Here is a 57,671-nt window from a genome sequence, read left to right as displayed (position 1 = left end):
TAACTTGTGAGTTCCAATCGGTTACGAACCCATTGTCGACGGAAAGTTTAACGTCCGGGGCGGTTAGATTTCCAGGAACATACAATTGGGTCGTTTTGACATTTGCCTTTTGAATGGCGGCGCCTAACGTTACGTCAAAGGATCCGTCAGGCTGTGGCGGAAGAATGTTTTGAATTTGATATTGATTGGTATCGCCGTCTATAAGGATTTTGTCGCCGATTTCCGGAATGCCCGTAGTCTTTGCGATTCTTACGGTTGTATCACCGATTGCTACCGGCAGTCCCAATTCCCCTCTCACCTTACGGACTTTCGAGTAGTGAAGGGGCCACACGGTATTTCTATAAGCGTTGTTGAGAGAAGGGCGAAGATACAATTTCACCAAACTAACCACAGGATCAACAGTCGTGCTGAGTGTCGGTAACTGCACACAGAGCGTAAACACTTGATTCACGTAGTCTAACGTTTTTCCACAGCTCTTCAGTTTATACGGATCCGAATTGCTTAAATCTTTTACTACATGGAACCAGTCGGATCTGGATCCGCCGAAGCCCATACTAAGTTCAAAGTCGGAGGCTTGTTCAATCGTATAACGGTCCGTTGTCGTTTTCGGATTATAATTAAAGTTTGTAAAGAATTGAGTGATGCTGCTAGTCGTAGTATCCGGTGTTCCAAAGTCGGGAGTCAGATACTGGGTCTTATTCAAACTGATTTTTAATTCAATTTTTTCCGAGAAGCCAACTTCGCCTAAATACAACGAATTTGTATCGGGATCGTAAGGATGGTTTCCAAGCGAAAGTTTATCCCATCTTGTATTGAAAGGATACTCCAGTCCGGTTTCCAATGGATTCGTTCCGAACTTTTGTTGAGCTTGGATAAAGTCCTTCATGGAAATATAAACCAAATCGTAATTATCTCCGGCCCAGATAATAGAATCGACACCCTTAACAACGGGAGCCGACGTCGCTCCGCGCCACGGATCAAATTTGGTAATTGAATTTGAGCTTAGCCAATATTCGGTCGGAGAATAGTATTTTCCTCTTGAGTAGATTGTCCAAACTCCAGCGGTCGCTTTTTCATTTTCCGTCCATTGGCTCAACGGTTTCTGAACGCAAGCGGTTCTTGTTACGCCGTCCGATCCTGTATTTGTTTCATCTACGCAAGGAATCGTAGTGCTTATAGCTCCAACGGATTGGACCCCTTTGAGATAGAGTCTTGATTCGCCTAGTTTCGGCGCGATTTCGGTAAAATCGATAACGTAATCTTTGAATGTGATGTTGCTTCCGGAACAAGAAATTCTTTCCAACGCTTTTTTTAAACTCACCCCGGGTGAAAATACGTCCGTTGAAGTTGTGTTGCAAGGATTGGTCACGTTAGGGGTATCAAAGGCGGTCACTCGGTGTAATTCGCGAAAACCCGGACCATATATTTTTACGAGCGCTGTTCTTCCTTTCGCATTTTCTTCAATGATCTTTAGATTGTTTCCGGAAAAATTGAGAAGATTGGATTTATAATTGGAGTCCGGAACGTGAGTCATCGCATAGTCGACAATCATGATCTTAGGAGTATAACCGGCCGCAATCGCCTTTTCAACTTCGGATGTATTCAAATTTGTTAATTCGACAACGTAAGGACCAAAATCGCTACCGCCATAGACCTCTACTTCGAAGAGCGAATAGTCGTCGTTTCTCAATCGGAAAGAAGACATCGGAACTATTTCTCCGGTCGGAGTCTCAAACATCAAAGAACAAAGAATATTCGAAATTTTAACGGGCATATTGACGGAAAGATTTTTGATATAAAGCGCCGCTCTGACGACTCCGGCATTCGGTTCGACCGTTGAAGTTTCATTCACTTTTTGTGATTTATCCGAACGATATTTTTTCGCCTTGGTACTTGAGGAATCTGTCTTTAGATTCCAAGCGTCTTTGTCTAAATTATTTTTAAAAGGTCTATCCGCCCATTTAGTGGTAGTCGCGGAAACCGCATTCTTTCCCTGCCAACTGTCTTTTGTGGAGGTGCTATAATTCATGCCGTAAGAGGCGCTTATCGGTCCGACGCCTGCGCCCGCGTTAAATCCTGCGCTGTGACTTACCTCGCGGCTTTGACCGAATTCAATATCCGTACTAAATGAATCTTGGAATTGCACCGTTCTTTCGTTCAATTCCGATTGGTGAATTTTATCCGAACCTTCGTTCTTAGAAGCCTCAAAGTCATTCGAGTTGATCTCGCTTACGATCTGATCGCTTTGATTGCTTGAATTTTTTAAGATCTGAATCTTTAAAGTAACGGGAGGTGCGATTGTTGTTTCAATCTGCGGGTAATCCGCGACCCAAACGTTGCTTAACGTTTCGTTTTGATTTAAGATTCCGTCACCGTCGAAGTCGTTGACGATCGTTGTTCCTGTGGGATCGATCGTCCCCATCAAGGCCGCAGCTGCGACCGGTTTCCCGGGAGGAAGATTGAATAGTCCGCTAACCGGCGTGACCGGCGGAGTAGGTTGTCCCGGTTTGATTGGGACGCCTTCGTTGTTTACCTGAGTCTTTACGGATTCCGCAACTAACCAAGTGGCGGCCGCAAGATCCACGTCTTCCATGGTGCCTCGATCTTTTCCAAACCAACCGCAAGTAATTAAGAATGGGATCAATAAGAATGGAATAAGATAAAGTCTGATCCTTAGAAAAATAGAGTCACCTTTCGACATGATATTTTCTCCTGCTCCGTGTTTTAACTTTGAAAATTATTTTCTTCGTTTAAGAATTATGTGCGTTATTCGCCTTAAATACGAATTTATCCAATCTACCTAAGCAATTTCAAAGAATAGACACAGAGTTCTTAAAATATTAAAGTTTCAGTTTGACTATGAAAAAAATGAAGAGTTTTGTGCCAATCTCAAATCTTACTTCAAAATAAATTTTATTAAACATGAAGTCGGTTTTATTAAACGAAGTCGTATTAAAGATTGAATCAATGATGAAAACTTAGAGCGGATATAGCTTCCTTGAGTTATATCCTGCTTTCTTGTAAAATTTGAAATTTTAAAGATAGATTCCTTTTTGATTCCATTTTCAGTTTTGCGATCAAAATTTTATCCAAGTCAAAGAGAGGTTTCTCACAAAAGCGTTTTCTGAATTATAAATTATTGGTTTTTTGATATCTGGATGAGGTTTGAGGTCGAACTCTTTATACAAAGGGAGGCGAATTGGAAAAGGCGAATTTGATTTTTCTTTGTGGATATTGGCCCAAGTAAGCGTTCGGGGCGATATTTCGGTGCATTATATAAATTTTATATACTTTTCGAAGCCTTTGTGCGGATCATCATTTGGCGCTTGTATGAGATAATTAAATATTTGGAATATTCTAAAATTAGAATAAGTATAACTCGTATGATGATTTTAGAATATTGAGCCGCGGAGGATTTGTTGCCAAAGCGGTCGGTTCTTTGCGATCCGCTTTTTTATTTTGGTTATGTCTCGTTTCAAGTGAAATCCCTTAAAGTATGGATTTTAGCGATACAAAATTCCCCGTCGGATCCTTCGCCCCGATCGGATTCCCCTTCGCATACGAGAGCCGGTTCCAGCGTTGTGTCTCCCACTCTCCATTGATGACCGTGTCCGCACTGGTAAATCTCGCGATCCCCGGATCGTAGTAACGAGCGTTGTAAAAGTAAAACCCGGATTCTCTGTCTAACTTCTGCGAATCGTATTTCCCGAAAACTTATCCCTACGGCCTTGAGTGAGATTAAGATTTTTTTTGCGTGTCTTCTTTGCCTGGAAGAAGAAGGCCTTTGAGCTGGTCGATGAGTTGAATCCCTCCGGTCAAAGTGATTTGACTGATCTTCTCGCTGATTCTTTCCACATATTCCAGTTCTTTGAGTTTGTAGAGGGTCGCATTTTCTTCCATAAGTTTCGCGGTGTTTAACAAACTTCTTGTGGAAGCGGTTTCCTCTCTTCTCATGATCACGTTTGCTTGGGCTTTTTTTTCGGCGATCAAAACCTGATTGAGGATATCCTTGATTTCTCCGGGTAAAATTACGTCCTTTACTCCCCCAAAGATGATTTCCAGACCCATGCTCGGCATGGATGTTTTTATCTTTTCGGTAACGTAAGAACCGATCTCCTCTTTTTTGGAGAGAATTTCGTCTAACGTTAATGAGCCGACGTATTCTCTTAAGACCAATTGTAAATGGATGTAGAGTTGCGACTCGTAGTCCTTTATCTCCACGAGGCATTGGATCGGATCTGTGATCTTGTATTGACATACGAAATTGAGTCGAAGTGGAATCTTGTCTTTCGACATGATTTCTTGTCCCGTAATTTCCGTCTGCAGTTGTCTCAAGTCGGCTTTGATAACCGAAATCGATTTGGTTCCTTTCCAGAAAAAATAATTTCCCGGATCTAAAGTTTTTACGAAGGAATTTTCAATCAGTAGAAGACCTTTTTGATAGGATTCCACCGCATAAGAAGCGACGAGATCTTTGACTTCCTGTTTCATCAAGATGGATCGATCGATTCCTTCTTCCACAAAAGGGTTGTCCAGATCGACTTTGATGAAGGAGGTCTTTTTGATTCCTTTCCAAAAAGCGTGAACTCCCGTTTTCAAAACGGATTTGAATTTTTCATCTTCGAAGTGAAGCGCAATTTCGTTGTCTTTTAGGTCGATCACTTCCAATTCTTTCATAAGAATCGGATCGTTTCGAAAAAAAGCGAAGTCGAAGTTGGAACGAAACGGGTTTAGAATATGATGAACCTCTATGTAGCTGTCTAAAAACGTAAAGTATTTTCCGGGAGGAAGAAATTTTACGTATTCTCCTTCTTTGAATAAAAGACCTCTTTGATCCTTTCTGATTTTCATACAAACCTCGACTTAAAATATAAAATGAAGACTAACGTGATTTTCGAATTCGTTTGAAAAAATGTCCACAAAAAGAATAAAAGGAATCCATCCAACGTATGCGGAAAACGATTTCAGAATCGCAGCATCGAATCGAATTCGGCTTCTCTTTTTTAACTTTCGAAAAAAATGAGAAACGGCTCTAAAACGAATTCTCGAATCGGTATCCACCGTTCTGCAAAGCAAACGCCCGATTGCTTTCGAACGAATCCGAAAGCCGGACGCCTTTTATCCTTTTTTTGTTTTGGTCTTTTTGCGAAGAGACCAACTTCTCGCGTGACAGGCGCCTGCTCTTTCCATTTGAGCTACTTGCTCTTGTGAACAAAGAAGGATTCGAACCTTCAACCAGGTGTTGGTGACTCGGATTCCGATCTTTAAACGTTAAACCGACCTCGCAGAGCGAGGAGGAACCGCCGGGCCTTTGGAAACCCGAAAGATCAAAATCAAAGCCGAATGCAGATTCTTTTTTATCGGAAGAATGGGAAACAATTTTCTTACTTAGGAACCAAGAATTCCTCTGCCGATCTATAACTCGACTTTGCCCGTAAGGATTTCGTTTTCTTTCGATCCATTCTTTAAGAAATAATTTCTTGCGGAAGGCCTTGGAATTCGATTCTTGAAGTTCGATTTGCGGAGGTAAGACATTAGAGGAAACAACGCGGAGAAGGCTCCGTTTTTTTGTCCGGCGTAAAATCCGTGTTAGGCGTCTTCGAGAACCTTTATTGGACTGCCTTGTTTATGAGCGCGGATTTGATTCGTTTCTTTTCTTCATTTCTACAATTCTTCGATTTGAAAGTAAGGTTCCGTCGGTCGTCGCTTTTCCGTACTTCTAAGGAGGAAACTGATCACGGTTTGGTCCTTTTTTAAAATCTTCGAAGTATAAAAGCGGAAGGTTTTAAATCAGAGATATTCTTTCAGATATTCTTTTCCCTTGAGATGGCTCGGAAAAAAAATAGGAAATTCTTTTCCGGTTTTGGCCCTCGATCTTCGATAGGATTTCGAAGAATTCCAAAAGGTTTCGTACTCGCTGTCAAGACGGAAGAGAAGTTTTTCCCAGAAGATAAAATGACTATCTACGAATTCTTGTCGGATGTCTTTCGCTCTCAGGGTGAGCGGACATTTTCCGGTGAATTCTTTCATAAAAACGAGACCGATCATAACTCCTCTCGTATCCAAGTAGGGTTCGAGAGGGAAAGTCCGGCAACTGATCGAACGGTTGTCTCTTTCACAAAATTGGATTCCTTTGCATTCGCAAAAGAGAGTTTCTTTGGAATCGTATTCGGCGAGCATCTTCTTGTCTTCCGCGGTTTCCGGTTTCCAAATTTTCCAGAGGTCCGTTCTCTTTTTTAACATGGAGAATTCGGAACGATACAAGGTCGGAACTGCGTTATCTGCGATGCAACAGAAAGGAATTCCGTCGTTGTCCGGTTTGCACAATTCTCCGCAATCGAAGGTCGTAAGTTCTTCTTGGAGTAGGGAATAGTAATAGGAGATTTCGTCTTCTGCGAGATGTTTAGGATCGTTTTTCTTTGCTGTTGTCTTCAAGTGTTTGGCTTCCCCGGTTGTTCTCGGATCCTTTCTTTTTAGAAGCTACGACTTTCCGAAAGACCGCATATCCTGAAAAGATAAATACTGCGGAACAAAGAATTCCCCACTTTCTGTAAAACAACTCGGCGCTCGGAGAGAGAAAACCATTTTTCTGCGCAAGTGCCATGGAAAGCGCGAAAATCGTAAGAAGGGAAAAGGCGCTTAAGAAGAATAGAACGGTGACTCTTAGATTTCGAAGCGTATTTTCCAAATCCTTTTTGAATTCCAAAAAACGAGAATAGAATTCTCTGGTTTCTTCTCCTTCCGTAAGTTTTTGCACTTTATAAAAGGATTCGAATTCTTCCGGAACCTTGGTCGTGTCTAAAAGCAGAAATTCATAGTCCAAAGTCTTGTCGTATTCTTCTCTTGTTTTGGGGGAACTCAGAACGATGTAGGCGCGGGTTCCTTCTTCTCGATCCAATTCCAAGGAAGGATTCCAGGGTTCGGCTTCCAAGGTTTCTAAAAATTCCCGATATGCGGATTCGATTTTTGCGAAGTCGGAATTCCGGGAAAGATTCAGAATTTGATAGTGGTCGAGTTTTGTATTCACAGCCATGATCTTTTTTGCTTGCGGAAACGGTTTTTTAGACGATTCAAAACGCATTTCCCTATCTATGGAAAACCCCTTTACAGCCGGTCCGGCAAGCAGAAATTCAGTCCTATGAGCGTTCTGGAAGTGGAAAAAAAGGCAGGAAAGGTCTATATCGAGACCTACGGCTGTCAGATGAATGAGTACGATTCCGGGATCGTGGCCAGCCTCATGAAGGACGCTGAATATTCTTCCTCTCCGGATCCGGAAGACTCCGATATTATCTTTTTAAATACCTGTGCGATCCGTGAAAACGCGCACGCAAAGATTTACAACCGACTTCAATCCCTCGGATATCTCAAAAAGAGAAACCCGAAACTTGTCATCGGCGTCCTCGGCTGTATGGCGCAAAATTTGGGAGACGATCTCTTTCACCAGGAACTTCCCTTGGATCTGGTCGTAGGACCGGACAATTACAGAACCCTTCCCGAACTCATTCAAAGGATCCGCGCCGGGGAAAACGCCCTCGCTCTCACTCGTCTTTCCAAGATCGAAACCTACGACGAGATCGAACCTCGGGTCGTCAACGGGATCCAGGCCTTTGTCACGATCATGAGAGGCTGCAATAATTTCTGTACTTTCTGCGTGGTTCCTTACACGAGAGGAAGAGAAAGAAGCCGCGATCCGAAAAGCATCGTTCGCGAAGTTCAAGATCTCGCGGATCAGGGAATTCGTCAGGTGACTCTTCTCGGTCAAAACGTAAATTCTTATAAAGAAGAAGGGCGGGACTTCGCCGGTTTGATTCGGATGCTTTTGGACGAAACTACGATCGAAAGAATCCGTTTTACTTCCCCGCATCCGAAGGATTTTCCGGTTCATCTTCTGAAACTCATGGCGGAGAATCCCCGTTTTTGTCCGAACATTCATCTTCCTTTGCAAGCCGGTAACACAAGGGTCTTGGAAGAGATGAAACGTTCTTATTCCAAAGAAGAATTTTTGGAAGTCGCCGCGCAGATTCGTAGTATTGTTCCCGACGTGGGATTGACCACCGACATCATCGTCGGTTTTCCGAACGAAACCGAAGAAGAATTCGAGGACACTCTCGCGGTCGTGCGGGAAGTCAAGTTCGACATGGCCTTTATGTTCAAGTATTCCGAAAGGGAAGGAACGATGGCGCAGAGAAAACTTCCGGACAACGTTCCCGAAGAAGTGAAGTCCGCGAGACTCACGAAACTCGTCGATCTTCAGACTTCCATTTCTCACGAACAGAATCGTTCCCGGATCGGAAACGTATATTCGGTTTTGATCGAAAACACTTCCCGCAAGTCGGAGAACCAGCTCTGCGGAAGAACTCCTTGCGGTAGAATGACCGTGTTCCCTCTTCCCGAAGGAAAGAACGCTTCCGAAATGATCGGAACGTCCGTCCAAGTTCAAATCGAAAGCGCGACGAGCGCGACTCTGAAAGGAAGGATCCTTGCTTGAAGGATGGCGACAATCGAAAGAAAACTTCCGGCAAGAAGTCGGTCGCTCGCCCGTCTGCAAATAAGATAGATTCTTCCGAAACCGAATCGAAGTCAAAGAAGACAACGGCTTCCAAGAAGAATTCGGATTCTTCCCTTTCCAAAAAAATCGCAAAGCAAAAAAGTTCGATCCTCGGTTCCTCGAACGATTCTTCTTCGAAAAAAAAAGCGGCGAGCGGAGGCGCGGATTTAAGAACCGTTCGTCTGAACAGCGTCGAAGATCTTCCTCCCGATTTCAAAGTTCATACCGACAAAAGAAAATTCTACATGATGCTTCCGATCCTGGATCGGTACATTCTCAAAGAAATTCTCTCTCCCTTTCTCGTAGCTCTTGCTTTTTTTACCATGGTATATATGGTCCTCGCGCTCCAAAAGATGATCGGTCTTTTTGTGGGGAAGGGTGTGGATCCGCTTCGTCTTCTGGATTACTTCGGTTATCTTCTCGCGAATACGTTGCCGATGACGATTCCGATGGCCTGTCTTATGAGCGGGATCATGGCCGCGGGAAGACTTTCCGGAGATTCCGAAATCACCGCGATCCGTTCGGCCGGAGTGAGTTTTCCGCGGATCTATATTAACTTTCTTGCATTCGGTTTCGCGATGGCCCTGATCGTAGGTTATCTCAACTTCTATCTTTCTCCCGAGAACACGAGAAAGATGAACGAGTTCAACAAATGGGTTCTCGCCTACAATCCTCTTCTCGCGATCACGCCGGGTCAGTTCAGCGGGGACAAAACCCAGGATCTTTTTGAAAAACGAGCGAGAACCATGTACACCGAAGGGATGAATTCCGACACGGGCGAACTCAAGGGAGTCCAAATCCGAGAATGGGAAATTTTTCTCGAAGGAAACGAATACTTTCATATCGGCGGAAAAATGATTCCGATGGGCGGTTCCAGAATCATTCAGATCATCAACGCGGGCCGCGGAAATCTTGTGGAAAAACTCGGACCCGACGGGGAATACGAGAAATCCATCCGTCTCAAAGACGGTTGGATCTTAGAATGGAGCGACGATCGTAAGAGTTTTTCCGTGACGGATTTTCGAAACGGAGAGATGGATTACAACATCCCGAAAGGTAAGGAAAAGAAAACCCTCGAATTGAACGTAAAACCGGAAACTTTTTCGATGCCCGTCCTTTTTCAAATTCGCAATAATATGGAGTCCGAGGGTTTGGAAAAAATTCCGGGCCTCGAAACCTTAAAAGAGATGGGAATCGAGATAAAAGGTTTAGTTGGACTAAAGCAAATGGTGGATCAGATGAAGATCGATCTCGCGATGGGCGCCGCCAATGGAACCCTGACCCCCGACGAGATGACTCAGAGATATTCCGTTCTCACACAATTGATGGCGTTGATGCAACAGGGAAAGAAGGTTCTTACGGATTTTAACGTCGAAATTCATAGGAGAATCGCGATGCCGATCTCCTGTTTGATCTTTTTCTTCATTTCTTTCCCGCTCGGACTCGTAGTCAAACGATCGGGAAAAGGAATGAGTTTTACGCTTGCAGTTGTTTTCTTGATGATCTACTTTACATTTTTTACCCTGGGAAGTACGATCTCCTACAATGATAAGGTTCCGGATTGGATAGGACCTTGGAGCGCGAACATTCTGATCGCGATATTGAGCGTCAATATCATGATCAAAAGAACGGATATGGATCTGCCAAAACCGATTCAAAAGGTTCTGGATAAGATTTCTGATCAAAAATCAAAATTGACAGAGAGATTAGAAAGATTAAGTATATGGGGAAAAATAAAAAAGATAACGAAAAGAGGTTCCTGACCCGGGACAATCCGCTGGTTAGCTTTGGAATTAATACGATGAGTCAAAAAAACGCGATCATTTGGCATCTCACCTCAGGAAAAGAATTTCCGATTCAGATCTGGAAACATCCTCGCGTCAATATTGAATTGAGCAAGGTTTCTCTCGACGGATTGGGCGCTATCGATTTGATGAAGGCGGACATTCATATCTTTTTTCTCTCCGTAAATTTTCAAGAATGGAATCATATTCGGGAATTCATACGTAAATTCGAACTTCATCCTTATGTCAGTTTGATCATGATCTATTCGGAAGAATCTGAGAAGATCAACGCGGTCGTTCCGGAAACCGGAAAGATCGAAGTTCTGGAACATCCGGTTCATCAAAGAAATCTAAGATTGATTTTGGATAGGACGATCCAATCCGAATTCTATAAACTCGCGGCGAACGAAATCGGAAACAGTTGTCTCACCAATATCGGTTTTTTTGAGGGAGTATTCGAACTCGCTCAGAAGGAATACAAGGACGCGGCCAAAGCAAACGAAGCCCTGCAAGCCATCCTGGAATTCGAATCCAAAGTAAAGAAAAACAACGAAGAAATCAATAAAGCCCTCGAAAGGGTCAACGAACTCAAAAACAAAGAATTGCTCGCTCTTCACGAACGTCTCAAGATGTCCGAAATTTTGGATTCTATGAAAACCCAGGAATTGAAAGACGCGTTGGATTTCAAAAAAGCGACGGAACAAGCATTAGATTATTCTCATATTGAAGAAATACAACTGGATAAGATTCTCGAAGCGCAGGATCGCCTCTTCGCTTATACCGAAAAAGAGATCAAGGATCTAATCGAAGAGAATCGCAGTTTGAAAAAAAGACTCGGGATTCAATGAGAAGAATTCGAATCGCTATCCGGATTCTTACCTACGCCCTTAAGTTTACAAAATATGTCTCTATTGGAAGATCGATGGAAGAATTGGTCTAAGGACCGAAGTTTTGCGGGAACTCCTCCTTTTCACTCGACCGATTCAGCGCTCTAAAAGCGAAAGCCGTGTAGGAACTCTAACAAATTTTCTTTCTTGGTTTGTTTGAGGACGAATTCTAAAAATCCAACTTTAGATTTATTTTGGCGAACATCCCAAGTCCGGAGTTCCGACTTTCAGTACTATTCTATTCTCTCAATCTCGAAAAAGTTCCCGGGAGAATTCCTTAAAATCCGGGGAATCTTTTCCGAATTTATATTCCGCGTATAAGAGTCCGTGTTTTTTGCGAAGGATATCGTACTTCTCTCGAGCCTGGTCGTCTCGATTCTTTTTGGAAAGCCGATAAGCCCTTTCGTAACAATTCGCAAGAAATCCCTGCGCTTCCGAATCCTCGTAATACTTGGGACCGATCTGGATATAACGTTCGAGCAAATCCATCGCTTGGAGAAAGTTTTTCAAGACGAGCTGATGTTTGATATATTCCCTATAAATTCCCGCCTGCAATTCACGAAATCCGTCCGTATCTCTCACTTTCGGGTTCTGAATTCTTTCCAAAGAATTCATAGAGGAAACCAAAAGATGAATCGCATCCGATCTTGCTTTGTTTAAATTTCTTGCGATCGATCTTTCGAAATTTTCCTTACGATTTTTTCTTTGCCATTCGTAACGGTCGGCTTCGAACGTCTGTTGTTCGAAATCCTTTCGTCTATTTTCCGCGAGTTCGTTCTCTTTTCTAAAACGATCCAGCGCGTTTCGGAAATCATCTTTCGATTTTTCAAAATGATTTTTCGAATTTTCCTCGCTCGCATCTCCTAAGAGATCGATGTCCTCGAACGGAAGAAGATCCTTTCCCCAAGCGGAATCGGGATTACTTCCATCCGGGATAAGAATTTCGATTTTCTTTTCGGAAGGTGTTTTGTCCGAAAATGCCGGAGAAGTGAGAAGTGAAAGGCTGCAAAAGAGGAGGATAAGAATCAAGAAGAATGAAGTCGGTTTCATAGAAGTTTAATTTTTTGGAAGCGGTGAACAAGGATTCGAAACGGAATCGAATCGGAAAAAAAATATCCTAGGTCAATTTAGGATTGGTCGCAGACGGGCGTCATCAAAAAATTAGATTGAAAACAAACATTAAAAGAGTAACGAAGAATGAAAGAAGTTCAGGTTCCCGCCACAAAAAGGATCGCACTGGTCGCGCACGATAATCGAAAGAATGATTTGGTGGAATGGGCTAAAACGCATCGAGAGATATTGTCCAGACATCATCTATTCGGAACCGGGACGACCGGGAAATTGATAAACGAAGAAGCCGAACTTCCGGTTTACAGATTTTTATCCGGACCGTTGGGAGGGGATCAGCAGATAGGAGCCAAAATCGCGGAAGGGGATTTGGACATCGTGATTTTTTTCTGGGATCCTTTGACCGCGCAACCCCACGATCCGGACGTGAAGGCATTGCTTAGAATTGCAGTACTTTATAATATACCAATGGCGTGCAACCGTTCCACCGCGGATTATATGATCAGTTCCCCCCAATTCATCAATTCTTATAAAAAGGTTCTTATCGACTACGACACGAGGATCAAAAAGAATCCATAGGACCGCAGAATAAATTCTTCCAGAAAACGGAAAGTTGTTTCGAAGTGATCTCATGTCGTTTTAGAAATTGTTTTTTCAACATCGAAAGAACGATCTTCGAGGATAAAAAATGCAGCGGAGCTTCGAAGAAGATTCTATCCTCCAGTTGAGAACGGTTTCCATCAACGGAACTGAAAAGATGTTCGTGGAGAAAGAACGGGAACGGACCTTCTTTTTGAATATCGGTGAATCTTTCGTTTTGAGAATATTCCAGATGTTCGGCGATCCAAGTCCAAGAGAAAAAAGGGAATGGATGAACTTTCAGGATCGCAACCGATCCCGGTCGGATGTTTTTAGGTCTTTGAATCACTTTCACACCGGGATCGGTTGATACGAGACTTTCGAAACCTTCCGGAGATTCGTGAAACGAAAAGAGTTTCTCCACGCTGCAATCGAAAATGGATTTACAAATAAATACAGATTCCACAAAAACTTTGACCTGCGAGATGATGGAATTTCGAGAAGACCGGAAATAAAATTCGATGACTGTCAATTTTTTTAAAAAACTTTCATTCGCCCCGAAGTTTAGTCTTTTGCCGCTTCAATTTTCCGAAACTGCAATTTCCGTAATACAAAAACATTTGGAAAACAGAAATCAGTCTGCGTTCCAAATTCGGATCGAAAGAAAACAACATAGGGTCGACGTTCAAGTCGGTTACGATCAAAAGAAAAATCAAAAGACTTTGTATTCGTATCCGATTCCTCTGCAAGTTTCTAAAGAGGATGAAATCTGTCTGGAAGGATCCAGATTGGATTGGGACGAGGAGAATTTTGATTTTCGGATCTATCCGGACGTCGATTTGGAAATAGAATATGGATCGGTTCTCAATCGTTTTCGAATTACCGTCAATCGTTTTGTATTCGAGGACGAGCGTAGAAAGGAAGTCTACGTTGCGGGAAAATTTCCAAACTGGCTTCCGGAAGAATGGAACATATTCAGAATATCTAAAATAGAAATCCTGGGGCGAAATTGGAAAATCGTTTTGAAAGCAAGGCCCGATCCGGAAGGGATTTTGGAAACGGAAAAGAAAATCGCGGATCTGATTTTAGACTATTTCAGCGAATTCCCACCAAGAAGAGACTAACGTTTCCAAAGGACTCGATCTCCTTCTGAAATTGTTTTCAAACCGTTGATGCCGTTATCCGGAACCGCCCTCGAAAGAAAATAATCCGTTTCTTCTATGGTCGCTTCGCCCGATTTTCCGGAAGTGTTGTAGATTTGTATTTTTGAACCTTTTTTCAAACCGTCCAAGGTCCCGGCGTTTACGATAATATCTTCGTCTTTGACTTTGATAACGGACGCGGACGGGGGAATGGACGCCAAAATTTTGGAAGCCGATCTTGTCGCGGCTTCGGGAAGAAAGTCCCGTCCTTTTGCGAAAACCCGAAACGTGTTAAGAATCTTTTCGTGTTTTGTGTCCTTAATCGTCCAATCAATATTCAAAGAATGATTTTCGTATTTTAGAGATCCGTAAACTACGAACCTTGGCTTCGCTCCGTTTTTCGCGGAATCCTTAACCTTAAGAAAAGAAGATTCGGAGTAGGGAAGGGTGCCCATATAACTATCGGGAGTAAGATTGAAAGAGGACGGATTGCTTCTCGCGGATTCCAATACTTCGGAAAGCGAGATTGTAGGATTGAGCGAAAGAATTCTGCGGACGGACGAGGAAACCAAAAGGGAAAGATCTGGATAATCGCCTAAGAAGGATTTGTCGGTGAGATCGAAAACAAGGAGAATCGGCGGAGTTCTTCCGTAATTTTCAAGGAGATTGTCGCCTGTGATCTCGATCATTCCTTCCTTGTAACCGATCGATTGTTTCATGGAGTTCAGAAGATTTTCTATCTCGTACTGATACTTTTCGTTCTCCGGATATTTTTTTCTTAAAAACAAAAGAAGATTAAGATAACGGGGAAAGAATCCTGTTCTTTTGTATTCGGAAAGTGTTTGGAACTGAACTTCGGGTTGACCGGGAATCAAATCTCTCGCCGAAGCGAGATGATGGGAAGACATATCGTAGAGAAGAGAGTTTTTAGAAGAACGAAAACGTTGCATTCTATAATCGCCTAATTTTCTGCGAAAGGAATGATTTTCCGGGAAATGGACGAGCGCCACCGATTCTGCTTTCTGTCTCGAGATGGAATCTAAATCATCTAATCTTAATATTTCAGTTAAGTCGTTTTTGAGGGAGTCCTTGCGTACCTGAGAAGAATCTTTGTTGGTTTCTTTTTCCTCGGCAAACGCTTTTAGATAAAGAAAGGAAGGATTTTGCGGATATAAAGAGACGAGCTTTCTGGAAAGAAGGACAGCCGCCGCAAAATCGTTTTGCCAGATTCGAATTCTTATCAATGCATCAATCGCTTCCTCAAAATCGGGATAGAGAGAAACGGCCCTCTCTAATTTTTCGGCGGCGGCTTCTAATTTTTGTCTTCTCTCTCCAAGGGGACTTTTTTCAGCCCAATCCATTAAGAGTTGCGCGAGATTGAAAAAAAGATCGGGATCATCGGAGGAGCCGGCAAGAACTCCGTTCCAGAGATGATAAGCCTTGGAGAAGTTGCCCGTCTTTCCGTTGACCTTTGCTTCTAAAATTTGAACTTCTTTAGAATTTTGTAATTTAGATCGCGAGGCTTCCAGTCTTTTTAGAGCCGATTCGAAATTTCCCATCTCTAAGAGAATTTGAATTTGCACCGGAGCCAGGATCGGATCAAAGGGATCCGTATCCAAAGACGGCTTTAAGAGATTGAGGGCATTCTGATATTCTTTTTTTCTCGCGAATGCCAAAGCCGCCCCTTTGAGTGCGCTTTTGTTATCCGGCTCTAGGTTTAGCGCTTTACTGAATGCTTCAAAGGATTCGTTGTATTTATGAAGATGTTTTGCGGATTCCGCCAGACCCAAAAGCGAACGGATCGACATTGGATTCGATTTGACCGCGTCCGTAAAAGACTGATAGGCTCCGGCGTAATTTCTTTCTTTGAGGGAATTTTCGCCTTCCTGAATTTTACGAACCGTGTCTTGAGAGGCGATCGAAGTCCCAAGGATAAAGAGGAGAAAAAAAACTAAAACACGTTTTTGTCGAAGAAGACTGAAAATCATTTTGTAAAAAATCCCGCTTCGGCTTTTCCTGAGGCGTTTCTAAAATTCGCCTCTAAGATAAGAGGAATATAAAAATCTTTTTTGTCCGCGTCCACCCTGCTTTTGAAAGATACGATATAACGTCTGTCTTTATGGGAACGAATCGATTCGTAGAGCGTTTTTTCCTGACCTTCTCCGGGTATGAGAATGAATTTTCCGCCCGTAGAATTGGCGATGGTTTTGTAGGTTTCTACCGCCGGGCCGTTATCGGAAAGAGATAAAAAATAAACCGGGATGGAATGAGCTTTCGAATAACGTATGATTTTTTCCGGAGAAATCTGAGTAAAAGAATCGGCGTTGGAATTCCCGGAGACTAAAACAAGAACCGCTCTCGGCCCGAGACGATCCAAAAGATCCGAGATCCCTCTGTAGATGGACTTGCCCGTCTTTGAAGAAGGGTCACTCGGAGAAGTTCGTAATATTCTAAAAATCTCATGCATCGAATAATTGAAGTCGGACGCTTTTATAAGCTCCGTCCCGGAACGAAGAACCTCTACTCCGTCGTATTGTCTGAGAGAAGTTAGAAGAGGACGGAGTGACTTTTCAAAAACTGAATATGCAGCCTTTACTTCCGGAGTATTCTCATAGATCAGAGATAAAGAGATTCTATCGTTGTATTGTTGCATATCGGCGAGGCCGATGAGAGGGGAGAGGTTTCCATATTCATAAACTCTAAAGGAGTTTCTGGGAATTGCCTTGATGTCGCGGCCGGATCTGTCTCTGACTCTCAAGAAAACAGAGATATCTGGATATTCTCTGTTAAGAACTTTTTCAACTACGACATCCAAATTGGAAGAAAGTTGATTTGCCGGGCTGAAGATTTCAACTCGGTGGCGATTGAAGTCGGCAATATATTGAGTTCCTGTGTAATCGAAGGCGGAGGAAAAAGGTTGATTCAGCTTTCGAGTCACATTCTTAGAATCTCGAAACGAATCGAGAACTTTCCACGTATTTTCCAGAGTATTGTAAACCACAAGCCCGTTCTTTTCATCGGCGATATGAAGTTCGTTTTTTCGAATCGTAAGATTGCGGGGTGACGATAGTATGGGGTTACTTATCTCTCGTAAAAAATTTCCTTCCGTATCAAAAACCGCGATCCGGGAGTTGCCGCGATCGGAGACGTAGATTTCACCCTTTGCGTTCACTTTGATCCCGGATGGATTGCGAAGAGTTCCGACTCCGATTTCTTGGAGAAAAGTGCCGTCACTTTTGAGTTTTTGCACTCGGTTATTTCCGGAATCGGAAACGAAGAGATAACCATCCTTTGTGAAAAAAATTCCCGTTGGTCCGTGAAATTCTCCGACTGATTTTCCCGTTTTTCCAAAGCGATTCCGATATTCCCCCCTGGTATTGAATTCGTAGATCTTATCCGCTTTATAATCGGAAACGAAGATCGAGGTTCCTCGGAGCGAAAAGAAAAGTGGGCCCGATAAATTCCGACCTAAGGATCCTTTGAAATTATCTACGGGGTTTCCGTTGGGATCAAATTTTACAATATTAGCCGTATCAAAGGAAAGAACGTAGAGGAATCCGTCGTCATCAATCGCAACGTCGGAAGGATTTCTGAATCTAAAACGTCGGAGTTCGTCCCCTAAGAGTGCAGAGTAATATTTTACCCCGGAATCCTGGCTTCCACCGGCAAGATTAATTCGGAGAGCGTCTAATCGGGCTTTTTGGATCTGATTGAGCCCTGTATTACCTTCAATTTGTTCTAATTCCGACATGCTCTCTGGCCAGTCGCCTGAAAGATAATAGGAATTAGATAGAAGAAGCCTCGCCAACGTAAAGTCGCTTTTGATTGAGAGAGCTTTGAGAAAACTTTCTCTGGAGGAAGCATATTGAGAATTGTTAAAATAGGAAAATCCCCTTGTGAAGTGAGTTCTCGCTTCTTTTTCCTGGATAGAAAAATTAGGTAAGCCGTCGGAACTCAACGAAAAAGAAATTAAGAGGGAGAGGAGAATAAGAAGTTTATTGAAACGCATAATTAAATTCTTACCTTCGCTCTAATCTCTATAAACGTTGAAAAGAGACATAATTTCAAGAATTTTTTACGAAACTATCGGAATAAACTCAGACTAAAGTCAATTCCCCATAGAATAAGGTTCGCAGTTTATCAGCTGAGGGGTTTGAGGTCGAAAACATAATTCGGAACCTGTCCTCATAGAGCCTCCGCTTTTAGAATCGAAAGTATTTTGGAGTGGTCGGAATTCCCGATTGTAACCCTCTTTTTTAATTACTTTTTCTAGTCGGGAGAGATCGTCTCGATTCGTTGAATAACGTTTCTTTTTCCAATTCTCGTGACCTTCCAACCATGTTTCTCTTTTAGCTCGGTTTTCAGTGAGCTCAGTCCGAGTCTCCCTCAGAAGAAAATCTAGAACAAAGATGTAGTTTCGAAATCTTTTTTCTATCTGGTTGAGTTCTTCCAATGAAACTTTCATTCTAAGTTGAATATCGGAATCTATTTGGAAAAATTGGGAAATTTATGCCGTGTTTAACTGGAAATTTTGTTTTTTAGAAAGTCTTTTTAGAATCATTTTCTGATTCGATAGAATCGTAAAATAAAAGTAAATTGGTCTTAGGTTTCCCCTTCTCATCTTCAAAATCTCTATTTTCTGATTTTCGAGAGGCAAGTCCTCCTCTCTATCATTTTCTACCAATCTGGAAAAAAGTTTACAAATTGAAATTCCAAAATAGAAACCGGCGAGTTTTGCCTCATACCAATCTTGGTGATCAGGCCTAAATGAAAATCGGATTAAATTTTGTTTCTTAGATTGATAAAGGGTTTTTCGAAAAGCAGAGTCGGGAAATTTCGAGAAAAGATTCCTTTCTTGAAATCTGATCATTACATAATGAAAGTAATTCTTAAGATTTCCGTGTTTCTTAATCTTCTTCTTTAAATATCCTTCTAAATGTTTTGGTAAAAGTAGATCGGAAGGGCCAATATCCTTTTTTGATTTTCCATAATACTCCGTAGTTTCTTGAATTTGATTCATTTTCTTATCCTCTATAGAATAAGGTTCCAAGAGATTACTCTAAAAGCGCAAAACTGATGATTTTTTTAAGAAAAAGATTGAAGCACTGCAATGTGCGCCTCGACGCAATCTGACAACGCTTCTAAGTCGTAACCCCCTTCTAAAAAAGATAAAACACGACCTTCACAAGTGTATTTCGCACACTCGAGAATGATCCTGGTTAATTCTTCGAAACCTTGAGTTGATACGCGCATTCCTCCAAGTGGATCGTTCTTATGGGCGTCAAATCCTGCGGAAATTAAGATTATATCCGGACTGAATTTTTCGATGGTCGGCACGATAGAGTTCTTAAAGATTCGAATATAAGTATAATCTTCCGTTTCAGCTTGGAGCGGAAAATTTTGTGTTGTTCCTATTCCGATGCCTTCGCCAGTTTCAGTCGGAAGTCCAGTCATAGGATAAAAGGGAAATTGATGAACCGACAGGAAGAATACATTTGCGTCCCTATAAAAAATTTCCTGGGTTCCATTTCCATGGTGAACATCCCAATCTAAAATGAAAATCTTCTTAAATCCTTGGATCTGAAGATATTTAGCTGTTATTGCAATATTGTTCAACAGACAGAAGCCCATAATCCGGTCACCTTCTGCATGGTGTCCTGGCGGCCTAAGAAGAGAAAATCCGTTCTTGATTTTGCCTTCCAACAAGGCATCCACCATCGTTGTTCCGGAGCTAGCCGCCTTAAAGGCCGATATCCATGATTTTTCTGTAAAAGGTGTATCAGGATCGAAAAAACCTTTCTTTCCTTTAGAGCTTTCTATTTTCCGGATATGATTTCTGGAGTGGACTTCGTTTAAAGAATCAATTGATATTTCTTTAATTTCCGGCTTGTGGAGTAAGGAGAAATAGGTCGTCTTTTGAAGCAATTCCATACAGGCCAATAGCCTATCGGGGCTGTCATAATGAGGAAATTGAGAATTTGAATTATGGTAAAGAAACGTTTCCGAAAAAATGAGACCGGTAGGCATCTTTTACCTCCGAAGAAGATTTTTTGCTATATTGTATTTTGTAGACTTTTAAAAAGAAATTAATTCTTTTCCCGGATTCTTTTAGTTCTAATCGTTGAATTCCGACATTTACTAAAGAAATCAACAATACTCAACCTTTTTATTAAAACAGTGAATAAAGTTATCTTCGCATTCTTAATATATTTCATCCTTAGCGCTTCCGTCCTTTATCCCGATTTTGAGCTTCCTTTTCCAAAGGTAAATTCTCGGAAAAAGCCTGTCAGAACATTGAAGGAGACGCCTGAACTTGAAGTCGGAACTCCGCAATATGCTATAGCAGAAGAAAACAAATCTATGGATTCAAACAAAGTAATTTCTTCTCGCGAAACGAAATCGAAAAAGCTAACTTCCGAAATGGAACCAATCCTTAAGGCAAAGCCGAAGGTCGTAACTGTTCAAAATAAGGATGATTCACCTCAGCAGTCAGAACGCTTGAGGGCCGGTGCGGATCAAAAATTTCCGGATTTCTCTAGAGGAATCTATATTTCGCAAAGGACATTAAAGAAAGTTAAGACATTCGAAGAACTTCGTAGAAAAGGAAAAACACATGGAGTCAACTTTCTAGTCATCGATGTTCAGCCTAAATCGCCTTCCAAAGAAACTTTGGATTCTTTAATTTCCGAGGGATTTTACCCGGTTGCGCGGATTGTAAATTTTGATGGCGGGCTTCCGACTGAAAAACCGTCTGATCAGCGGATTTCATCGATTCATCGATCGATTCGGGCTGCATGCGAATCTGGGTTTCCTGAAATTCAATTAGATTATATTCGCTATGCTGATAATTTGCAACTCAAGCTATCCTTTGAAACTCGATACAAAAACATTTCGGGAATCATCAAAAATATTCGAAACGAAACCTTGAAATGCGAAAATTTGCCTTATATTGGCGCAGATATATTCGGTCGGATTCCTTTTAATCAAAACGACTCAATTGGTCAGAAGGTGGAAGTTTTTGCCCAAGTGGTAGATGTCCTTTATCCAATGTTATACCCTTCGCATTTCTATGGAATGCCCGCTCGAATTAAGGATCCTTATCAAACCGTCTATGACGGAACTCTTCTCACCCTTAAAAGGTCTCTGAAAACGACAAGAGTCATTCCCTATATCCAGGGCTTTAATATGTCCGTTGCAAAATCGGGACTTTCGCTCTCCGATTACATCAAGGCTCAGGTGAAAGCCGCTTACGATAGTGGGGCACATGGATTTGTAGTTTGGAATGCCTGGAACGATTATGATTCCACTTTCCAGGCCTTGAAGGACTTTGATGGAGAAATTAAAAAGGGAAATAATTAAAGACCCTTAAATTCCGGTTTTCTCTTTTGTTCAATTGCTTTAATCGTTTCTTTGAAATCGGCCGAGATAAAATTTCTCGCTTGGGATTCTGCTTCTTTTTTAAGAGCGGCCTCCAGTTTCTCGCGGTCGTAAGTGTTCTTCTTCAATTCACTTAAGGCCAGAGGGGCGCTTTCGGAAAGTGCAATCGCAATTTCTGTCGCTCTTCCTAATACTTCCTTTTGAGGAACCGCATCATTGCAGAGGCCAGCACGGAACGCGTCGTCTCCATTTAAAGTTTCTGCAAGAAACAGAAGTCTGTTCGCTATATGGGTTCCAAAAAGTTCTTTCACAATATAACTTGAACCCATTCCAGGATGAATGCCTAATTTTACAAAGTTAAACTGATATTTCCCTTCATTTGCAAAGACCCGAATGTCACAGGCAAAAGCAAGAGAAAGTCCGGCTCCAATTGCATGGCCGTTTGCAGCACAGATAACAGGGATGTCCAATCTTCTCACTGACAAAAAGAGATTGTAGAATTCGAACATGGTTTTCTTGTTCGTTTCAAAATCCTTTGTGGAGAACGATTTTAGGAGTTCAAAATTTCCTCCAGCAGAAAAGATTCCATTCTTTCCAGTTAGGATGACCGCTCTTGGTTTTGATTTTTCCGGAGCATCCAACAACGTTTCGATGGTTTTCTTAAATTCAAGACCCATTTCTCGTGTCATGGAATTCCGACTTTCAGGGTTATTTAAACTTAAAGTCAGGATCTTGTTGCCTGAGCCCAGGTCGATAGTGTCTTGGTCTATTAATCCCATTAAACTGCTTTTTTCTCCAATTCAAAGCTTTCATACCAGATGCGATCTGATACGGTCAACGGTTTTTCTCCAATTCCCATCTGCACGAAATATTCAAGGAGGGTCTCTAAATGAATGGCTTCTTCGTCTTCTAAAGTCCAAAAAGTAGAATCAATAGACTTCGATATCAAGGCTTGACCTCTCACCGAGTCTTGAAAATACTCCGGTTTTCCCGAAAAAATCAAATGTGCGGAGATGAAATCAAAACGAATCGTATCTATGATTTTCTTAAACTGGAGTTCCGACTTTTCAAAATATCTCGAGGCGATTTCGGTCTGAAAATAGTCTCCCCAGGTCAAAATATCCGGTTCCACACCGGTTCTTTCCTTAATTTCCGCGATTTTCTCATCTTCGATAAAGGGAGTCACCGCAAATCGATCAACGAGTTCTTTCAGAGCAATCAAATCCAGGATTTTCCCTGCTGATAGCTTTCCCTGTTTCATCATATCGAATAATTCCGGGTTGAGTTCCGACTTTCTTGCATCCATACCTTCTTTTTCGGGCTTTTTCGAAACCTTCCCAGGGATTTTTTTTTCATTAGCTTCTCTTTTCTAAACTCTTATGTCGCCTCGACTCAGCCCGACTGAATTCCGACATCTTAAAATCCGATACTAGAATAGAATCCCGTATTCAACGAAACACTCATGGCAGTCGGCAGATCAGATAGTTTACAGGAACTCATAACCATCCTCGAGACAATGTTTGGAGAAACGATTATCGGAACCGATATCAATCTCGTAAAACATCTCTTTTATTATCTCAAGGCGGACGATGTGGAATTCCCTTTCGATTACGACGGGCAAAAATACTTCGCGGTCGTGGAAGATATCGAAGAAACGAACGTAATTCTTAGGATCCCCGGCGCGACCCAGGGGCTTACTCTCCGAGCAAAAATCAGCTTCGAAATTATGAACATTCTTTATCAGTTCGAAGTTGTGATCTTAGAATTTTTAGAGGAGGGAATTAAGATAAGAATTCCATCCGAACTCCAAGCCGCTTCGTTTCGAAAAAATATCCGCGTTGCGGTCGACGATCTTTTTATGAACTACGTTATCCTTTTTCGATCTCTTTCGGGAGGAGGGCGCGAGATCGGAAGAAATATTCAAGTGGAACAAAGATTCAATAATCTAATGAGGGAGATCAAAAAAGACAACCCCGATCTTCGTCTCATAAATATTATGATTTCAGAATATATTTCCACCGTTTCGAAGGAGTATGATATCGTATTCTTTCAGGCGGAGAATAAGGAAGAGAACTTTTTAGAATCTTTTATCAGAAGACACGATAAGCCGATATTTATCCCGGATACGTCCTTGATTATCAATTATATCCGTGAGACGGGTCCCTCGGAAGTGGACAATTATCGGGAAGAATACATTCGGATGGTTTTGGAAAACGGGCAGGATTATGCCGATAAATTTTTCAGGGAACTTCAAAAGAATGAGATTAGGGACTTTCTTGTTTCTTACATGATTCTTCCGATCCGACTTTTTAACGATGTCGTCGGATATATTCGCGTCTACGCTTCCGCGATGGATCGATATTCGATCACGCCTTCCCAAGCGGGTTATCTCATAGAGCTCTCGGAAATTTTCAGTTATTCTATGACGAAAATTTTCATTCGCGCGGATAATTATCGCCAGACAAAAGCGGCTACACGAGTCGTCGATATCAGTATAAACGGACTTCTATTCGAGATAGACGAAGAGCGAATCTTTCATTATTTAAAAAAACATAATATTATCAAAATATTTATTCCTCTTACGGAGAGAACCCTCATCTTGAGAGGTGAAGTCGTGCGCTATATCGCAGCGGGAGACGGAAAGTTCAATCTCGGAGTGAATTTTTTCGATTCCAATCCGGACGATATGCTGATTCTTCAGAAATATATTTTTACAAGAACCCGTAAAATCCTTTCAGAGTGATCCGATAAGAGCCGGAGCCCTCAACAAATAAGGATCTCCCTGTTGAGAGCCGGGTTTAAAAGTTTTGTATTTCTCAAAAGATTCGCCTAACATCCTTTTGAAGTTTGCGACTTGTTCCAATTCTCCTAGGCTGCTTTGTCCGGACTCGGATGTGAGTTCGGTAATCTTATCGATGTAGAGTTTGCAGGCAAGAAGATGGACGCGGTAATCGGATGGGTTGAGAAGATCCGCGTTCCGCGTAAGTTTTTCCGAGATCTCAAAATAAGCGTCGGATTTTTTCCTCTTAGCGGAAGCATCGGAAGGAGATTTACCCGGTTTCGATTCTTCTCTATAAAGATAATAGTAAGTAGTGGCCGAGTTGATCAGAAGTTCCGGATCGACTTTCGTCAATTTAAAAGCCTCTTGAATCACTTCCATAGACTTGGAAAGAACGGTCGGATTCTTAAATCCTTCCGTTTCGTATTTGCGGTTTAAGTAGTCGACATACTCCACATAGAATTCCAATTCTTCCTGAGCGTTTCCGAAACGTTTTCGATTCTTCCAAGCCATGGAGAATTCCGACCCGGCGGAAATATAAGCCTCGCCCGTTTTTTTATAGAGTAATCCTAAACGGAAGTGACCCATCGGAGAAGATGGATCGAGACTGATCGTATGTTTATAAGAACGTATGGATTCCGCGATTTCGTTTCGAGAAAGATGATAGTCCCCTTTCTTCCTTTCCACAATTGCAGATTCTATTTTTTCGGATACGAGCGGCGCCGCCACCATCAGATTTCTATCTTTTACTAAACCGAGATTTCCGATTCCTCGCGCTCTTTTTCCGATAAAGGAAGTTTGAAAGATGGATTTGATTTCGATCTGGGCTACGATGTTTCCGTTTTTATAATTCTTATGATCGAAATCTTTTTCTATGAGATAAAGAATTTGTCCGACTCTTAAACCCGGATCGTAATTGATCTTGATGGTCACGAGATCGGCTCTTGTGTCCACTCCGATATCCAAATTCTTATTCTTTCCTTCCTCTTCGATCGGTTTGACCTTATCGTAGAGAACCGTTTCTCCAATGAGAATCATCTTTTCCTTTTCGGGTTTTCCAGGTTCTCGAAAAGCGTAAACGAGTTCACGAGCTTCCGGGATTCCCGCAGGAATGACGATCAGAAAAAGAAGAATGGAAAGCAGAAAGGTTCTCACCTTCCAAACATCGGTCGTTTATCGTATCCTGCCCGGAAAAAAAGAAACGATTTTGGGGTTTCCAATCGGAGAGATGCTGGCCGTTTCGATTCTCCGGTGAATTTTGTTAAGAGAAGTCGGTTTAAGATCGGGAAGGATCTAACGTTTCAAACGAGGAAAGTCTAAGGTAACGATGTTCCGGCTGTTTGGAATTTCCGGGCCGTTCTAAGATCGCGGCTCTGAGGTCGGCTCCGATCGCGGCGTCCGCTTCTTCTTTGATATCGGTAAAGAATAGAATTCTTCTCGGTTCCACCCCGAGTTCTTTCGCTATTTTTGAATAACTGGAAGATTCTCTTTTGCCTCCGACCGCGGTGTCGAAGTACCCTGAAAAATATTTCGTAAGATCGCCGGATTCCGAATATTCGAATATTAGCTTTTGCGCTTGAACGCTTCCGGAAGAATAGACGGCCGCTTTTTTTTGCGCGGCCTTTATTCTTTTTAGGAATTCGGGAACGTCCGAAAACATGAGGCTTTTCAGTTCTCCGCTTTCATATCCGATCTTCCAAATTCTTCCTTGTATCTCTTTCAAAGGACCGCTCTTTCTATCCACGGACACGAGGTGTTTACAGTACGCGGCGAGTTCGCTCGGAGAATCTCCGACTTTTTCGAAGTATGTCGAATCGTTCTTCGCTTCTTCCATGAGTTTCTCTTTCCATTCTTTTTCCAACGCCGAGGTTTGAAAAAAGGAATCCATCTTTCGAACGGAATACGGAAATAAAACCTTATGCACGAACTCGATCGGAGTGGTCGTGCCTTCTATGTCGAATAAAAATAACTCGATGGGTCCAAGATCCAATTAAGCGGTTCCCCTTATCTTTTCTGCTTCTTGAACCAAATAATCATGTACGTCTTTTTCGTCTTTTTCAAAATTATTCAGAACCATGATCCAGAACAGGGCGCATGGAATCCAGAATAGAACCGATATTGAAAGTCCGAGAGATCGATCTCCCGGGGTCAAACCTAAGATGACCGCGCTCATCGCCGGCCCCAATCCTTTCCCCAAATCGTCTGTCAGATTATACAGCGCGAACATACTACTTCTGTTTTTTGGAATATTCACATTGATTAATGTAGCCCTTACGTTGGGTCCAGTGAGAGAAATTAGAAATCCCGCGACCAGATTCACCACGATAAAAGTGCCGGACGTGGCGATATTTTCAGCTTTTAATAAATAGATGCAGGGCACGATTCCGAGAAAGATGCTCGTCATACAAAAGATCGGGAGCATCCTTTTGTTGTAGTTGTAGATCTTTTGTCCTATAACTCCCCCGAAAAAGGTTCCCGCAAAAACTCCGATCGCCGCGTAGGTGAGCAGCATCGTCGCGGTCGCCTTATCGAGATGATACGAAGATTCGTAGTAGTCGACAAGGAACACGAAAAAAACTCCCCAGGGCACGCAACCCGGTATTCCTTGCAGAAAAATTCCTATGTTCGTTTTGTTTTGGAAAAGAAGTCGGATGTCGCTCCAACGAAGATGAAAACTTTCCTCCGGAAATTTTTCCGCGATTCCCTGCCATTCGGTTTCTCCTCCGCCTCGAATCGGTTCCTTACAAAAAATCCAGTAAATCAAGGCAAATAAGAAAGAAGGAACGGAAAGATAGATAAAACTGGTTCTCCATCCGTTGACCGGATCCGCGTTTCCGAGAATTCCGCCTAACAACTGTCCTACGCCGAGTCCGATTCCCATCGATAGAGAAACGTAGGCCGCGGCGGTGGATCTGGATTTATCGGAAAAGTAATCTCCGAGAACCGTGAAAAGAAGGGGAAAAATTCCTCCCAATCCGAAACCGGTGAGGGTTCTGTAGATTACGAACTCCGGATAACTAGTCGCAAAACCGGAAAGGAAACAAGGAATTTCACCTAAGAAGACGGAGAAAATGATAAGAGTTTTTCGAGAATACTTTTGGGATAGATATCCCATGCTCACGGAAACGGCTCCGCCCAAGATAAAAAAGAGAATCGGAATGACTCCTCCGATATACCAGTCCACGTCTTCTTGGTCATCGAATCCGAATGACGCGCCTATGTTTCTTAAGTTAGGCGCGATTAGGTTCTGATCCGCGAAGAGGAAGAACGCCATTCCCATGATCATCCAAAACGCGAGGATCGCGTTCCAACCGTAATTTGCCAGTTCTCCCAACCCAAAAAAGCGAAGTAGGCTTTGTTCCGAGGGCTTTTTTTCCATGTTCTCTCCAGAGTCTCTTTGTATATCGGCGAATTCCAAACAATGAGGAGACTGGAGGAAAACTCAAGGAAACTTTATCGGGAGTTTCGATTTTGAGATCGCTCGTTCGAGTCAAAATAACGAGACATAGACAGGGGAAACGTTTTCTTTCTATGTCTTCGAATTGAAAAACGGATCTTTCTTGATTCAAGAAAGAATAATTGGTTGACCCCTTTCGTTTTGATGATTCCTTTCTTCCAGATAATTCGGTTTTTGCAATGACCTTTCACCACAAAGAATTCTACATTCTATCAGGCTCCGATAAATCAAAGTTATACTGTCAATCCTGGACGAAGCCGAACGCAAATCGTCTAATGATCTTTCATCACGGCTTCGGAGAACATAGCGGACGTTATACGAACTTGCTTCGTTTTTTTGCGAAGAGCGACATCAATTTTTATTCTTTCGATATGAGAGGTCACGGAAGATCGGAAGGGAGAAGGGGACACGCGGATTCTTTCGATCAGTATGTCCGCGATCTTTCCGATTTCGCTTCCGAGGTTCTGAAAAGGGAACAGAAAGATCGTTTTTTTCTGTTAGGTCATTCTCTTGGAGGAGCCGTGGCGCTTCGTTATTCTCAGGAAGGAATCAATCAGGATAACATCTTGGGCCTAATTCTTTCCGCGCCCGCTCTTCTTGTAAGAATGGATTTCAAAAAACAGTTAAAAAAAATCGCGGCCGGTTTCTTAAGTAAAATATCCCCTTCTGCGACCGTCGATGCGGAGCTGGACCTCCAGTTTCTTTCTCACGATCCGGACGTGATCGAAGCATACCGTCAGGATCCTCTCGTTCACGGTAAGGTTTCTTTAAGAATGGGATCCGAACTTTTGGAGATCGGCCCCAAGCTGATCAAAAAGGCGGGAATACTTCGATGCCCCGTATTGATTCTTCACGGTCAAGAGGACGGAATCGTGGACGTGAACGGCTCGACGGAACTTTATAAAAATCTAATTTACCGAAACAAAAGAATCAAAATTTATCCGGGTCTTTATCACGAACTGATGAACGAATATCCGGAGCATAGGGAAGTAGTTTTACAGGACATTCAGTCCTTTTTAGAAACTCTCGTTCGAGAGAAAGTTATTCCCGACGCGAAGGATTCTTCTCTCAAACTTAAGAAAAAAACCGCAAGCGCCGTTAAAAAAAAGAGCGCCGTTTAAATTCTTAAATCGTTCAACTCTTTCTATAGACGAAGACGAAAGAAAGGGTGAAAAGAAAACCTAAGATCGCCACCAGCCCGAGAATCGAACGTTCGGTCGTAGGGAACCAAGTTCCGTTTTCGATCTTACGATTGACTCGTTCCGTTTCCATATCCATGACGGGCGCGCCTCCGGAAACCGAAATCGAAACCTCGTATTGAGGAGCGGGATAACCGATTTTAAACGCTTTCATATCGGAAGGAACGTCTTCTTCGATTTTTTCCTGTTTGGAAGCTCCGATAAAAGAAACGTCCATGTCTCCCGGTTTGGAAAACACGGCGCGAAACCCTTCGCTCTTCTCGGCCAACATTCTATCCTTAAAAGTAACGGTGGAAAGATTGCTTGCGGGAATCGTATAAGAAATTTGTAATTCTGAACTTCCGGGAAGAATCGCACGATCCAAAAATTTTCCGTTCGGGCCGTCTTGGAGTTGAAGAGGGATCGCCATCCGAGCTTCCCCTTGCGTAAGCTGCCCCATCACTTCGGTCGCTTCGGAAGGGACGTAGACCTCGAAAGGATTTTGTTCGTCTTGATAACTCTTAGGAGGAATCGTATTGTTGGAGATAAGAAAGATTTTAAAAACTCGGAGAAAATCTTTTCCTCTCGTGATCTGCATCGCGGATCTGGTTCGAACCAAAGATTTATCCTTCGTCTTTTCATAGACTACGATCTCTTGAACCGCGGAGCGCATCACGGGAACCGGAGGGACCATCTTGTTATAGTTGACCCCCGCGTATTTCGCTTGGAGAAGAATCGGAGACTGATCCGGAACGGAAAGTTTCGATACGATAAAATCTCCTTTTGCGGGACCGAGTTCCTTGATCGGAATCATTCCTTGTTGGAGTGCGATAACTCGAAGAGATTCGATACTTCCTTCCTTACCGGTAGTCCCGTTTTTGACGCGGATCTTGAGTTCGATTTCTTCCGAATGGATGGAAACTTGTGCAAAAAAAAGTATGGATAAGATCGTTAGGATTTTTTTCATCTCGGGCTCTTAAAGTCAGTTTTATTCCACCCTCTTAAAAAGAAAATCCTTTACACTCGCTTTTGTTTCCATAGCTTGTATTCTCTTTGAGCGATTGTGTCGTTCGCTTAGACCGTTTTTAAGGAGAATCTTGATGGCTTGGTTTCGAAAAATATTGGCGGCGCTGGGAATTCTTTTCGGATCCCTTTTGATCCTAATCTATTCCATCACATTTCATCCGGATCAAGCGCAGCCTGCGGAAGTAAAATGTCCGGAGGACGCTCCGATTTTAAAAGCGGATTCTAAGATTAAGGTTCTTGTTTGGAATATACAATATCTTGCGGGCAAAAAAAGGGTATTCTGGTACGACGTCCCGAACGGAGACGGTCCCGATACCGGGCCTTCTCGGGAAGAGATCGAAACCACTCTCAAAAAAATCACGGACTACATTCGTTCCGAAAATCCGGACGTAATCCTTTTTCAAGAGCTGCATGACGGAGCGAAGAATACTTTCAAAGAAAATCAGTTGGAAAGAATTCTCGCGGCTCTCGATCCTTCCTACGTCTGTAGCAGCGAAGCCTTTTATTGGAAGTCGGCCTTTGTGCCTCATCCTAAAATTCTCGGAAGTGTGGGAATGAAACTCGCGACGGTAAGTAAGTTTAAAATCTCCGACGGTATAAGACATTCACTTCCTTTGATGCCCGCGGATCCGATTTCGACTCAGTTCAACTTAAAACGCGCGGTACTTCAGAACGATTTTCCGATTGCGGGCGGGGAGAAGTTTACGGTTTTAAACACGCACCTCGACGCGTTTTCCCAGGGAACGGATACGATGCACAAACAAGTGGAGACGATCGCGGGACTTCTCAAGGAGTTGGATCTTGCGGGTCACGCATGGGTGTTAGGCGGGGACTTCAATCTTCTTCCGCCGGGTTTTGACCGGAAGGCGATGCATCCCAACGGAGCTTTCTTTTATTCGGACGAACAGGAGATCAAACCCTTGTTCGATCGTTGGAGTTCCGCGGTTCCATTAGATATTTTGAATGGACCCGAGAAGGCCAAATACTATACGCATTTTTCAAACGATCCGGCGATCGGAAAACCGGACCGAACGATCGACTATATTTTTTATTCTTCCAATCTGAAACAGAGCGCTTACCGAGTGGATCAAGGCGAAAAAGTCTGGGACATCTCCGATCATTTTCCTCAGATCGGAACTTATACTCTCCGGTGAAATTCTTCGCTTCCCCGCCGGTGCCAGCCCCGCGGTGAAACCGTAAAAAGTATGAGTTCCTACTTTTCTCGAAGAAAGGTCGGGACTACGGCAAAAGACTTTACGGAGCGGATTCAATTGCTCCGACAAATCGGTTCGAGTAAAAAAAAGGTTGCGGTCGAACTGGAAGTCAAGGTGATCCGCATTCTTGCAAAATCATTTCGGATGGATCGGCTCCGTATCGATCGAAAGAATCCGTTCCGATCGAATTCGAACGAACAAACTTGTGGCCGGGCGAAACAAACGACCGTGAGGGAATGAAGTTGCCAAAGAAAAAGCGAGCGTATTTTCTGGATCCGAGAACCGGCTTTCGGAGAGGAACGAATTGGATTCTTCTTTCATACGAAAATGAATTCGAAAAGAGAAGGTCGGAATCAAAAGAATTACTTTTTGGAAATAACATCATGAGACCGTTTAAAATATTAGGAATTCAACAGATCGCCGTGGGCGGAGAAGACAAAAAGAAACTCGAAACGTTTTGGGTGGACATTCTCGGCCTGGAAAAAACGGGAACTTTCAGAAGTGAAAAGGAAAACGTGGACGAAGACATTCTCAGAATGGGCAAGGGACCTTTTGCGGTCGAAGTCGATATCATGCAACCGATCGACGTAAACAAAAGTCCGAAAGTTCACGAACCGAAACTCAATCATATCGGACTCTGGGTGGACGACATTCACAAAGCCGTGGAATGGTTGAGCGCGAAAGGAGTTCGTTTTACGCCGGGCGGAATCAGAAAAGGCGCCGCCGGTTACGACGTATGCTTTATTCATCCAAAAGGGAACGAGGAATTCCCTTACTGTTCCGAAGGCGTTCTTGTGGAGTTGGTCCAGGCTCCCGCGGACGTGATCGAAGCTCTTCGATAAATTCTTCCGGGCGTGCCGCCGATTTTTTTGAACGCAAAAGTCCGTTTGAAATCGCGGCCGCGCTCTCCGCTTAATTCAACAAATTGAATATTCCGTTTTATGAATGTTTTGTTTCGAAGCGTCAATTTGTTGAATCCGCATCGATCGCTCACGCGGTCCCGCGTCGAAGATCCGCAGAAACGATCAAGGAAACGCCGAAATGAAGAACTCAAAAACGATTCCCGTCTTATTCACGATTCTGATTCTAACGATTGCAAGCGGCAGTTTTGCGTCCGAGTCCGATCCGAAAGCGCTCTTATCGAGCTCCGATCGAAAGTCCATACCGGTTTACAAAACCGTCGTCCCAAAAGAGGGAACCTTCAACGCGGATTATCAAGAGGAAGTCGCGAGACTTCCTAATCTCACATTGGTGAAACTTATTAAGTCGGCAAATTTCGGATTCGAAGGCGATCCGGTAGCGTACGAGATCGAAACCGAAAACAAAATCACCGGTTGGGTTTCCTTGGATCAAGTTTGGTTTCCGGCAAAAGTGGTTCGGATTCAAGAGGGCGATAAGCTCAATGTCCGGGCAGGCGAGTCTTTGGATTCTAAGATCGTGGATTCCGTTCGACCGGGCGAAATTTTCTATGTAAGCGCAAACGTTTTGATCCAACTCGGATATAAGGGATACGATCCGGCCGATTGGGCCCGCGTCTCCACAAAACGGGGAAATCGCGGATTCGTTAAACTTCGCTATTTTGAAATCATAGAAACGAAAGTGAAACCTTATCCCTGAATTTTGCCGTGGCCGAACAAACCGAAAATCGGAGGAGCTATCGATCTTGGATCGAACGCAAGAATATTCAATAAATTGAAAGCGCTTTTCGAGAAGATTATTTTTTGCCCAGAAGAAAAAAAGTTCTCATAGGGCCCTTTCCCTTGATCTCGATAATTCCGCGGTCTTCGAATTCGAAAAGATCTTTGAGCGCGTTATACGTCGCTTCTGAGCAGTTGATTTTTCCCGGCTGACCGTGGGATTCCATTCTAGAAGCGGTGTTCACCGAATCGCCCCAAAGATCGTAGACGAACTTGTTTTTCCCGATGACCCCGGCGACTACGTCCCCCGTATGAATTCCGATTCGGATATTAAATTCGTATTTCCAGGATTTCTGAAGATTTTTCAGGCCGGAAATCATTTCGATTCCGGCTAACGCGATCTTTTCCGCGTGATCGGTCGTCGGGTTGGGAATTCCTCCGGCCATCATATAACAGTCTCCGATCGTTTTGATCTTCTCGAGTTGATATTTGCTCGCGATATCGTCGAAGCAAGTGAAGATCTGGTTTAGAATTTCGACCAACTGATTCGGGGTCGGGATCTGAGTCGAAAGTTTCGAAAAGCCGACGATATCCGCAAAAAGGACCGTCGAGTTCGGGATGTAATCGGCGATGACTCCTTCGCCGCCTTTCAATCTTTCGGCGATCGCCTTGGGTAGGATATTAAGAAGAAGACTTTCCGATTTCTGTCTTTCTTTTTCCAGACCTTCGTTTAACACATTGATCTTTTCCAGAGAATCTTTGAGTTCCCGGTTTCTTTTGGAAAGAGTTTTGTAAGCGTCCGCGTTATCCACACCGATCGCCACGTAGTTCGCAAGAGTTCTTAAAATGCTGAGTTGATTTTCGTTGAACGCATTCTTCTCGTAACTCTGGATCGTAAGAATTCCTATGAATCTTTCTTCCACTTTGAGCGGAAGATAAACTACGGAGCTCGTCTTTTCTCCGAAGTGTTTCTGAATGGTGGAAACGTAACGGGGAAAATCCTTTTCAAGATCGTTTGTGATCAATTCTTGATTTTGATTATAACAAAAAGAGGAAGGGTTTTCTTCGGCCAAAGAATCCACGGAGGGAGCGGGGGTGTAACGGCCTTCGATCAGACTGAACTTGTATTTTATCTCATTCTTACCTTCCTCTAAAATTCCGAAGGCAAGAATATCCATCGAGACCATCGATTTCGTGTTTTCATAAACGGAGGTAAGAATGATTTTCGGCTCCAGACTTGCGGTGATCATCTGACCGATTTCGCTCAACTGTTTGAGATTCTGATAAGAGGAAACCAACCTTTGATTGGAATCCTGAAGTTCGGTTTGGGTTTTGATCAGACGATTCTGCGTGGAATCTCCGATCTTCATCAGCTTCGAGGATTGTTTTAGAAGGGATTCGTAAGCGTCTCCGACCTTTTTAAGTTCTTGGATCAGATCGTCCTTTTGAAGAGAATCTTTTTTATCGAGGGTTTCGTTTACTTCGTTTAATAATTGAAACTCGTTTTCAAAAAAAGAATTAAAGTCCTTCTGTGCCGGAGACGCTGGTTCCATGGATTGGTCCTATGCCGAAGAACGGTCTTATTTGTAGGATTTGAGTTCGAACGGCAGAGAAAGATCGGATGAGAATTCCTCGCCCGTTTCCTGCATATCGTCGTCGTCTTCTTTATACAACCAGAGGACTTTAACCTTGCCGCTTTGATCGTGATATTTTTGAAGAGAATCCAAAATGTCCATGATCACTTTCGAAGAACTCGTATTAAAATAATCCAACTGAAATTTTACTTGGATCGCGCTTTTGTTTCCCATCGTAGAGTTGAGCCAGTCGAATACGGGCTTGTAGAAAGCGATCGCGTTTTCCGGATAAGATTCTCCGATGATTTCCACAACTCCTTTCTCAGTGTCCAAAATAACCTCTGGAGAAGTTTTGGTCTGTTGGATATGTAAAGATTCCATTCTCAATTTTCCTTTGTGAAGTATGCAGAAAGTGTAAAAAACGAATGCTTATCGTCCACAGGCGAGACGATGTAGGTCAGCGGTCCGTCCGACTTTCTTGCGATATCGATCAGTCCGACTCCGGCGCCTTTGCTGTCGTCCGGCCGGTCCGAGCGCAACTGTTGTTGATAGTAAGTTTTCAGCTCGTCTCTCGACATAGAATTTATCTTCTCGCATTTTGCTTTCAGCGAATCGATTTTCTCGTTTAGTACAAGGTTCCCGGACGAAACATTATAGCCAATCGATTTTTCATCGACCATGATAATGCCGACTCCGCCTTCTCTTCCGTCTTCCTGAGCTCTTCTTTCCGCCGAATAGTGTAACATATTCTGTGCCAATTCTATAAAAACGGCGAAGATTTTTTTGATTTTCGATTCCGTGCTTAGGGATGTTCGGATCATAGAACCGAATTCCGTAAGGACTTCCTGCGAAAGTCGGCCCTTAAAGGAAACAATTAATTGATAATCGCAGGCCTCTTTATAGTGCTTAAACAGGTCTACGGACTTGTTTTCCATCATTTCTTTTTAACATACTCCCTATATTTTCGTGGATGCTCAGATCCGAAATCCGATCAAAGTTATGTCATCTCTCTGGGATTCTCCCGATTGATGTCCGTCTAAAAAGGCCGCCAGTCTTTCTTTTTGTTCGTTCGCGGGAAGGGCAGACACGCCGTGTAATTGTGCGATCAGTCCCTTGCTGGCGATTCTTTGTCTCTGAGGATTCGGTTGATCCATATAACCGTCCGTTGTCAGATAAAACATGGAGGGTTTTCCCTTTTCCAGTTTTACCTCGTGTGTGGTATAGGTTCTAGAATCTTCTTTTTGTCTTCCGCCGATGGAATGTCTGTCGCCTTTGATCTCCTCGATCTTTCCGCCTCTGGAAAAGTAGAGGGGTCTTTTGGCGCCTGCGAAATAAACTTTATCCGTTTCGATTCTACAAAAGCAGATGTCCATCCCATCCACCGAGTTCGTATCTAAGGAATCTTGTTTCAAGGCTTGTCTTACGTTCTTATTCAAATGTTCCAAAACCTTACCGGGATCTTTGATTCCCGATTCGTTAACGATCTGGTTGAGCAACGTATTTCCGATCATTGACATTAAAGCACCGGGGACCCCGTGTCCAGTACAATCGACCGCCGCGAGAAAAATTGATCCTTCTTTTTTGCTGAACCAGTAGAAGTCGCCCGAGACGATATCTTTCGGTCTGAAAAGAACGAATTGTTCCTTTAGATTTTTTGCAAGAAGAGTTTCGGAAGGAAGAATCGCCTGTTGAATATTCAATGAATATGTGATACTGTCGGTGATATGCTGATTTTTAAGTCCGAGATCCGCGTTCGCTTGAGCTAATTCTCTCGTTCTTTCTCTTACCTTTTCTTCCATATTAGAATAGAGTAACGCGTTATCGATGGAGATCGCGGCTTGAGAGGAAAGAATGTTCATGATCTGAAGTCTATCCGAAGTGAAAGCTCCTTCGGATAAATTGTTTTCGAGATAGAGAATGCCGGAAATCTCGCCTTGTTTGATGACCGGAGTACAGAGAACGGATTTAGTTTTAGAATTCTTAATATACTCGTCTTTGTTAAACTTCTCGTCTTGGTTCGCGTTTCTAAGAACCAGATTCTCTTTTGTGCGTTCCACGTAATAGATCAGAGATATCGGAAGATTTTTGCTGTTGCCGAGAGGAATTCCGGTAAGAACGTCTACGTCGTCTTTTGTGATCGAACCTTCCGCTTCGACATAGAGCCTTCCTTCCTTTTTAAGAATCAGGACGCCTCTCTGAGCTCCCGCGTTCTCGATTACGATCTTCATCAATTTATCGAGAAGATTTTCCAGTTTGATTTCTCCGGAAATCGCAGTAGAACTTTTTAATACGGATTGAAGGTCGAGAGTCTGACCCGAATAAACTTCGGTTGCGGCTGCGGTCGTTGTGGAGATCGTTCTGTGAGTTCGAATCGTTCCGGTTCCTCTTTCGCGGATAAACTCCGGATATTTGGATTTGAGCATACTCTGTTTTAAATTCGCGCCCCAGAGTCCGTAGCGATGAAATGCTTCGTTGATAAATTCTCCGGCAATCTTGATACTTCCCTTGGAAAGCCAGAAAGTCGCGGCCATCTCGCAAGACAGAGCCTCGTCGTTCGGGAATTCGTTTTTTCTCGCTTCCCGGATCGCGGCTTCGTAGGTTCTCGCGGCCTTCCAATTTTTATATTCGAGTCTCGCGAGTTCCGCTTCGACTAACAGGTGTTTGTGGTAGAAGTTTTCCGGGCAACTTTCGGCTAATGCAAGGAGTTGTTTTTGATTTTCACGAATTTTTTTGAGATATTCTTTTTTCTTATCGGGTGCGACTTTTTTATAATTCGCCGCAAGCGCGAGGGAATACAAAAAATTATGCTCCCAGGGCCCGTATTGTCCGCCAAGATATAAGATCATTCCATTGGCTTCCTCAGCTTCTTGAAGAGCCAGTTGGTATTCTCCATACATAAGCAACGATCTTATCTTCATCACTTTGAACGTGCAAATAGGCGCTAAACTCTGGTGATCGTTGCAAAGATCGATATATTCCTTTTCCTGATACTCGCCGGAAGAAAAGTCGAGGTGCCCGCCCGTTTCACCTCTTAGATTGGAAAGAATCAAAGTAGTTCCCAGGATCGTATCGATCGCGAGATTGTTTTTCACTTTTCTCACGAATTTGAGGAGCTGATTGATCTTCGGTTTTAAAATTTCCAGATTCTTGCCTTGAAAAAGAACGTTAGACGCATCGTTCATGGCCGCATAACTTCCGTGCAAAAATTCTCCCGAATCCAAAGCGGATTGAACACACTTTATATTCACTTCTTCGGAGAATTTGAGATGTTTTACGAAAGAGGACGAATAGTTCGCCAGAATATTCGCTGCCTTCGTATAGCCGCCGGGGTTCATATATTTTTCGCTGAGTTTCACCGCTAATTCGCAGAAGTCGTAGGCGGCTTTGTAATCGGACAGTTTGCCGACTAAAACCATACCGTAACAGGAATATCCGTAAGAGTCGGAAAGGTTTCCAAACTTTAAAAGTAGGTTCGCCATTTTTAGGCAGATCACAGGAAATAGGGCGGGCTCTTTATTATAAGCCATCGGGATCGCACTGATCAAAAGATTCACCGCCCAGATATGATTTGCGTCGGTCATTAGCGGTTCGTCTAACAGCGATGTTACGCTTCTGTTTTTTAAATTTTTTCTGACTTCCTGAATTTCTTTGTCCACGACCTTGTCGAAATTCGAAGTCGGAATTTCGATTCCTAAAGGTTTCAGCGCTTTGATTACCGTCGGCATCGCAAGATCGAATTTTCCTTGGGCGGAGTATTCGATCATCAAAAGGTTGTAAGCCTCCGCTTGTTCCACGGGAGTTTTTGCCTGTTTGAGGATGACCTGAATCATCTCCTGCGATTCTTCAAAGTTTCCGTTGAGATAGAGGACTTCGGCTAATTCCTTATGAACCGAATATGCGAGTCCGTATTCTTTCGACCAGAGTTCCTTATCTCCTTTCCCGGATTCCGGAAGCGAAAAAAGCAGTTCCCTGGCTTTTTCGGAATATAATTTGGCCGGTTTGTAGGCGGCGGACAACTTGGCTTTCTGCGCGGCCTGTATATTCAATTGTAGTAATTTTCTTTTTTCTTCGTTATCGGCGATTAAGGACGAGCCGGTGTTTAAGTGGTTTACGACGTCGAATATCGAATCTTCGAGCGCTTTTTCATTCAGGTTTTCTAATAGGATTCTTCCGATCTTTAATCGAGTGGATTGTTTTTGATCTTCGTTTAATAATTCGTAACTCGCCTGTTGGACTCTGTCGTGCTGAAATCGAAATAAGATCGTTTTTGCGATTTGAAAGTTCTTTTCCTTGTTTTCCTCTATCTCCTCCATGGAGTCGACCAACCTGTAATTGTCGCCGTAAGGAACGATCAATTCCTCTTCCATGGTTTCCATGATGGCTGCGGCGGTCTCTTTTAAAGTCGCTCCCAAAATTTTGGACTGGACTCCCAGATCGAAGTTGCTGCCGATGCAGGACGCCAGTTTTAGCGTCTCTTGTGTGCGAGGTGAGAGTTTTTTGATTCTTCTTACTAAAAGTTCGACCACGTTATCCGAAATATCAGTGTTCTTTATCTTTTCGAGATTCCAGATCCATTTTCCGCTGAACGTAGAATCGCCTTTTTTGTAGGAGATGATCTCTTCTTTGGATAATTGTTTTAAGAGTTCGTTGATAAAAAACGGATTTCCTCTGGTTTTAGAATAAACGATTTCGGCGAAGCTCAACGTTTCTTCCGAGGAGCTCCGCAGACTGTCCGCTAAAAGTTCGTTTACGTTCTGCAAACTCAAAGGTTTTAGAAGAATTTTATCCAATCGGAATCCTTCCTTTTCCAAATTCGAAACTAACGTGGAAAACGGATGTGTCGAATCCACCTCGTTGTCCCTATAAGCCAACATTAAGAAAAGATAATTTACGGAAACGTCCTCGATCAGATTTTTTACCAATTCCAGAGAGGAAGTATCCGCCCATTGCAGATCGTCGAGAAAAATCGCTAAAGGATGTTCCTGGTTCGCAAAAATCTTAATGAAGTTTTGAAATACCAAATAGAAACGATTCGCGTTCTCTTGTGCGCCCAGCTCCGTTACGGGCGTTTGAGGACCGATGATAAATTCGAGCTCCGGTAAAACGTCGGTGATCACTTTCCCGTTGCTACCCAACGTGTCCTTGATCTTATTCTTCCAGTTTTCGATTCTTTCGGGCGATTCCGTTAGAATTTGTTCGATCAGGTTCGAGAAGACTTGTATGATCGCGCTGAAGGGAACGTTGCGGTTGTATTGATCGAACTTACCCGATACGAAATATCCCTTCGATTCCGTAAGAGGTTTGTTGATTTCCTTTACGAGAGAAGACTTTCCGACCCCGGAATATCCCGCGATCAATACGACGCTCGTTCTTCCTGTGTCCGTGACTCTTTTGAATTCGCCTAACAAGGATTCGATGTATTCCTCTCTACCGTAGAGTTTTTGAGGAATCTTAAACTCCTGCGAATAATCCTTGGAGCCCAGAGCGAACGCAGGCACGTCGCCCGATTCGAGCCATTTTTTCTGAACGGTTTCCAAGTCCGCCTTCAAACCTTCCGAAGTCTGATAACGGTCCTCTGCGGTTTTAGAAAGCAGTTTGAGAACGATACCGGAAAGCGCTTCCGGAATTTCGTTTCTGAGCTTACGAGGATCGAGAGGAGTTTTGGCAAGGTGAAAGTGGACGAGTTCCAAAAGGTCCTCGCTTTCGAACGGAAGTTTGCCAGTGATGAGTTCGTAAAACGTGATTCCCAGGGAATAAAAATCGCTTCGATAATCGACGGAACGGTTCATTCTTCCGGTTTGTTCCGGAGAAACGTAGTGAATGCTTCCTTCCAGGCGGTTCGGATTGGACCAGGAGGTTTCTTCTTTGGAAAGACGTGTGGAAATTCCGAAGTCCACGATTCTTAAAACGCTTCCCTCCGGGTTGAAGATGATGTTGTCCGGTTTTAAATCCTTGTGTATTACTTTTTTATTATGTATTTCTCCGAGTCTTTCCGTAAGATCGACCGCGATTTTGAAAAAGTCTTTGAGGTTGACCGGTTTTTTTCCCGAAAAATGTTTGAGAGTTCCTCCGGGAACGAACTCCAAGACTAGAATGAATCCTTCCGGGATTTTTTCCATGGCGAACGCGTGGATCATTTTTTCGGAAGCGAGATAATTAAGAATTTCGAATTCGTTTCTCAAGTTCACGACTGCGGGATGGAGTTCGTCTAAGATCGGAATATATTTGATGACTACCTGCGCCCCATCTTTCGTTCGGACGGCCTTGTAAACCTCCGTGGACGAATCCGAATTCATTCTTTCCTTTAATTCGTAACCTTCAATTTTCATATCTGTTTTATTTCCTGTCTTTCTCTCTTTCTTTTTTAGAGACGAAATAGGAGTCCTCCCCAATAAAATCCTCCGCCGACCGCCGGAGTGAGGAACACGTCTCCTTTTTTAAACTTTCCTTTATAATAAAATTCCGATAGAACGATCGGGATCGAAGCGGCGGAAGTGTTTCCGACCTTTTCGAAGTTCATGAGAATTTTCCCCTTCGGGAACTTAGTCCTTTTGAGAACGTCCTGCACCACGACGTCCGTTCCGGGATGAGGAACCACCCAGTCGATGTCGTCTATCGTCAAACCGTTTTTCTCCAGGAGCTGATCCATGGATTTGAGCGTGAGATCCGCCGCGTTTGTTACAAGTTCCGGATAACTTTTCACATAACTCTGCGGAGGTGGTCCGGTGACAATGATTCCGGCGAGATCTCCGTCGTCTTGTAAGAATGAGTCGATGATTCCGAAATTCTTATCCCCGGTGAACTCCAGAAATACTCCGGCGGCCGCGTCTCCCGCGGTGAATTCTCCGTAGCCTCCCATGCGTGTTCTGACTGAAAATCGTTCACTTCCGATGACTAACGCATTCTTAAATTTGCCCGAACTCAAGAAAGCGGAAGCTGTCTGCACTCCGTGGACGAATCCCGTACAAGCGGTGCTCACGTCGAAGGCGAGCGCGTTTTTTGTTCCCGATAATTTGGAAGCCTGCGGCGCAAGGTCGGGAAGATAATACCGATCGGTCCAGTTTGCGAGAATATAAAGATCCACGTCTTCCGGTTTTTTCCCCGCGTCCTTCAGAGCCATCTCCGCGACTTTCGCGGCCATATACATAGCGGTTTCTTTTTCGTTGGCTCTTCTTCTTTCGTTGACTCCTATATTTCCGATGACTGCTTTTTCCGCGGGGTGCATTTCCGGAAATTTCAAACGGGAACGGATCTCTTCGTTCGTCACGATCGTTTCCGGAAAATAATGACCGAACCCCGTGATTCTCACTCCGTTGCTTGTTAGATTCTTCCCGCTCATTTTTTTCCCCTAAGTAAATTCGAATTTTATTTTATTATGGAAGTCTTGTATATACCATAAATTGTTCTATGTAAATCTTTTCCGGATCCAATTCTCTTAAAACGGTAAGCTCCTCCGCCGTCACGGGTTTTTCCTCCTGGAGCGGGACATCCTCGTCCGGGGGAAGCCAGGACGTATAACGGAGAACCGCTTCTTCCGGTTCCATTTCCTCGTCAGATGGAGGAGCGATCCAATGCGTGAACTCGAAAACGTGATCGGAGTTCGGTTGTCTTTGAAACCTTCCGAATTGACAAATCGCTTCCATCACTCGATCTCCCACTGAAGTAACGTAGTTTACTTTTTTTACGAATCGTCCTCGATTCGCCTTCGCGACTACGATACAATCCGCACTTGCCGCGATATCGTTGGCGCCTCCCGAACCCACTAAAAATTTTCCCTTGGAAGTTCTGGTCGAGTTGATATTCCCGAACCAATCCACTTCCGCGGCTCCCAAAACTCCCAGGCAATGATCGGGGACGATCGTGCCCAAGATGCTCGTGATATCCGAAAGCATCGTGCAGTCTTTTGTGTGCAGTTGACTGAATAAAAAAACGTCTCCGGTATGAGGTTTCATCGAATAGAATCCGAGTTCCGTGATCACCTCCACTCGAATCCCTTCCTTTTCCAAAAAACGAGCGGCGGTCCATGCGGAAATATGCGCGGCTCCGATCCCGGCAAGAATCGTTTTGTATCCTTTTGTTTTTACGTATTCTTGAATCGCCCTCGCAGCCAGAATGATCATCTGCTCCGAGTCGTTGACCGTGGTAGGATCTTCGAGTTTGAGAGCCTTGTTTTCTTCGGGAATCTGCTTCAATCTTCTGAGACGAGTATTTCCTAAACGATCCAGATATTCCGAGTGACCGCCCGGAAGATTTACGAAATCCGCGTACCATTTTTCCGCCTTGGATGGCACGTTAGCCGCTTCGTTGGCTTCGATCTGAAATTCGTAGTCGTCGAGATAGGTGGAAAGTCCTTCGAAAACGGAAAGCCCGGGAAGATCGAATACGCGAAGAGATTGAGGATGTGCGCCGAATTCCGCGACGGACAAAGCGCTCACTCGATTGCCGGGAACGGTTACGAGTTCGGGTGGAATCGATCCTTTGGGCACGATTCTTTCGACCGTGGCGATAACTCCTTGTTTGGCGGCGAGCGCGCCCCAGTAACCTTCGCCGCTCGGAGGACAGAGAACAAGATTTCCGTCTTCGTCTCCGATGACCGCGTGTAACAAAGTGTAGTCCGGATTTAAAGGAAGAATGTAAGCGATGTCCGCGCCTTTTTTACCTTTGTAATCCGGAGGATAGGGAACGTTTTGATTTTTGGAAGTCCCTTGGGGATTCGGAAACAGAAACGCGGTTTTGCCTAACTTATCCAAGATCATATCGCTTCCCAAAAGAGAGTTCGTAATAAAACCGGGAAGACGCATCGCTCCGGCCATCAGTCTTTGTACGAGACTCAACAGAGACCAGAGTTCGAGTTCGAACGGAGTTCCGTCCAAAAGATTGGAGTAGAGGGAATTCGGAGAAGGTTTCGGGTAATTGTCTCCCGCAAAACCGGTGATCATTTTTTTTACGATCTTGGAGATGGTGAGTGCGTGAGCGCTGGAATGAATCCCAGCCATGCTGATCGTGAATTCGGGATTCGTATACTGAAAACAACGCGCGAGAGAATAGATGAGAGCATTGGGTCTGGACATAGTAGCGGAGAGATGAAGCGACATCCCCGGCTTCACGATTTCTCGGATCATCTCGTCCGGGTTTGCGAAAATCTTCTTATTTGCTTCCAATGATTCTATGTTTCCCGGATCGGTATGAATGTTTCGGATTTTGTTTCCTAACGCAGCGGTTTTCTGATTCTCGGAAACGTTACGAGAAAAAAAGAAAATTCATTACAGTTAATTCTTTAGTTTTTCAAAATCCTAAATTTTTTCTTTTTCTTCTTTTTCAACAAACACCGAGTAGATTTTGACGCGTCTCAACGGTTGAAAGATCTTCTTTGAAGAAGGTCCTCTAGCAAGAACTTTTTGAAGAAGAATTCAAAAACCATCCTTGCTTATAAAAAAATACTCCATTTCGAATTTCCCTTTCCGGATCGATTTCAAACGGGCGATTGATTTTATCGGGAGAATAAAGAATTGAAGAGTTGATTCTCCGCTTCCAATTCTAAAAAAGATCGAGGTCTTGTTCGAGGCAAAACTTCCTTTCCGTTCAAGACGAGACTTCGAAAAACCGAAACTGTTAAGAGAAGTATTATTATTCAAGAAACGGATGGATCTCTTTTGAAAAAGTCCAAGGTGGTCTGGGTTCCTTCGGCTTGAAAAAACAAAAATCGAATCTTGTGCGAATCATTATGTCCCGATTGAACCGCGCAAGTCCGTAAAATTATTATGACCGATATACAGATTGAATTTCCCGCAACTTATCATTTCTCGACGGAGTTATCGATTCGTAAAACGGATTTGGCCCTGGACATTCACGTTTCCTTTGCTTCGATCCTGGATTTGGTCATGGAAGCTCATCTTCAGTTTTTTCAATATTTAGGATTTTCAGTAACGGATATTTACGGAAAGAGCATCATCTTTGCCAACGCGGGAATTTTGTACCAGGGCGAGTTGCTCTACAACGATCAGGTAAAGATCGATGTCGTATTAGAAAATCTAGGAGAAAAATCCTTCGATCTTTACTTCCGCATTTCCAAGGATCAAAGACGGGAAAAAGTTTCCCTCATAAAAATTCGAGTTCTCTTTTTCGATTATTCCATCCGCAGAGTGGTGCCCGTTCCGGACGGTTTTAGAAAGAAGTTCGCGGAGGGCGGAATTCCTTCTTATCCTTCGCCACCCGTAGGCGTTGCGGAAAGCGGATCTTCGAAGGTCGCTTCGGCTCAAATCCGCACCTTGGATAAGCTGGAAGTTTGGAAACTCGCGCACGATCTGATTTTAAAGGTCTATAAACTTGGAAATCGTTTGGAAGGATCCAGAGCGAAAGACCACGCCCAGCTCTTGGAACATCTGCGTTCAGTCGCTACTCTTTTGCCCGTTTCCATAGCCGGAGCCTGGGGAAGTAGAATTCTTTCCCAAAAGATAAAGAATATTCTCAAGGCGAAGGTGCATCTGGAAGAGCTTAGATATCTTTTCGTTTTAATAGAGGATCTGAAAGTCGCTTCCGTTGAAAGGGAATTGACGGATCTGGAAGCGATCAACGGACATCTGAAAAAATATCTCGTCAGGGTCAGAAACGGGAAGACCAGAAAAATATAATAATTTACTAATATTCAATTTTTGGAGAATTCTATGAAAGACAAAGTCGCGATGGTGACCGGCGGAAGCACAGGAATCGGGAAGGCGGTCGTTTTGGAGTTCTTATCGAGGGGCGTGAAGGTCGTCTTTTGCGGCAGAAGATCCGAAGAAGGAAAAAAGGTAGAATCCGAACTCAGATCTAAGGGGGAAGACGCATTCTTCTTTTCCTGCGACGTGACTTCGTCCGAACAGGTAAAAAAAGCGGTGGACTTCGCGATTGAAAAATACGGTCGACTCGATTTCGGAATCAACAACGCGGGAATCATGGGAGAGAATCATCTCTTGCACGAATATCCGGAAGAAGTGTGGGATAAAGTCGTGGACGTGAATCTCAAAGGCGCCTGGCTTTCTATGAAATATCAAATTCCTGAAATGCTCAAAGTAGGGGGAGGGGCGGTTGTGAACGTATCTTCGATCTCGGGGATCAACGGAGTCGTAGGAATCAATCCGTATTCCGCCGCGAAACACGGAATCATCGGATTGACCAAGAGCGCCGCGCTCGAATACGCAAAGAAGAATATTCGTATCAACGCGGTTTGCCCCGGCGCGGTGAAGACCGAGATTCTTGAAGAACTCTTTCATCTTGCGAAGGATCCCGTCGAAGCGGAAAAACAACTCGTGAAATTACATCCCTTACATCGCATCGCGACTCCGGAAGAAGTCGCGAAGGTCGCGGTTTGGCTCTGCAGTTCCGACGCTTCCTTTATCACGGGAACGGCCCTTCCCGTCGACGGTGGATACTCGGCAAAATAATTTTCTTTTCTCAATGAAACAAAAAGTAGCGATTTAGAATTTAGGAATTCTTCGTCGGATTATTTTGAAAAAACGGACCTCTCGAAGATTTGTTCTTGAATACCTTCGCTGACACATTTTTATAATAGTTTTACGGAAATTCCTTCGAAATTCCGCACTTTCTTCTTCATGATTATTCATTATTTCGGAATTACGGAAAAAGGAAATTTTCGTTCGCATAACGAGGATTCCATGTATGTTTCCGGCGAGATCGTCGCCGGGACCGTTTCCGGTTCCTTCGCTTCCACGGGCATCCGCGATTCTTCGAATTCTCCTTTGATTCTAGCGCTCGCGGACGGAATGGGAGGCCATACTTCGGGGGAAATTGCAAGCCGTCTAACGTTGGAAAAACTCGCGTGGATGGAAAGAGCGATCCAGCCTCTGGAAGAACTTCCCCGGGCCGGCTGGCAGAATCTTTTTCGAAAAATCAACAACGAAATCAACGAACACGCGTTACAGACCGGTAAGCTCGGAATGGGGACCACTCTCGTGGGCGCCCTTTTCGGAAGAAGAAAGGTTCTCGTTTTCAATATGGGAGACAGCAGGGCTTATCATTTTTCATCGAAGGGAATTCAGAAGATCACCGTGGATCATTCCTTTTCCGATTCGGTCCGCGGAGGAAACCAAAGTTCCAGAAGTTATATCACGAGTTGTATCGGCGGAGGAACGGCCGATCTTCAGATGGATCTTTTCGACATTACAAATTCCTTAAACGAAGGGGATCGGATTCTTCTCTGTACGGACGGACTTACGGACGTAATTAAGATCGACGACTTGGAGGAGATTCTTAAAAACGCGTCTAACGTGAAGGAAGCCTGTTCTCATCTCGCGGAAGAGGCGAATCTTAGAATGACGAGAGACAACACTTCCGTGATCGTGATCGAAGTCAAAGAAATGGCTCTTTCTCAGGCGGAACCCTGGAAACTTACCCCAAGCGAAAGAAAACGGTGAGAGTGAAAAAAACTTCCCCGTTCCCCGTTTCTTCAAACGACGAACGAAACGGAAAGTCCGACTTTTTTAGTATCTCCAAAAATCCCAGACCGGCGCCTTTGCTGTCGTCCGGTCTTTCTCCCTTGATTTTTTCCTGATAGAGTTCTTTCACTTCTTCTCCCGTAAGAGAAAGAAAGTGATCGAGTTTTTCCCGGAGCGGCGCGGCCGTTTCCGAGCTCAGAAAATTCGCGGTGGAGAGTTTGAGAATATGACCTTTTTCTTTTACCAAGATCAGGCCGACTCCGTATTCGTTTTCTCTTTCGGAAGAATAGTGACTTACGTTCTGGGTCATCTCCACGAATACGTTGAGAATCTTGTTCTTTCTTTTTTCTTTGGAAATCCTGCTTTTAAGAATTTCGGTAAGGTTTCCTAAAATATCGTGCGTCACGGCTCCTTGATAGTAAAGAACCGATTTCATCTTTTTGGAATGATCGTATTGTTTGTGGAGTCCGCCGGATTTCATTCTTCTTCTCCTAAAGGTCCGGAGCGGTGAGGCTTACAAAAGACGATTGGCTTCCGATCGCAAAGGCCATGGAGATCGCATTTCTCAGACGGACTTTTCTCGCCCCTTCGGTTACGTGATCGTGATCGCATTCCGGATCCACGTCCTTGAGATTGATCGTGGGACAGACGATTTGTTTTTCAAGCATCAAAGCCGTCGCCGCCACGTTGATGATTCCCGCGGCTCCGAACGTATGTCCGAAAATCGGCTTGATGGAACCGAGCGGAGCCCATTTGTTTTTTGCGAGTCCGTTGTATAAAACTTTGATCGCTCTGCTTTCCGCCATATCGTTGTTAATCGTTGCGGTTCCGTGTCCGCAGAAGTAATCGATATCTCCGAGATGCATTCCGCCGATTTTCAAAAGACGACCGAGTCCCGTCGCGGCTTTTTTTCCGGTTAGATCCATTCTCATCGCGTGATCGGCTTCGTTGTAGCTGAAGGTTCCCAAAACTTCCGCGTAGATGCGAGCGCCTCGCGCGATCGCGTGGTCCATTCTTTCCATACAAAGAACCGCAGCGCCTTCTCCTAAAATAAATCCGTCCCGATTCCGATCGTAGGGTTTGATCGCGGACTTAGGATGTTTTTCTTCGGAAGACATCACCGAACTCGCGGGATCCGAATACATCATCATAAGAGGTTTGATCAAAGGAAATTCGTGTCCGCCCGCATACATCACCTCGGCCCTTCCTTTTCGAATCGCCTGATAACAAAGACTGATCGCGTGGTGTCCGCCGACGCAGGCCGCGGTGATCGTGGTCACGAAACCTTGTATGTTCGCATAGATCGCGGTGAGGTTTGTGGGGTTGGAAGCCATCGAAGTGAGAACCGAATAACGATCGAATACGCTCTGATTTTTTTCCTCGTGATAGAGTTTCCAAGCGTGTTCCCACCAAGCCAAGGAAGCGCGGGAGGAAGAATCTATAAAGCCGACCTTCGAAGGATCGACCGAATCCTTTTCGAGTTTTGCGTCCTTTCTCGCTTCTTCCATCGCGGACATAAGCGCGAACGTCTCCCGATTGTAATTTTTTGCGTGTTTCTCGTTTAAGTCCGGAAGAAATTTTTTCCAGTCGAAGTCGTTCATCTCGGCTGCGACCTTGACGGGCATATCGTCGGTCTGAAATCTCGTGATGGTATCTATTTGAGAATTTCCTTCGGAAAGATTTTTCCAGAACGTCTCGACCGAGAAAGTATTGGGTAGAATGACCCCGATTCCTGTGATTACAACTCTCGAGTTTTTACTTAGTTTCGTTTTATCCATATTGATTCGATCTTATAACGTTTGTCTTATAAACGCCGAGAAATTTCTTCCTCTTCTCTCTTTTTGGAAATATTTTTCCTTTGAAAGACCCGATTCTTTCGCATTGTTAAGAAAAGGATTTTAAATATGACATTGGACGCCAAAAATCAATTCAAAAAAACTAAAATATAGAGTTGTGTGGGAACTCTCACAAATTCCGGGATCGTTTCGTTCGATCCGGATCGCGTAATCTTTGTTAAGACAAACTTTTAACCGAAAAATCTGCTCGCAACGGACTTTTAAGTCGCTCCAAAGGAAAGCCGGAGAAACTATTTTAAGAATCTTTCCTAAATCGGTCGTAAGACCTGCGTTTGGCGGCGCTCGTTGATTCTTTTCGGGGAACGGATTTCGATTCTTCCTTTTGCCTTGCGAAACGGCATGGGAAGAATATCGGATTAAATGTAACAAAAATTGTTACAAAATGCTTGCCAAGAAAAATAGACGGAAAAATATAGATTCGTTTTGGTTAGGAATTCTAGGAGGGATGTTATGTGGAATGAAACTCTTTTGGTGCAAAAGAAAAAAGCCTTGGAAGGATTCGGAGTTTTATCGAAGAATTCGATCTCCCGTTTTATCGAGAGTCTCCGGTCCCAGGACGAATGGAAACTGCATAGAATCAATCCGATTCGATTTGCGGGAGAGAATGATTTTGAAACGGGGGAGGCGATCGATCTATTCTTACATTCCGGAAAGATCGGCTTGATCGATTTCTCTTACAATATGATTTGTCCCGCTTGCGGCGGAGTCGTTTCCTCTCATACTTCTTTGGATCAGATTGAAGAAAAAAGTTTTCATTGTTCTATCTGCAATCTAGACGTTCCGACTACGCTGGACGATCAAGTGGAAGTCAGTTTTTCCGTAAACTCCTCTTTGAAAAAGCAGAATCTGGATCCTTTGGTGGACGCGGAAACGTATCTAAGATATCATATCTCCGCTAATTTTCACAAGTCCGAAGAACTCCTGGATTTTATCGGAAACAATACGAAGGATCTGATCGTATTGGAACCCGGAGTTACGAAGAATATAACGTTAGACGCCACTGATACGCCGGCGTATCAATTGAGTTCGGTGGAGAATAATTCCGCGGTGTATCTCTATTTTGACGGAGAAGAAACTCCGGACGATCGAATCATCGACTTGAGCCTTCTTACGAGCGGATTTACCCCGAATGAGCTGCATCTTTCTCCCGGAAAATACCAACTCAAAGTTTCCAATCGTACGATCGCAAAGGCGGGCTTTCTCATCATCAAACCCAATCTTCCAAGAATATTAGAAATCGTGAAAGAACATCCGACCGTGATCGAACCTTTTCTTACGGCGAAGATGCTCTTGAACAACCAAACCTTCCGGGAACTTTTTCGCATTCAACAGTTGAGCAGCAGATTGAATTTAAACGTGAAAAGTCTTACGATTCTTTTTACCGATCTGAGAGGTTCCACCGAGATGTACGATAAGGCCGGAGATATTCTCGCGTATCGATTGGTTCAAGAACACTTTCGCCTTCTTGCGGAAACCGTGAAAAAATTTAACGGGGCGATCGTAAAAACGATGGGCGACGCGATTATGGCTACCTTTTCCAATCCTCTGGACGGAATGTTTGCGGCCCTCGAGATGATGACTCGAATCGATCAGATGAACGAAGAGTTCAAAGAACACGGACACGAAATCGGTTTGAAAGTCGGACTCAACGAAGGACCTGCGTTAGCCGTAATCAACGACGAAAGACTCGATTATTTCGGACAGAGCGTAAACATCGCAGCTCGAGTCCAATCGCTCGCATCCGCCGGCGAAATCTGGGTCACGGAACCGATTCTTTCCAGCCCCGGAATTATGGAAGAATTGAACCTAAGGGGATACGATTCCGAAAAACACGAGGCATCCCTGAAGGGAGTCGGTCAAAAAGCGACGGTTCATAAACTCTACAAATTCGAAGCACGGAGCGAGTTGGCGGGCGCCGTTTAAAGGAATCCCGTCTTCGGAGAATTCCGGAGACGAATTAGAAAAAATTTATTTTCAAAATGATACGGAGAAGGATCCTTTTGCTTTTTAAAAGGAAAGGGTTATGAATTACAAAAAAACGAGTTTGTTAGTTTTCGTCTCATTGGCGCTTTTTGTCTTCAATTGCAAAGGCGGAGGAAGTCCCGCCGCTGAAATGCAAGAGCTTGCGAAGAAGTCGAAAGATATCACTTGCTCCAAAACCGTGGAGTGCGCGAAGGAGCAGTTCAGCAAATTGCCGGAAGCTCAGAGAAAATTTCTTCCACCGATGCTTCAATCCAAAGAGGCTTGTTTAGAATCCATCGAACAAAACGCCGCGGCTCAAAGAGCGAAAACCGGTAAGAGCGAAGCGGACGAATGGAAGGACGCAACTCCTGAAAAAGTTCAAGCCGCGAAAGAATGTATGGCTCTGATCGAAAAGACAAGTTGTACCGAAATGATGTCTCCGAACAGCCCGATTCAGAAGTCGGAAGCCTGTCAGTTCTTATCCAAGAAATAGAATTAGCGATTTATAATTTATCTTCGTCGATATCCGGTAAAAGTCCGCTTCGACGAAGATTTTTCGCTTACACATTCACGTTATCCGTAATCCGCATCTTCTCTTTGCCTTAATCTTCTTTTCGAATCCTTTCTTCCAAACAATTTAGGCTCTCGGTTTATTTCCAAAAAACATTGACAAATATTCGGGCCGGTTCTCATTCAAATTCAAACAAGGAATTTTCCGGAATGGGCCGTCCCAAATTATCTCTCCATCGTTTTGCTTTTTTATTTTTTTTACCGAGTCTTTTTCATTTCGGCTGTGCGGGTTCAGGCAATGAATTGTCTCCTGCGTTAGTCGCTCTTTTGGCGGGAGGCGTTTCCCCAAACGTAAATTCGGCCGGAATCGATCATCAGTCCGCAAACGGCGGACCCGAACTCAACGATTTGACGGTGAGAACGAATTACGTGGTCGGAAGCGAGGACAGCCAGAGTATTCGGGTGAAAGTCTCTCTGAAGAAGCAGGTTTCTTACCCGGTCACTTTCAAGGCTTACCTCGGAAGACCGACGATTCTAAGATTAAATCCCGACGGGATCAGCGTAACCACTTACATTGATGAAGAAAATACGCTGACCGGTCTAAATCAGGACGAGTTTTTGTTCCTTTCTCCGGAGACGTCGATGTCTTATAAGATCATCGTTATCGCCGAAAGCGAACGCGGTTATTCTGCAAAAGAAATTATTTCCAATCCTCCGCCTCCTCCCGCAGGTCCCTGCGCGGGGGCGGTCGCCGCTCCGATCGTAGTAGGGAATTGTGCCGATCATTGTATCGAAGTCACGAGAAACGGAACCAACATGGGAATGATCGCCCGTTACAACAATCCTTCCGATGCGGAATACTTGTATTTGGACCTTTCTACTTCCTCGCCGGGTGGAGCTTCGGGACCGGTTCCCTTTCAGTATATCGAACAAATCGAAAATGTAATTCCGGCAGGGCAGTACGCCACACCCAACGCCGGATTTGACACGAACGCATATACGGGTGCCTGCGTCGATATCAGTTCTTATCGAGTGAGGGACGGCGCGTCCGGTTTTTCGGACAGTTATATAGTGAAACGCATTATCGTACCATAGTGTCTCGTTTGAAATTAAACTCGCAACGCTAAAAAAAGAGGACAATAAAATCCCGCCGAGATTGTTGCTTAGGCAATGATGCTCGATCGGTGTGCTGCGGTTTTAAAACGAAAAATCGGGATTCTACTTTCTGATTGCGGAAAGCGTGGAATTCTTATCCTGATTTTTTTGTCGACCTTGAGTATGAATTGTATTTTTCAAAAGCACGCTTGTACCACCGATTTTACGGAAGAGACAATCGAGAAAAACGGGAAAAAGTTCATAAACTTAGTTCCATCCAACCCTAAGGTCAAAACCATACCCTTCGAATTCGATACGGTTCCCAATATCGAAACGTTTGGGGACGGATACTTTCACGAGGGATTGGCTCCCGTTCCAAAAAGAAAAGGCGACGAACCGTTTATTGGAAAGTGGGGATATATCGATTCGACCGGAAAGTTAGTGAACGGATATCGATACGATCGAGCCTATTTTTTCAACGATCAAATCGGCACGGTTCAAAACGGGGATCGATTCAGATACATCGATCGAACTGGGAAGACGATCATTCCTCCAAAATTCGAGAGTGTTTCCGGTTTCCGGGAAGGATTTGCCGCAGTCGAAAATAAAAACTCAAAATGGGGTTTTATCGATCGAAATGGAAAATTCAAGATCGATCCTCAATTCGATTCGGCTTCGCCTTTCTCCGAAGGGACCGCGGTCGTTTCGAAAAATGGTCTGGTCGGGGCGATTGATAAATCCGGAAAGCTAACGATTGAATATCAGTTTTCTTTAATGAATCATTTCAAAGAAGGGATGGCCGCGGTCGGAAGGGATTCTTGGGATTGGGGGTTTATTGACAAGAGAGGCGTTCTCATCGTCGATTTTCAGTTTCGAGATATTTACGCATTTTCGGAAGGGCTCGCCGCGGTTAAAAATAAAGAATTGAAATGGGGATTTATCGATAAGACGGGAAAGACGGCGATCGATTTTCATTTTGATAAAGCGTCGAGTTTTTCGGAAGGATTGGCCGCCGTTGAGTTTGAGAACCGATGGGTCTTTATCGATCGAACGGGAAACATCGTCCTCGACGATTCTTACCAATGGTTAGGGAATTTTTCAGAAGGTCTCGCCGATTTTACAAAAGGTGAAAAGACCGGTTATTTGGATCGAAAGGGAAGAATCGTGATCGAACCGATGCTTCAACTAGGCTTCCCCATTTCCGAGGGAATCGCCGGAGTTTTCTTACGCGACAAATTGGGTTTTATCGATTTTCGGGAATGCCTCAACTCGGAAAAAGAAAATCGATTGAAATCCATTTTAAAAATTTTTACCAAAGGAGCGTCGTTTCTTAAATAGCTTCCGAGAAGAATTTGTTTCTTCGTTTTTGGAATCGACAAACCCGTCAAATCCCGATTGTTATAGAGAATCCGAAATTTGAATACGAACTCGGCTCCTTTCTGGTATTCAAGAATTCGATTGTATCAAACTTCCCAGCACTTTTATGCGCTCCTCCGATAGAAAATCCGAACAATCCGTCACGGTAAGTCTGATCCACGCGTCTTTCTTGCGAACGGTGAAAAGATTCGGGATTTTAAATGGGATTTACGGTCTTTGAAAAAGATGCTTCGTCCGATCGAGTTTTCGTTTCGTTTCGAAATTCCGGTCTTAAAAAGGAAGGACCGTTTCTAAAAATTGGAGGTGCGGGGTTATGTTTCAAATCGGAAGTCGTAAAAAAATCTTTCTGATTCTTTCTTTCCTTTTTTTGTTTCACTGCGGATGGTTCGTGGAGACGATCCCGCCGGGGAAAATTACGGACCAGGGAGAATATGACCGTTTTATAAAGTTAGGCGAAATTAATTTTCACTATCAGGATTTTCCCGGAACCAAAGGGGATATTTTTCTTTTGCACGGTTTTGGATCCTCCACTTATACTTGGAAGGAAACGATTCCTTATCTGAGAAAATCCGGTTATAGGATCGTAACTCTGGATATGAAAGGTTTCGGCTGGTCCGATAAACCCATGGATGGCGACTATCGTGTGGAACGGTTGCAAACCGAAGTCGCGACTTTCTTAAGAACATTAAAATTAAAGAATGTGATTTTTGTCGGAAATTCTCTGGGAGGCGCGATCGCCGCTCTGACCGCGGCAAAAGATCCGGATCTCGTAGAAAAGTTGGTTCTGATCGACGCGGTTGCGCCGTATGAGATGGAAAAACCTCTGATCATTCGGATGTCGAATCTGCCCTTCGCCGCGGAAACGATGAAGACATTTTACGGGAAATGGCTTTTTGAATGGAACCTAAAAGAAGTGGTTTTCGATCCTAAGACGGTTACGGACGAAAGAATCGGCGCTTATTTCGATCGCCTTAGAACGTTAGGCGGCATTGAGGCGACGGTTTCTTTTTCGCGGACCTTTTTGAAGGGAGAACATCGAAAGGAGTTTCTCGAACTTGTTCCGAATATCATGCAACGGACCCTGATTCTTTGGGGAAAAGAGGACGCTTGGATTCCCCTTTCGATCGGGGAGCAATTCCACAAAGATATTAGAAATTCGGAATGGATCGTTTTTGAAAACTGCGGGCATATCCCTCAAGAGGAATTTCCGGAAAAAACGGCAAATCTCATTCTTAAATTTATTTCTAAATGATCGGAAAACGGCGGACGTTAGCAACGAATCGCCGTCGAAATTCTTTCTAAGATCGGAGTCCGGTTGTTCCAAAATTCAATCCCATCGAAATCGTCGGAAACGCACTAAAAGGTCCGTTTCCGTAAAGGAAACGAGGATTTGTTTTTTGCGGCTTGCGGTTTGAAAAGAAGGGCGGATCTTTTCGAAGAGAAAATCCATAGCCACGATTCTTCTTTCGTGATTCTTTTTAGAACTGATTCCAAATCTCTCAATACGAAAATTTTGGTTACCCATTCTAATTTTGTATGAGTTCCCACAGGTTCAATCTCGTAGGATTTTTCGGCAGGATTTCGAGCCGTTCCCTAATATTCAAAAAACGTGTGAGTTCCCACATTTCCGAGTTTTCGGACTTTGCCTAACCGAAAAGACCGACCGGTCTTCAGGAATTTTTTTCGATGACCTCGGATTCCTTGAGGGAAAATTCGGCTTTTCCCAAACCTCTCTTTCTTCGATCCACGATCCAATATAAATAAAAGACGACCGCGAAAAAACTCTGAAGAATGAATTGTGCCAAGTGGACCGTGGTCGCGTAGAATAAACCTTCGGACGCTTTTCTTCCCATCAGAACGAACGCGGAAGTAACCGACGCGTGAAACACGCCCGCGCCCGAAGGAGCGGAAGGGACCATCACGCCGACCGCGCCGGCGAACATGATCAAGACGATCCCCGCGTAACTCATCTCGATTCCGACTAACTTGAGTAAGATGCCGTAACTCAGAGCGTATCCGATCAACCAGGTAAACGCGGTCAACACCGCGGGAACAAGAAATCTTTTGAGCACCAAAAACTTTCCGAGGTCTCGAACGTAGTGCGATAGTTTTTGCAGGAACCATTCTTTTTTTCCGAAAAGTCCCGCGGCCCATGCGAGGATGGACACGATCGTTTCATTTAAGAATCGGACCGCAAGTAGTCCGGTAAAAATCGAAGCGATCACCAAAAAGGAAATTAGGAAAGAATGATTGTTTTCGTCCTTTATTTCCAAAAACACCAAGGCGGATAATCCCGCGGAGAATATAAAGGAAAAGTCCAACACTTTTTCGATAAAAAGCGCCGTCACCAACGTTGGATACTGAAGATCGGATTCTTTTTTGCAAAAGTACAATCGAAAGATATCTCCTCCTCTCGCGGGAAGAAACATATTGGCGCCGACTCCTATAAACGAGGAAAAGAGCGCATAACGGAACCGAATTTGTTTCCCCATCAGGAGATGCCATCTCCAAGAAAATAAAAGAAGTCCCCACGCGGAAGAGATACAAAACGGTATGAGATAGATCGGTTCCCAGCGTTCCTGAATTTTTAAGAATGTGGTTCGCGCTTGATCGGATAACTCTTCGACTGCCAGTTTTGAAAATTCGTACAATCCGCGTTTCGAAAATTCATCCAAATTGATTTTAGAGGTTTCGCCCAGATCCAGTCTCGAAAATAGAAAGCCGAGCACCGCGATGCTTACGAGGGTTCCAAATAGAATTCGTTTCAATGTTAGTTCCTTGGTTTATCCCGGAGGCCAGTGCAGTTGACGTTCGGCTAATAGATGAAAGTGAATGTGAAATACCGTTTGTCCGCCGTTCTTTCCCGTATTGTTTACGACTCTATATCCGTTTTCCGCAAATCCCAATTGTTTCGCGACGTCGCGGATCTGAACGAGAATTTTTCCGAGAAGCGCGGAGTCTTCGTTTTTTACTTCCGCAAGGGATACGATGTGTTTTTTCGGAATGAATACGATGTGAATCGGCGCCTGCGGTGAAATATCATAAAATGCTAATATGTCCTCGTTTTCAAACGCGATCTTGGACGGGATTTCCTTCGCAATGATTTTGCAGAAGATACAATTCGGATCGTTCATTCGTGATTCTCCATACAAAGCGCCGCCGCGCCGAGCGCTCCGGCAACGTTTCCGCCGGGCAAAATTTGAGTATAAGTCCTAAAAATCGGAAATACGAGTCCGTGGATTTTTTCTTTCAAAACGTCTCCGTAGAGATCCCAGGATTTGACGAGTCCGCCCGTAAATACGATCTTCTCCGGATTGACGGTGTGGATCAAGGTCCTGCATAGTTGCGAGAGCGCGTCGATTCCTTCGTTTAACAGAGTTGTTGCGATCCGGTCCGCAGTTCTTACCTTTTCGAAAAATTCTTCCGCGCCGGAAAGTTGCGCTCCGCTCGTCTCGCGATAACGATTTAAAAAGCCGCTCGCGCTGAAATACGCTTCCGTACATCCTCTTTGTCCGCATCCGCAGAGGGAACCGCCCGGAAGATAGGTGACGTGTCCCGCTTCCATTCCGCTTCCTCTGTAGCCGTTGAAAAGTTTTCCCTGATACACCCAACCTCCGCCGAGTCCTGTTCCCAAGGTAAGAATCATCAGATTGCCGGATCCTTTTCCGAGACCGAAACGAAATTCTCCGAGGGCCGCGAGGTTTGCGTCGTTATTGTAATATACGGGAAGTTTAAAATTCTTCTTTAAATGAGCGACTAACGCAACGTCTTTTAAGAGCGGAAGGTTCGCGGACTCGATGAGGATTCCGTTTTCAGTATCGATCGGTCCGGGACTTCCGATTCCGACGGCGACAAGCGAAGAATCCTCGAGTTCGCTTACGATGTTTACGAGAGAATCCAAAAATTCTTTCTCGGTTGTTTCGACTCCGGTGTTTCTCGAGGTTTGTTTAAGAATGTTTCCGCCCGTATCAACCAGGCTCGCTTTGATACTTCCGGCTCCGATATCGATCCCGAGATAGGATTTCATTTTACCACCCGGGTAAACGCTCCCTCTCGCATCTCGTAGATCGTCTTCGCGTCGAAGGCTAAATTCATATCATGAGTTACTAATAGAATCGTAAGTCCTCTCGTGTTAAAATCATACAAAAGATTTCTGACGAGTTCGCTGTTCTCCGGATCCAAATCTC

At 43.9% G+C, this 57,671-nt stretch carries 48 protein-coding genes and 1 pseudogene (2 of these 49 cut by a window edge); 20 read left to right on the top strand and 29 right to left on the bottom strand.

The window, feature by feature from the left end:
- The 5 genes and pseudogenes from CH376_RS00875 to CH376_RS00845 form a co-directional block, all read right to left on the bottom strand.
- A protein-coding gene (locus CH376_RS00875; RefSeq protein ID WP_100785663.1) for an LIC12048 family lipoprotein crosses the window boundary here: on the bottom strand, positions 1–2,701 show its 5' portion. Its footprint begins 1,727 nt before the window's first position; only the first 2,701 of its 4,428 coding nucleotides appear in the window; its start codon is at positions 2,699–2,701; its stop codon lies beyond the left edge, outside the window.
- An 809-nt stretch (positions 2,702–3,510) separates the two neighbouring features.
- Positions 3,511–3,705: pseudogene (locus tag CH376_RS00870) on the bottom strand (RHS repeat-associated core domain-containing protein); the annotation flags it as partial.
- 33 nt (positions 3,706–3,738) lie between these two features.
- On the bottom strand, positions 3,739–4,851 hold the full coding sequence (locus tag CH376_RS00865; protein ID WP_100785664.1) for a slipin family protein: 1,113 nt from the start codon (positions 4,849–4,851) through the stop codon (positions 3,739–3,741).
- Positions 4,852–5,790: 939 nt separating this feature from the next.
- Positions 5,791–6,435 (bottom strand): hypothetical protein, encoded by a 645-nt coding sequence (locus CH376_RS00850; RefSeq protein WP_100785667.1) that lies wholly within the window; start codon positions 6,433–6,435, stop codon positions 5,791–5,793.
- The gene (locus CH376_RS00845; protein ID WP_100785832.1) at positions 6,404–7,033 is read right to left on the bottom strand and encodes a hypothetical protein; all 630 of its coding nucleotides are present in this window, start codon (positions 7,031–7,033) and stop codon (positions 6,404–6,406) included. The genes CH376_RS00850 and CH376_RS00845 overlap by 32 nt, the downstream gene beginning before the upstream one ends.
- 105 nt (positions 7,034–7,138) lie before the next feature.
- On the opposite strand from CH376_RS00845, the gene miaB reads away from it, so the two are divergent.
- The 3 genes from miaB to CH376_RS00830 are packed head-to-tail and all read left to right on the top strand — an operon-like array spanning position 7,139 to position 11,180.
- Positions 7,139–8,488 carry a tRNA (N6-isopentenyl adenosine(37)-C2)-methylthiotransferase MiaB gene (miaB, locus tag CH376_RS00840; protein WP_100785668.1) on the top strand — a complete coding sequence of 450 codons (1,350 nt, stop codon included), beginning with the start codon at positions 7,139–7,141 and terminating at the stop codon, positions 8,486–8,488.
- Complete coding sequence (locus CH376_RS00835) at positions 8,485–10,311, top strand: LptF/LptG family permease (protein ID WP_100785669.1); 1,827 nt, start codon at positions 8,485–8,487, stop codon at positions 10,309–10,311. Before miaB ends, CH376_RS00835 begins: the two co-directional genes overlap by 4 nt.
- A 38-nt stretch (positions 10,312–10,349) precedes the next feature.
- On the top strand, positions 10,350–11,180 hold the full coding sequence (locus tag CH376_RS00830; protein ID WP_100785833.1) for a hypothetical protein: 831 nt from the start codon (positions 10,350–10,352) through the stop codon (positions 11,178–11,180).
- A 285-nt stretch (positions 11,181–11,465) separates the two neighbouring features.
- Here the strand turns inward: CH376_RS00830 and CH376_RS00825 are convergent, their stop codons facing one another.
- Positions 11,466–12,269 carry an FcpA-related putative periplasmic flagellar protein gene (locus CH376_RS00825; RefSeq protein ID WP_100785670.1) on the bottom strand — a complete coding sequence of 268 codons (804 nt, stop codon included), beginning with the start codon at positions 12,267–12,269 and terminating at the stop codon, positions 11,466–11,468.
- 147 nt (positions 12,270–12,416) lie between these two features.
- Here CH376_RS00825 and CH376_RS00820 point away from each other — a divergent pair, with 147 nt between their 5' ends.
- Positions 12,417–12,866 carry a methylglyoxal synthase gene (locus tag CH376_RS00820; protein WP_100785671.1) on the top strand — a complete coding sequence of 150 codons (450 nt, stop codon included), beginning with the start codon at positions 12,417–12,419 and terminating at the stop codon, positions 12,864–12,866.
- Here the strand turns inward: CH376_RS00820 and CH376_RS00815 are convergent.
- Entirely contained in the window at positions 12,850–13,398 is a 549-nt protein-coding gene (locus CH376_RS00815) for an SRPBCC family protein (RefSeq protein ID WP_243398228.1), read from the bottom strand. The two genes, CH376_RS00820 and CH376_RS00815, sit on opposite strands and share 17 nt — an antisense overlap.
- Between CH376_RS00815 and CH376_RS00810 the strand changes: the two genes are divergently transcribed.
- Positions 13,388–13,990, top strand: a complete 603-nt coding sequence (locus CH376_RS00810; RefSeq protein WP_100785673.1) for a hypothetical protein — start codon at positions 13,388–13,390, stop codon at positions 13,988–13,990. The genes CH376_RS00815 and CH376_RS00810 overlap by 11 nt on opposite strands.
- Here the strand turns inward: CH376_RS00810 and CH376_RS00805 are convergent.
- The 4 genes from CH376_RS00805 to CH376_RS00785 all read right to left on the bottom strand — a co-directional run bounded on the left by CH376_RS00805 (position 13,987) and on the right by CH376_RS00785 (position 20,035).
- Positions 13,987–15,996: a tetratricopeptide repeat protein gene (locus tag CH376_RS00805; RefSeq protein WP_100785674.1), complete on the bottom strand. Its 2,010-nt coding sequence runs from the start codon at positions 15,994–15,996 to the stop codon at positions 13,987–13,989. The two genes, CH376_RS00810 and CH376_RS00805, sit on opposite strands and share 4 nt — an antisense overlap.
- Positions 15,993–18,017, bottom strand: a complete 2,025-nt coding sequence (locus tag CH376_RS00800; RefSeq protein ID WP_100785675.1) for an NHL repeat-containing protein — start codon at positions 18,015–18,017, stop codon at positions 15,993–15,995. The genes CH376_RS00805 and CH376_RS00800 overlap by 4 nt, the downstream gene beginning before the upstream one ends.
- Positions 18,018–18,515: 498 nt before the next feature.
- Positions 18,516–19,028 (bottom strand): DUF1564 family protein, encoded by a 513-nt coding sequence (locus CH376_RS00790; protein ID WP_100785677.1) that lies wholly within the window; start codon positions 19,026–19,028, stop codon positions 18,516–18,518.
- Between the two features lie 65 nt (positions 19,029–19,093).
- Positions 19,094–20,035: a histone deacetylase family protein gene (locus tag CH376_RS00785; protein WP_100785678.1), complete on the bottom strand. Its 942-nt coding sequence runs from the start codon at positions 20,033–20,035 to the stop codon at positions 19,094–19,096.
- A 150-nt stretch (positions 20,036–20,185) separates the two neighbouring features.
- Between CH376_RS00785 and CH376_RS00780 the strand changes: the two genes are divergently transcribed.
- Complete coding sequence (locus tag CH376_RS00780) at positions 20,186–21,367, top strand: putative glycoside hydrolase (protein WP_100785679.1); 1,182 nt, start codon at positions 20,186–20,188, stop codon at positions 21,365–21,367.
- Here CH376_RS00780 and CH376_RS00775 read toward each other — a convergent pair.
- A complete protein-coding gene (locus CH376_RS00775) occupies positions 21,364–22,164 on the bottom strand; it encodes an enoyl-CoA hydratase/isomerase family protein (RefSeq protein ID WP_100785680.1) in 801 nt (266 codons plus the stop codon). The genes CH376_RS00780 and CH376_RS00775 overlap by 4 nt on opposite strands.
- Complete coding sequence (locus CH376_RS00770; RefSeq protein WP_100785681.1) at positions 22,164–22,691, bottom strand: hypothetical protein; 528 nt, start codon at positions 22,689–22,691, stop codon at positions 22,164–22,166. The genes CH376_RS00775 and CH376_RS00770 overlap by 1 nt, the downstream gene beginning before the upstream one ends.
- 156 nt (positions 22,692–22,847) lie before the next feature.
- On the opposite strand from CH376_RS00770, the gene CH376_RS00765 reads away from it, so the two are divergent.
- On the top strand, positions 22,848–24,128 hold the full coding sequence (locus CH376_RS00765) for a PilZ domain-containing protein (RefSeq protein WP_100785682.1): 1,281 nt from the start codon (positions 22,848–22,850) through the stop codon (positions 24,126–24,128).
- On the opposite strand, the gene CH376_RS00760 is transcribed toward CH376_RS00765, so the two are convergent.
- The 3 genes from CH376_RS00760 to CH376_RS00750 all read right to left on the bottom strand — a co-directional run bounded on the left by CH376_RS00760 (position 24,120) and on the right by CH376_RS00750 (position 27,543).
- Complete coding sequence (locus CH376_RS00760) at positions 24,120–25,319, bottom strand: tetratricopeptide repeat protein (RefSeq protein ID WP_100785683.1); 1,200 nt, start codon at positions 25,317–25,319, stop codon at positions 24,120–24,122. The two genes, CH376_RS00765 and CH376_RS00760, sit on opposite strands and share 9 nt — an antisense overlap.
- A gap of 121 nt (positions 25,320–25,440) precedes the next feature.
- Complete coding sequence (gene mtnC, locus CH376_RS00755) at positions 25,441–26,154, bottom strand: acireductone synthase (protein ID WP_100785684.1); 714 nt, start codon at positions 26,152–26,154, stop codon at positions 25,441–25,443.
- Entirely contained in the window at positions 26,155–27,543 is a 1,389-nt protein-coding gene (locus CH376_RS00750) for an MFS transporter (protein ID WP_100785685.1), read from the bottom strand.
- A gap of 257 nt (positions 27,544–27,800) precedes the next feature.
- On the opposite strand from CH376_RS00750, the gene CH376_RS00745 reads away from it, so the two are divergent.
- A complete protein-coding gene (locus tag CH376_RS00745; RefSeq protein WP_100785834.1) occupies positions 27,801–28,742 on the top strand; it encodes an alpha/beta hydrolase in 942 nt (313 codons plus the stop codon).
- Between the two features lie 13 nt (positions 28,743–28,755).
- Here the strand turns inward: CH376_RS00745 and CH376_RS00740 are convergent, their stop codons facing one another.
- Positions 28,756–29,766, bottom strand: a complete 1,011-nt coding sequence (locus CH376_RS00740) for a hypothetical protein (RefSeq protein WP_100785686.1) — start codon at positions 29,764–29,766, stop codon at positions 28,756–28,758.
- Positions 29,767–29,899: 133 nt separating this feature from the next.
- Between CH376_RS00740 and CH376_RS00735 the strand changes: the two genes are divergently transcribed.
- The 4 genes from CH376_RS00735 to CH376_RS00720 all read left to right on the top strand — a co-directional run bounded on the left by CH376_RS00735 (position 29,900) and on the right by CH376_RS00720 (position 32,656).
- Entirely contained in the window at positions 29,900–30,979 is a 1,080-nt protein-coding gene (locus CH376_RS00735; RefSeq protein WP_100785687.1) for an endonuclease/exonuclease/phosphatase family protein, read from the top strand.
- Positions 30,980–31,030: 51 nt separating this feature from the next.
- Complete coding sequence (locus CH376_RS00730; RefSeq protein WP_100785688.1) at positions 31,031–31,279, top strand: hypothetical protein; 249 nt, start codon at positions 31,031–31,033, stop codon at positions 31,277–31,279.
- A 143-nt stretch (positions 31,280–31,422) separates the two neighbouring features.
- Positions 31,423–31,881, top strand: coding sequence for a VOC family protein (locus tag CH376_RS00725; RefSeq protein ID WP_100785835.1), 459 nt, complete (start codon positions 31,423–31,425; stop codon positions 31,879–31,881).
- Between the two features lie 199 nt (positions 31,882–32,080).
- Positions 32,081–32,656, top strand: a complete 576-nt coding sequence (locus tag CH376_RS00720; RefSeq protein ID WP_100785689.1) for an SH3 domain-containing protein — start codon at positions 32,081–32,083, stop codon at positions 32,654–32,656.
- A 97-nt stretch (positions 32,657–32,753) separates the two neighbouring features.
- On the opposite strand, the gene CH376_RS00715 is transcribed toward CH376_RS00720, so the two are convergent.
- The 6 genes from CH376_RS00715 to CH376_RS00690 are packed head-to-tail and all read right to left on the bottom strand — an operon-like array spanning position 32,754 to position 43,411.
- Positions 32,754–34,229 (bottom strand): adenylate/guanylate cyclase domain-containing protein, encoded by a 1,476-nt coding sequence (locus tag CH376_RS00715; RefSeq protein ID WP_100785690.1) that lies wholly within the window; start codon positions 34,227–34,229, stop codon positions 32,754–32,756.
- Between the two features lie 27 nt (positions 34,230–34,256).
- The gene (locus CH376_RS00710) at positions 34,257–34,631 is read right to left on the bottom strand and encodes a DUF1987 domain-containing protein (protein WP_100785691.1); all 375 of its coding nucleotides are present in this window, start codon (positions 34,629–34,631) and stop codon (positions 34,257–34,259) included.
- 2 nt (positions 34,632–34,633) lie between these two features.
- Positions 34,634–35,188, bottom strand: a complete 555-nt coding sequence (locus tag CH376_RS00705; protein WP_100785692.1) for a SiaB family protein kinase — start codon at positions 35,186–35,188, stop codon at positions 34,634–34,636.
- 36 nt (positions 35,189–35,224) lie between these two features.
- Complete coding sequence (locus CH376_RS00700) at positions 35,225–40,579, bottom strand: AAA family ATPase (protein ID WP_100785693.1); 5,355 nt, start codon at positions 40,577–40,579, stop codon at positions 35,225–35,227.
- Between the two features lie 35 nt (positions 40,580–40,614).
- The gene (locus CH376_RS00695; RefSeq protein ID WP_100785694.1) at positions 40,615–41,589 is read right to left on the bottom strand and encodes a ketoacyl-ACP synthase III; all 975 of its coding nucleotides are present in this window, start codon (positions 41,587–41,589) and stop codon (positions 40,615–40,617) included.
- A gap of 34 nt (positions 41,590–41,623) precedes the next feature.
- Positions 41,624–43,411, bottom strand: a complete 1,788-nt coding sequence (locus CH376_RS00690; RefSeq protein WP_100785695.1) for a CoA-transferase — start codon at positions 43,409–43,411, stop codon at positions 41,624–41,626.
- Between the two features lie 600 nt (positions 43,412–44,011).
- On the opposite strand from CH376_RS00690, the gene CH376_RS00675 reads away from it, so the two are divergent.
- The 3 genes from CH376_RS00675 (at position 44,012) to CH376_RS00665 (ending at position 46,663) form a co-directional block, all read left to right on the top strand.
- Positions 44,012–44,881: an acyl-CoA thioesterase gene (locus CH376_RS00675; protein WP_100785698.1), complete on the top strand. Its 870-nt coding sequence runs from the start codon at positions 44,012–44,014 to the stop codon at positions 44,879–44,881.
- Positions 44,882–44,914: 33 nt separating this feature from the next.
- Positions 44,915–45,673 carry a glucose 1-dehydrogenase gene (locus CH376_RS00670; RefSeq protein ID WP_100785699.1) on the top strand — a complete coding sequence of 253 codons (759 nt, stop codon included), beginning with the start codon at positions 44,915–44,917 and terminating at the stop codon, positions 45,671–45,673.
- A gap of 168 nt (positions 45,674–45,841) precedes the next feature.
- Positions 45,842–46,663 (top strand): PP2C family protein-serine/threonine phosphatase, encoded by an 822-nt coding sequence (locus CH376_RS00665; protein WP_100785700.1) that lies wholly within the window; start codon positions 45,842–45,844, stop codon positions 46,661–46,663.
- Here the strand turns inward: CH376_RS00665 and CH376_RS00660 are convergent.
- Together CH376_RS00660 and CH376_RS00655 are read right to left on the bottom strand one after the other, a co-directional pair.
- Positions 46,638–47,165, bottom strand: coding sequence for a SiaB family protein kinase (locus CH376_RS00660; RefSeq protein ID WP_100785701.1), 528 nt, complete (start codon positions 47,163–47,165; stop codon positions 46,638–46,640). The two genes, CH376_RS00665 and CH376_RS00660, sit on opposite strands and share 26 nt — an antisense overlap.
- A 10-nt stretch (positions 47,166–47,175) precedes the next feature.
- Positions 47,176–48,462: a beta-ketoacyl-[acyl-carrier-protein] synthase family protein gene (locus CH376_RS00655; RefSeq protein ID WP_100787905.1), complete on the bottom strand. Its 1,287-nt coding sequence runs from the start codon at positions 48,460–48,462 to the stop codon at positions 47,176–47,178.
- Between the two features lie 528 nt (positions 48,463–48,990).
- Here CH376_RS00655 and CH376_RS00645 point away from each other — a divergent pair.
- The 5 genes from CH376_RS00645 to CH376_RS00625 all read left to right on the top strand — a co-directional run bounded on the left by CH376_RS00645 (position 48,991) and on the right by CH376_RS00625 (position 54,736).
- Positions 48,991–50,463, top strand: a complete 1,473-nt coding sequence (locus CH376_RS00645; protein ID WP_100785704.1) for an adenylate/guanylate cyclase domain-containing protein — start codon at positions 48,991–48,993, stop codon at positions 50,461–50,463.
- A 100-nt stretch (positions 50,464–50,563) separates the two neighbouring features.
- Positions 50,564–50,995, top strand: a complete 432-nt coding sequence (locus CH376_RS00640; RefSeq protein ID WP_100785705.1) for an LA_2478/LA_2722/LA_4182 family protein — start codon at positions 50,564–50,566, stop codon at positions 50,993–50,995.
- 227 nt (positions 50,996–51,222) lie between these two features.
- Entirely contained in the window at positions 51,223–52,107 is an 885-nt protein-coding gene (locus CH376_RS00635) for a hypothetical protein (RefSeq protein WP_100787904.1), read from the top strand.
- A 75-nt stretch (positions 52,108–52,182) separates the two neighbouring features.
- Positions 52,183–53,445 carry a WG repeat-containing protein gene (locus CH376_RS00630; RefSeq protein ID WP_100785707.1) on the top strand — a complete coding sequence of 421 codons (1,263 nt, stop codon included), beginning with the start codon at positions 52,183–52,185 and terminating at the stop codon, positions 53,443–53,445.
- Between the two features lie 352 nt (positions 53,446–53,797).
- Positions 53,798–54,736: an alpha/beta fold hydrolase gene (locus CH376_RS00625; RefSeq protein ID WP_100785708.1), complete on the top strand. Its 939-nt coding sequence runs from the start codon at positions 53,798–53,800 to the stop codon at positions 54,734–54,736.
- A gap of 418 nt (positions 54,737–55,154) precedes the next feature.
- Here CH376_RS00625 and CH376_RS00615 read toward each other — a convergent pair whose 3' ends face one another.
- The 4 genes in view from CH376_RS00615 to CH376_RS00600 are tightly spaced (at most 15 nt apart) and all read right to left on the bottom strand, a layout consistent with a single transcriptional unit that may run on beyond the window.
- On the bottom strand, positions 55,155–56,252 hold the full coding sequence (locus CH376_RS00615) for a lysylphosphatidylglycerol synthase transmembrane domain-containing protein (protein ID WP_100785710.1): 1,098 nt from the start codon (positions 56,250–56,252) through the stop codon (positions 55,155–55,157).
- 15 nt (positions 56,253–56,267) lie between these two features.
- Positions 56,268–56,618, bottom strand: coding sequence for a histidine triad nucleotide-binding protein (locus CH376_RS00610; protein WP_100785711.1), 351 nt, complete (start codon positions 56,616–56,618; stop codon positions 56,268–56,270).
- On the bottom strand, positions 56,615–57,511 hold the full coding sequence (locus tag CH376_RS00605; protein ID WP_100785712.1) for an ROK family protein: 897 nt from the start codon (positions 57,509–57,511) through the stop codon (positions 56,615–56,617). Before CH376_RS00605 ends, CH376_RS00610 begins: the two co-directional genes overlap by 4 nt.
- Positions 57,508–57,671: the 3' end of an ABC transporter ATP-binding protein gene (locus CH376_RS00600; RefSeq protein ID WP_100785713.1), read on the bottom strand. 502 nt of this gene lie beyond the right edge of the window; only the last 164 of its 666 coding nucleotides appear in the window; its start codon lies beyond the right edge, outside the window; its stop codon occupies positions 57,508–57,510. The genes CH376_RS00605 and CH376_RS00600 overlap by 4 nt, the downstream gene beginning before the upstream one ends.

The sequence above is a fragment of the Leptospira adleri genome (genome assembly GCF_002811985.1).
GTDB lineage: Bacteria > Spirochaetota > Leptospiria > Leptospirales > Leptospiraceae > Leptospira > Leptospira adleri.
The sequence above is the reverse complement of the archived record's forward strand: the minus strand, read 5'-3'. Positions and strand labels throughout refer to the sequence as shown.

What these genes read in the sequence shown, in the direction of transcription:
- CH376_RS00865 (WP_100785664.1), bottom strand. Translation starts at nt 4,851, where the DNA reads ATGAAAATCAGAAAGGATCAAAGAGGTCTTTTATTCAAAGAAGGAGAA.
- CH376_RS00845 (WP_100785832.1), bottom strand. Translation starts at nt 7,033, where the DNA reads ATGGCTGTGAATACAAAACTCGACCACTATCAAATTCTGAATCTTTCC.
- miaB (WP_100785668.1), top strand. Translation starts at nt 7,139, where the DNA reads ATGAGCGTTCTGGAAGTGGAAAAAAAGGCAGGAAAGGTCTATATCGAG.
- CH376_RS00830 (WP_100785833.1), top strand. Translation starts at nt 10,350, where the DNA reads ATGAGTCAAAAAAACGCGATCATTTGGCATCTCACCTCAGGAAAAGAA.
- CH376_RS00825 (WP_100785670.1), bottom strand. Translation starts at nt 12,269, where the DNA reads ATGAAACCGACTTCATTCTTCTTGATTCTTATCCTCCTCTTTTGCAGC.
- CH376_RS00820 (WP_100785671.1), top strand. Translation starts at nt 12,417, where the DNA reads ATGAAAGAAGTTCAGGTTCCCGCCACAAAAAGGATCGCACTGGTCGCG.
- CH376_RS00810 (WP_100785673.1), top strand. Translation starts at nt 13,388, where the DNA reads ATGACTGTCAATTTTTTTAAAAAACTTTCATTCGCCCCGAAGTTTAGT.
- CH376_RS00805 (WP_100785674.1), bottom strand. Translation starts at nt 15,996, where the DNA reads ATGATTTTCAGTCTTCTTCGACAAAAACGTGTTTTAGTTTTTTTTCTC.
- CH376_RS00800 (WP_100785675.1), bottom strand. Translation starts at nt 18,017, where the DNA reads ATGCGTTTCAATAAACTTCTTATTCTCCTCTCCCTCTTAATTTCTTTT.
- CH376_RS00790 (WP_100785677.1), bottom strand. Translation starts at nt 19,028, where the DNA reads ATGAATCAAATTCAAGAAACTACGGAGTATTATGGAAAATCAAAAAAG.
- CH376_RS00785 (WP_100785678.1), bottom strand. Translation starts at nt 20,035, where the DNA reads ATGCCTACCGGTCTCATTTTTTCGGAAACGTTTCTTTACCATAATTCA.
- CH376_RS00775 (WP_100785680.1), bottom strand. Translation starts at nt 22,164, where the DNA reads ATGGGATTAATAGACCAAGACACTATCGACCTGGGCTCAGGCAACAAG.
- CH376_RS00770 (WP_100785681.1), bottom strand. Translation starts at nt 22,691, where the DNA reads ATGGATGCAAGAAAGTCGGAACTCAACCCGGAATTATTCGATATGATG.
- CH376_RS00765 (WP_100785682.1), top strand. Translation starts at nt 22,848, where the DNA reads ATGGCAGTCGGCAGATCAGATAGTTTACAGGAACTCATAACCATCCTC.
- CH376_RS00750 (WP_100785685.1), bottom strand. Translation starts at nt 27,543, where the DNA reads ATGGAAAAAAAGCCCTCGGAACAAAGCCTACTTCGCTTTTTTGGGTTG.
- CH376_RS00745 (WP_100785834.1), top strand. Translation starts at nt 27,801, where the DNA reads ATGACCTTTCACCACAAAGAATTCTACATTCTATCAGGCTCCGATAAA.
- CH376_RS00740 (WP_100785686.1), bottom strand. Translation starts at nt 29,766, where the DNA reads ATGAAAAAAATCCTAACGATCTTATCCATACTTTTTTTTGCACAAGTT.
- CH376_RS00735 (WP_100785687.1), top strand. Translation starts at nt 29,900, where the DNA reads ATGGCTTGGTTTCGAAAAATATTGGCGGCGCTGGGAATTCTTTTCGGA.
- CH376_RS00730 (WP_100785688.1), top strand. Translation starts at nt 31,031, where the DNA reads ATGAGTTCCTACTTTTCTCGAAGAAAGGTCGGGACTACGGCAAAAGAC.
- CH376_RS00725 (WP_100785835.1), top strand. Translation starts at nt 31,423, where the DNA reads ATGAGACCGTTTAAAATATTAGGAATTCAACAGATCGCCGTGGGCGGA.
- CH376_RS00720 (WP_100785689.1), top strand. Translation starts at nt 32,081, where the DNA reads ATGAAGAACTCAAAAACGATTCCCGTCTTATTCACGATTCTGATTCTA.
- CH376_RS00715 (WP_100785690.1), bottom strand. Translation starts at nt 34,229, where the DNA reads ATGGAACCAGCGTCTCCGGCACAGAAGGACTTTAATTCTTTTTTTGAA.
- CH376_RS00710 (WP_100785691.1), bottom strand. Translation starts at nt 34,631, where the DNA reads ATGGAATCTTTACATATCCAACAGACCAAAACTTCTCCAGAGGTTATT.
- CH376_RS00705 (WP_100785692.1), bottom strand. Translation starts at nt 35,188, where the DNA reads ATGATGGAAAACAAGTCCGTAGACCTGTTTAAGCACTATAAAGAGGCC.
- CH376_RS00700 (WP_100785693.1), bottom strand. Translation starts at nt 40,579, where the DNA reads ATGAAAATTGAAGGTTACGAATTAAAGGAAAGAATGAATTCGGATTCG.
- CH376_RS00695 (WP_100785694.1), bottom strand. Translation starts at nt 41,589, where the DNA reads ATGAGCGGGAAGAATCTAACAAGCAACGGAGTGAGAATCACGGGGTTC.
- CH376_RS00675 (WP_100785698.1), top strand. Translation starts at nt 44,012, where the DNA reads ATGACCGATATACAGATTGAATTTCCCGCAACTTATCATTTCTCGACG.
- CH376_RS00670 (WP_100785699.1), top strand. Translation starts at nt 44,915, where the DNA reads ATGAAAGACAAAGTCGCGATGGTGACCGGCGGAAGCACAGGAATCGGG.
- CH376_RS00665 (WP_100785700.1), top strand. Translation starts at nt 45,842, where the DNA reads ATGATTATTCATTATTTCGGAATTACGGAAAAAGGAAATTTTCGTTCG.
- CH376_RS00660 (WP_100785701.1), bottom strand. Translation starts at nt 47,165, where the DNA reads ATGAAATCCGGCGGACTCCACAAACAATACGATCATTCCAAAAAGATG.
- CH376_RS00655 (WP_100787905.1), bottom strand. Translation starts at nt 48,462, where the DNA reads ATGGATAAAACGAAACTAAGTAAAAACTCGAGAGTTGTAATCACAGGA.
- CH376_RS00645 (WP_100785704.1), top strand. Translation starts at nt 48,991, where the DNA reads ATGTGGAATGAAACTCTTTTGGTGCAAAAGAAAAAAGCCTTGGAAGGA.
- CH376_RS00640 (WP_100785705.1), top strand. Translation starts at nt 50,564, where the DNA reads ATGAATTACAAAAAAACGAGTTTGTTAGTTTTCGTCTCATTGGCGCTT.
- CH376_RS00635 (WP_100787904.1), top strand. Translation starts at nt 51,223, where the DNA reads ATGGGCCGTCCCAAATTATCTCTCCATCGTTTTGCTTTTTTATTTTTT.
- CH376_RS00630 (WP_100785707.1), top strand. Translation starts at nt 52,183, where the DNA reads ATGATGCTCGATCGGTGTGCTGCGGTTTTAAAACGAAAAATCGGGATT.
- CH376_RS00625 (WP_100785708.1), top strand. Translation starts at nt 53,798, where the DNA reads ATGTTTCAAATCGGAAGTCGTAAAAAAATCTTTCTGATTCTTTCTTTC.
- CH376_RS00610 (WP_100785711.1), bottom strand. Translation starts at nt 56,618, where the DNA reads ATGAACGATCCGAATTGTATCTTCTGCAAAATCATTGCGAAGGAAATC.
- CH376_RS00605 (WP_100785712.1), bottom strand. Translation starts at nt 57,511, where the DNA reads ATGAAATCCTATCTCGGGATCGATATCGGAGCCGGAAGTATCAAAGCG.